Here is a 57,671-nt window from a genome sequence, read left to right as displayed (position 1 = left end):
GGTTGTTCTTGGCAAAGTTCAATCAATACTCCGTTGGTGCCTTTAGGATGCAGAAAGCACACTAATTTATTGTCAGCTCCTTGTTTTGGAATTTTATTTAATAACATAAACCCCTCTTTTTCAAGCCGTTGCATTTCAGCCAAAATGTTTTCTACCTCAAATGCTACATGGTGGATACCCTCCCCTTTTTTCTCAATAAATTTGGCAATGGGGCTATCGGGATTTGTCGCTTCCAGCAGTTCGATTTTCGTTTGGTTAATTTTAAAAAAAGAAGTTGTTACTCCCTCCGACTCCACGGCCTCGTGTTTGTAAGGCTTTGTGTTAAAAAGTTTGGAAAATAATTCGTCGGAAGCAGCAATGTCCTTGACCGCTATTCCGAGATGTTCTACGTTAACAAACATAATTTTATCTTTATTTTTACAAAGCTAGACGTATATTGAAAATAACCATCAGAGGCAGCAAATCCACCAACGATTTTTCTCTAATTTTTGGGGTTAAATTATTTCAAACGTTTGCATATATCTTTTGCAGTAAAAGGTTTATTTCTTAAAAACTTAATAATGTATATTTGCTGAGTTATAAGCGACAACTCCAATTTTACCTTTCATATACTCATGAACGCAACGACTTTCAGCAATGCCGAAATAGCCCCTTTGGCAAGTTTAGATGAGTGGGAAGACGACCTTTTAGTTCGTTATCCCGATCCTGACAGCATCGCACAGGCCAAAGCCAAGGAAGAATTCCGCAATTATGACACTCCCGCCCGCGACACGGTGACTGAGTTTTATCGTCTCAACCACAAGTATCAGACCTATGACTTTGTGATGGAGAAGGAACGCAACTTCCTTAAGTTTGACAAAAAGGAAATGACCCTGTGGGAATCATTTGATTTTCTCAATACGTTGGTCGATGATTCTGACCCCGACATTGACCTTGATCAGCTTCAACACTTGCTCCAAACCTCAGAAGCCATCCGTGCCGATGGTCATCCTGATTGGTTTGTGTTGACGGGTTTATTGCATGACATGGGAAAAGTGCTTTGTTTGTTTGGAGAACCTCAGTGGGCGGTAGTAGGTGATACTTTCCCCGTAGGCTGCCAGCATTCCGACAAAATCGTTTTTCCTGAGTTTTTCGGCGCCAACCCAGACGCGCACGATGAGCGTTATAATACCAAATACGGCGTGTATGAGCCCAATTGCGGCCTGCGCAACGTACACATGTCGTGGGGGCACGATGAGTATTTGTACCAAATGACCAAGAATTACTTGCCCGAGTCGGCGTTGTATATGATTCGTTATCACTCGTTTTATGCACAACACCGCGAAAATGCCTACACGCATTTGATGGACGAGCATGACCACGAATATTTCAAGTGGGTAAAAGTTTTCAATCCTTATGATTTATACACGAAGTCGCCAAAGGTTCCAAACTGGAAAGAGCTTCGTCCATATTACGAGGATTTAGCCGCTAAATATTTACCAGCAACGCTCAAATTTTAAATTTAGTCGGCAGTTTGCAGTTGACAGTAAGCAAGAATTAATTCATACCTTTCTGCAAACTGCCAACTATAAACTGCCAACTAAACTATGGCTGCTGACCGCCCCGTTACGATTAAAGACATTGCCCGGAAGTTTAAATGCTCTCCCTCCACCGTATCAAGGGCGCTCAACAATCATCCTCTAATCAACGAAGATACCCGTCGAAATCTTCAGGAGTATGCCCAAAAAGTTGGTTATCAACGCAATTCGGTTTCCCTCAGCCTTCTTAACAAACGAACGGGAACTTTGGGCGTAATCGTCCCTACCCTCAATCATCAACACGAAACTGCCATCATCGACGGCTTGCAGTCCATTCTTCAACCTTTGGGGTATTTGATGAATATCTGTGTAAGCAATGAAAGCTATCTCCTTGAAAAAGAATACGTTGAAAAGCTGTTAGCCAACCGGGTTGAAGGTATTTTCCTTTCAATATCTCAAGAAACCTACGACTCAGGGCACTACGAACATTTGGAAAGCATCATTCAACGCAAAGTCCCCCTCATTTTTATTGACCGCGAATACGAAGGATTTGATGCCTGCCGGGTTACCATCGACGATTATTATGGTGCCTTTGCCGCCACCGAACACCTCATTAAAATGGGATGCCAACGGATTGCTCATTTGAAAGGGCCGCATGGTCTGGCCGTGACCGAGCAACGCTACAAAGGCTACGTTGATTGCCTTGCCAAATATCAATTTCCTTTGGAGGAGGAGTTGATGGTAACGACCAATTTTGGGGTAGAAAGCGCCATTATTCCTACCCAACGCCTTTTGGACCTACCACATCCCCCCGACGGGATTTTTGGGGTGAATGATCAAGTAGCGATTGGGGCCATGTATGTTGTGAGAGAAAATGGTCTCGAAGTGCCCAACCAAGTTGCAATTGTGGGATTTGATGACTCTCCCATCTCAGCCTACATTCACCCTACACTTACCACCGTAAAACGTCCCGGAAAACAAATCGGAACGGAGGCTTCACGGATATTTTTAAGTCAATTAAAGGATTCCTCTCCCAATCAGCTTACTGAAAATATTGTTTTATCGGCCTCACTCATCGTCCGAGAGTCTACCTTAAGAACCAATATTTCCCCCGACCAAGGCTCTTGATGGTAATTTTTTGCTACGCGTTAAGATTTTGATATTGTAGGGGCGGTGGCGTCATTACGACATTAAAAGTCAGATTCTACCCCGATGGGTTTCTGAATTGGAGTAATCGTCTCTCTCAACTGATTACTGGTTTTGGTACTTCCATCGTGCGACCACCCTGGGGGGTTAAGCACGTACTTAACCTTAGTTTTCAAATCTACATCACGCTTCAAATCCTCTACGATGGCCTTCCATTCATGAAAAACTGTATGACCAATACCCCGTTGGGCAAGGGGCGTAGTTAATCCATATTTTAAAGAAATACTTGCTTCTTCCTCCTGAAAAGTCCCGAATATTCTATCCCAAATAATGAGACACATTCCCATGTTCTTGTCTAAATATTCTACGTTGGAGGCATGATGCACCCGGTGGTGCGAGGGAGTAACCAAAATATATTCCAAAACGCCTAATTTCCCGACATAATTGGTATGTACAATAATGCCGTATATTTGCGTAATGGCATACATCAATATAATATCGGCGGGACGAAAACCCATCAGAACCAACGGAATAAAATAAACAAAACGATACAAAGGTTGAAATACCGAAGAACGAAAACCCGTGGTAAGATTAAAATACTCGGAAGAATGATGGGTAACATGAACCGCCCAAAACAAACGACAATAATGATCGACCACGTGCAGTACGTAAAAAAGGAAATCTTCGGCCAAAAACAGCAATAACCAATATCCATAAACGTTGGTAATTTCGGTAAAGTGATATTGATAAAACCATACCAAAATAACGACATAAACGGCACGGAAAGCTAGATCAATTGCGCCGTTAAAAAGCATTAACAAAAAATTGGCAAGCGTGTCCCTAAACGAATAGTTCTGGCGGTGTTGCCAATGGCTCACTAAAGCTTCCAATGCAATTAGTAGTGCATAAAATGGTGTCGTCAGTTGTATTAACGCTTGTTCTAATTCGTTAGTCATTAGAAAAATACTATTTTTGTGCGGCAATTTAAGTAAAAACAACACATATTTAACATGATAAAGTTGACAATGTCAACGAAATTTTGTATTATAAGCTAAAATACGGACACAAATAACATGGTAGGAATAATAATGGGCAGCATTTCAGATTTAAAAGTAATGCAAGAAGCTGTCGATATTTTAAAAGAATTTGGGATTGATTTTGAAATAGACATTGTTTCGGCCCATCGTACTCCCGAAAAAATGGTTGATTATGGCAAAAACGCGCGCCTTAGGGGCTTGAAAGTCATCATTGCGGGGGCAGGCGGAGCCGCCCATTTGCCGGGGATGATTGCTTCCTTAACAACATTACCCGTAATTGGCGTCCCTGTCAAAAGTAGCAATTCAATAGATGGATGGGACTCTGTTCTTTCGATTTTACAAATGCCATCTGGTGTGCCAGTTGCTACCGTAGCCCTCAACGGTGCACGGAACGCGGGAATTTTAGCCGCACAAATTATTGGTACGTCAGATACAACAGTTGGTACGAAACTTGAGCAATACAAAGAAGACCTCAAAGTGAAAGTAGCCGAAATGAGCCTCGAAGCCCAAAAAATGAATGCCCCCAAATAAAATAAAAGGCATCATTGTAAGGCACAAAATTTTCACCTATTTTGAATCAGATTATACCAAGTTGGGGTTTTATGGCTATAAAATACAACCTTTACACTTTGGAAATCGACTAAAACACCACCAAATCAAATGTCAGAGAACGAAAATAGAAATCGTCGCCCTGAAGAATCATCAAAGTTGCCTTATCTTTCGTTAGGCGTTTTGGTTTTGATGATTGCCGGATTATTGTACGTTGGTTATGAATACATCGCCGACGACGCTGCCGATGTAGATCAGCTTCTTAATACTCCTTTGGACACCACAGGTCGGGAATTACAGCCCATACCTAACGAAAACGACCAGTTATCGACGGTGCCTCAATCTTCAAAAGAGACAACAAGCAGTACCGCAGAAGAGAAAACGAACGATTCTCCCAAAGTAGAAGAAACGGTAACTCCCACCCCTCGACCTGCCGACGAGGATGAAATTAAAAAAACCGAAGAAAAAACCCCTGAAAAACCAAAGCCAGTCGCGGTAGATCCTGGAGGTGTGGAAATTACCCACACTGTTCAGAGTGGTGAAACATTTTACGGCATCGCCAATCGGTACAATCTAAAGAGTGGCACCCTTAAAGGAATGAATCCAGTCATAAAAGATGAAAGTACTGATGTAAAATCAGGTGTAACCCGCATAAAAGTTCGCGTTCAGGCCGTTCATACGGTTGGGCCTGGCGATATTTTGCGGGTCGTAGCCGAAAAATATGGCGTAACTGTTGAGCAACTGATGGCTGCCAACAAGAAGACTAAAAACTTTACCGAACGAGGCGAAAAACTGATTATTCCTTTTCCAGAAAAGAAATAGTTAGCTGACTTTGGCCAGCCGTTCTTTACGGCCGAAAAACTCCGAGATGGTTGGTTCTGAAGCGCTTTTTACCTCTTGTTCGTTGTAAAACATTAAACTCCAGTTTCCATCGTGGTCTTCCACTAAGGCACTCAACGATTCCACCCAATCACCCGAATTCATATAAATCAATCCGTCTATTTGCCGAATAGCGGGTTGGTGAATGTGTCCGCAGATGATTCCGTCACAATTCTGTGAACGGGCCAGCTCAGTTAGCTTTTCTTCAAAATCAGAAATATAACTGACCGCCGCCTTTACCCGTTGCTTGATTACCTGCGACAATGAGTAATACGGAAGCCCCTGCCACGCGCGATAATGATTATAGAGTTTATTGACCCAAAGCAAGAATGTATAGCCCATATCGCCCAAGTAAGCCAACCATTTTAGGTTGGTAGTGATGCTGTCAAAAACATCTCCGTGGGTGATGTAGAAGCGCTTAGTACCCGATTTAAGAATATAATCTTTTCGAATCTGAAACTGCTTCCCCAATCGAAGCGGCCTGATACGGTCTAAAAAATCATCATGATTACCACGCAGATAAATTACCTTTGTGTCATAATCATCCATCATTTTCAGGACTGTCTTAAAAAATGCGGTGTGTTTTTTCTTCCACGATCCGTATTTCCTCAACTGCCATCCATCAATGATATCGCCGTTAAGAATCAACTTTCGGCATTTATATTGTTTCAGGAAGTTAGTAACTTCTTTGGCCTTCGAGCCTTTCGTACCCAAGTGCAGGTCCGAAATGACGATTGTGCGAAAATGGATCTTGCTTTTCATGTACTCAAAAAAAGCATTAATCCATTACTTATTCATTATCAGCAATTTACCTTTTTAATATTTTTTTTTTTTGTGCAATAACATTTGAGTAATAAAGAATAATCTACCCAAAACAACATCCACTAATCTCCTGATATTCAACACAATAACATTATTGATTAGATATTAATAATCCATGAAGATTTGGTAGTTTAGTACATTTGGAGGAACTTTAAAAACAAAATAGTCATTTAAGATACATCAAAATTTTATTAGCAAAACCGTATACATACATGGAAAACCCAGTATTGATTTTTGGGGCAAAAGGTTTAGGAGTGGTTGCATTAGATATTTTTCAGCGCAATAACGTAGTAGTGTATGGCTTACTGGACGATGACCCTAATTTACACAACACCCAAATCGGTGAATACACCGTTTTGGGAAGTACCGACGACGACGGATTTTTAAAACTCATCGGCAAAAAATGTGAAGCATTTGTCGCCATCGAAGCACGTGCCGAACGGCACGACCTCGTCGAAATGCTCAACGAGCGACGCAGCATTATGCCCGTCAATGCCATTCATGATACGGCCATCATTTCTTCTTTTGCCCAAATCGGCCACGGAAATTTGATTGGTGCCCGCGTAGCCATCAGCTCCAAAGCGGTACTCGGCCACCATTCTATTTTGCACACTGGTGTCATTATCGAGCACGACGCCATCTTGGGTGATTATGTAAATATCGGCGCAGGAAGCATCATTGGCAGTGGCGTGGTGATTGATCAGGATGCCTTTATCGGGTCGGGAGTCACGATTATTTCGGGCGTAAAAATCGGCAAAGGGGCCAGCGTAGGTGCTGGTTCGGTGGTGGTAGAAAATGTACCCGCAGGTAGTCGGGTTTTTGGAAATCCTGCCAAGAAGGTATAATATTTTAACACAGAAGGGACCTCAATGAAGGAAGTCCCTTCTTGTGTTAAAATTCATAATGAGATTGAAAACAATCAACGATTTACGGCCTCAAAAACCCCCATCCCATTAAATACCGCCCCACGTTGAATCTCTAATTTTCGACATTGTAGCTTGCCCAACGCAGGGGTTACCGCAATTATGTGCGGTGTTTTGATAAGTACGTCATCATAAGGATAAGGCACGTGCCCACAACTCCAAATAGCAGCGTTGTTCCATAAACCCGAAGCGGTACTCTGGCATACAGCGGGCGGAATAAATCCCGCGGTTTTGGAGGTAGTATCAGCCCATATCTTACCCGTATCAGTCAATCTAAAAAACTGATTTTCCGTAGATTGAACCGCCGTCAGAAATTGTGTACCAGGATTTGCTATCGTAGGGCGCGCTCTGAAGGGAGCCAAATTGGCCGATGGCGCACTTGCCGAATAATTCCCCTCCCCCCAACCTGTCGCTTCGTGCCCCTGCAACCAAGCGCTGTACCAAGTAAAGTTCCATTGATTGGCGTTGAAAGAACCGTTGAAATCGGGAGTAGTAATCGACATAGTTTTGAACGCCAATGAATTTTGGTACGCTCGTAGATTTTCTGATTTGACACGCCAGAACTCCCATTCACTAAAAGTCAGGTATTTACCATAGAAACGGCCATTGATAACCACATAGCTTTCCCAGAGGTAAAAATCTCGATAATCCACCGGTGATCCCATCCCCGTCGGATTAAATACCGGGTTTATCGAACTACCAAACACTTCCTCAATCTCACCTGTATTCACAAAAGCGTTCAAACCCTGCGCATGAATATATCGCACCGCACTGTCTTGCCTAGCACGGGTCACGTTTTGGGCGTATCCGTAGTCATCTAAAAAAATGCCTTGTACCCCCATCGCTTTCCAAAGATCTACATGGGTACGTATCTCGGCATTGTTCCAAGGAGTCCTGCCAGCAATATGCCTTCCCAACCAGATATAGCCAAATATTTTTACATTGCTCTTAATGTTGGCGATGATGGTCTTAGTATTGACATGGTCTCCATGGCCTGATTGCTCCAAGCCCTCGCCTAGCACTACGTATTGGTATTGCCTGAAAATATTACTCGCCGCCGTCAAGTCACCCGCCGCTCCGTTGATAAGCGACGGGTACCCGTAATAAATAAGAAGATTTTTAGGGAGTGTTTGGGCTAGGGGGGTATGGGATATTGTACAGACCAAAAAGCCAAAAAGGATGGTTTTCATAGAGGCTAAAATATGGAAAATATGCCTTGATTAATTAATGGATTGTGCAGACACCACCTAACGTCAAACCGTAACCCATTTCACATATACTACTGTTTATCAATCCATTACTAACCAATTTGCTACTACCTTTATACCTTGAAAGATGTATTCTCTACAATAGTTTAATCGAATATTTAAGAGAACTACTTGCGGGCAATTGACAAATAATGTGAGTCGGCAATATCGTATACGAAGTAGATAAATCCGCCAGCAACGAGTGAATTAGCTATTTGACCAATCACTGGAATGCCATGTAACCAGAATGCGAGAAATTTTAGAAAGGAGCTGACAACCACCATCTTTGTACAAAACCAGACAAGGTCGCTTACGTTAAGTGCATCATAAGATTTGGCAATTTGGTAAACCATGACTACCTCGACCGCGATGAGTACGAAAGAAGCTCCTGGAAATAGTGCAATAAGTGCGCCAATCACAACATAAATAAACTTCATATCTAAATCAAATATAAGTTAAAAATGAATGTCAATTACTGATTAAAATACTGCCTTGTTGATTTAGTTAGCTTATCAGCTGAAAACCAAAACCTGTCCAACAAAGGCGTTCAAATTGTCGACTACAATCCATAAATGGAAGCCTAAATACTACCCTAGGGAAGGTGCAGCTCGTCAGGCGAAGTACGCTCAAGTAAAGTGCTTAATTGATTCAACAGGCGTCCGTAGGGGCTGATAGATAAGGAAGCAAAACTTAACGAATGCGAGTAATTTACAACATTCTCGTCGGCCTAAACGCCTGCCTTAGGAGGCGTGTTGACAGAAAACCAACCTGTGCAGAGCAAGCCAACGTACTACCTTCTTTACTCAAAAACAAATGCAAAGGATGATGATGACCTGAAAACCCATAAATACAAGGCCGCCCCCTCTTCTTTCCAACTCGTAACATCTCCTAACAAAGAATTTAATGACACAACATTGGTCCATATTTGGTCACCTTCTCGATCTGTATAACAATTCAAATTCGGCAATCCTTCTGATCTTCTTTTCTGGCTAGACAACTGAGAGTTAAATGTACAGACTGAAGTCACAATATGTTCGCCGGCATTGCTATAAACAGATACTTTGTATGTATTGTCGTATACACTACTTATAATAGCATATGCCGCACTACTGGTCCATTTAACAGGCCATTTGTCCCATTGACTATAATAAGAATTATAGTTTATCATTTTATATCTTATAAAATTGACTCTAACGCCCTGAGCAATAGCAGTTTTGCTTCCAACAAAACAGAATAACACCAAAACTAAAAAAAGTTTTTTCATTTCAAAAGTTTGTTTAAAGTGCTTTTAGCAGAATGAAAAATATTAAATCCCTCCCTCACGGATTCGTGAGTGTCCTGTCAATTAAAACCTTCCCCGCGGCCTTCCACAAAGAGTATTGTATGCGCAGGAAGGCTTACTGTTTGCCGCAATACATGCAGACAACTTTGCGAAAGAGTAATAGTATCAGAAAGAGTAACCATAATAGTAAGATGATTAGAATCAGTTTTTTGTATTCTCAACCTCTAAAATGTTTAGGAATAGTAATAACATGGGTGGTAAACGGGCGAGCTCTCTTTTATAAAGCCTAACCAAAGCTCCAATCTGTCAGATTAGTTCCAAGAATTAGCGGTTAGCACAAAAAACACCAGACGCTTTTTGGAATGATATCAGATAAATTCACCTCAAGACTAATTTACCTTCCAGTTAAAATCACTTAGAAATTCATTTTTTGTATAATAGCCAGTAATCAACTTTATAAAACATGTTGCTGTAACAAGCTTATCATCTACATTGATGTAGGTGAGGCGGCCGTTTTTATTTTGTGGCACATAAAAATTATCGGCTGTGGGAGAGCTTAGGCACAATGCCGACTTCAATACCAGTACGGACGTCGACCAATACCATAGCCCACTCCCCCCCCCACCACTACTCCCACGCCAAAAGCCTGAGCAGGCGTAAGTCCACCCGAACGATAACGAGGCGAAACCGATCTGGTGTTGGCGATCCAATTATCTCTTTGTTGGCCTGCAATGAGTTTGGGATTTTCGTAATTAATAGTGCCAGGCACCCACACTACTTCGAGGCTCTCGTTGGGTTTTATGAATTGATAGCCCGGAAAAGGTGCGTATTTGTCTTGGTCGGGTAGTGAAATCACTTTCAAATCTTCGTACGAGTGGTTGGGGTCCCAAACAGCATCGGTAAAAGTATCACCGTCGTAGATAAATTTATAGCCCGTTACAGGTTCCCATTGGCCTTCAGAGGGGGCAGACCAAGCCATGTAATCGGGATGTTGTAAGCCTGCTTTCCAGGCGGTTTGTAAGCTTTTTGATTTATCCACAAACTCATAACCAGGCAGCGGATTCCATACCCCTTCGGTTTCGGAGGTTTCGGCTTTAAACTCGGGATGAGGTGTTCCGGCTTGCCATTTTACATCAGTATTTTGCCAGAAAAATCGAGATTCGGCATTGTCTATGCCCATCCAGGTGTAGCCTTCGGCAGGTTTGGCCATAAACGGCCCAGCCACGCCTACTTTGGAGGTCATGGCTACCGTGAGATGCCAAATACCTACTAGGCCAGCGACCATGAAGAGAATAAATTGGGGGTTTTTGACGTCTTTCATGATGATTAGAATTTGAGAGATAAGCCAACTCTTGAATACGATAGACCGGTGTAGCCCAATTCCACAAAACCTCCTACGGAATCAGAAAAATATAACTTACCGCCTATGAAAGCATTGACAAATACAGGACGGTAGTAATCGTAATAACTTGAATAATTTCGGTAACCGAGACCTACCCCCGCGTAGAGGTCGAGTTTGTTGGAATTGAGTCCAATCAGCCGATTGAAATGATACGACCCGCGCACCCCGAGGTAAGTAGCGGTATAGCGGTAGTTGTAGCGGTTGTAATAGTAGTATGAACTATAATAAGAAGCTGATGCAATGTCAAACTGGGCCCCAATGCTGATTTCAGGAGTGATGCCGTATTCATAAGAAGCCCCAATGGGTACGGCACGAGAATAGTATCCACTGTATCCCAATCCTAAGCCGAAGTTGAGGAGGTGATCGCCTTGATTAAAACCATACCCACCCGAGCTTCGCCTCGACGAAGAGCGGAAAGAAGCGGTGTTACGTGAAGAGGGTGAAGTGGTGGAAGCCGATGAACCTCTATTGGGAGCTGGCTGGGTAGTCGTAACTGTGGTGCTGCCACCGCCCGAGGGTAGTTTGGTTGCTGTTCTGCTACCGCTGGAGGTAGGCTTCGCAGCGGTTTTATCGGCTTCTTTTTTGGGAAGTGCGGTGGCGTTATTAGGGCTTCCTGTAGTTGTTCTCGGAAGCGCTGTGCGGTTATTGCTCGGGGCAGGGGTTGTTGACGTCGTCGGCTTTTTGACGGGCGTTTGGGTAGGCTTCTTTTTTTCAGGTGCTCTAGCAGTTGGTTTTTGGGCGGCTACAAATGGCAAAGTTGCTACAATGAATACGAGACCAATCAGTAGATTTTTCATGTTTTTGAGTGATTAAAGTTTTTTTAAATCAGAAAATTGACCGTATACGTTGAGGGTGTAAGCGCCTGCCCCCTGATTACGTCCTGGATAAACTATAATCCGGTATTCTCCCTTTGGTAAATTATCGCGAACTATATAGTCAGTATTTTTCGAGGTAATGGTATATGTGATTCTACTGCCCACATTATTTTGCAAATCCATGATTGCTTTGGCATCTGCGGAAGAAAATTCAATATCTAAAGGAGAAGAATTGGGGTTAAGTTGTAAAGAATAGGTGTCCACCGAGTTATTGTTTATCCAATTCCCTTTTATGGTTGCTACCTGAGATTCAACACGTTTCAGGTCGTTTACTTTTCCAAATATGTTTAATCGATAACTACCAACACTACCTCTGTTCCCTGTAGCGGCCATGATTGTATAAACACCTTTCTTTGCCACCGTTAATAAAAATCTGTATCGTTCGCTGAAGAAGTTACTGTTGAGTACTTGGCCTAGTTCATCATATATATATACAGCAATGTCTGTGTCAGGTGATTCGAGTTCAACATCTATACTTGTATTATCGTCAGTTATTTCAAATGTGTAGAAGTGATTTTTAAATGTTTTTTCTTTTCCTCCACCGCCCAATGGTCCCCAATTTTGAGTGTCCGATTGTAAAGTTTGAGAAGGAATCAGCCCCAAATCAGAGTTGACACCTACCACGTTAAGTACAAATTTACCCACCGCTCGCCGTGCCGCACAAACTACGGCTCGGTACTTTCCCTCGTTGAGCGTAAAGCTTTGACTCGATGACCTGCCAGAAGAGCTGGTTCCTATGAGTTCCCCAAGCGGATTGTAGAGGGCAAATTGTACATCGATATCTGACGAACTAAGCGACATTTTCACGACTTTGTTGCTACCGACGACATCGAAAGTGTATTGAAAATTTTTAAACGTGTTCAAATTCGGGTCTTGGTATGGCGCACCGCCCGCACCGCCACGAGCAGTAGTCCACTCCCCCGATGCAGTACGGATTTTCTCTTCGGTGGGAATCCCGGGGACTTGGGGCGTAGTTGATGCCGTCTGGGGAATAACTGCTTCTCGATTAATGGCGCAACCTGCCAGTATGAATACGAGGAAAAGGGATAATGTGTGGTTGATTTTCACGATTTTTAGTTTTTTGAAAGTTTTAACGAGAAAATTGCAATCCCAATCGAAATCCAACGTATTGAATGGCGTCAAAGCCATTTGGGGCATCGACCGTTTTGGTACTCATTGAATTCCGATAAAATAAACCTGCGTTGAGATTAACCTTGGGACTAAGATCTAGTAAGTAGCCGATTGCACCTCCGTAGCTGACTTGATAACTCTTAAATACATTGGTGGCTACATCATCTTTCACTTTTATAGTTAAAAGATTGATTCCGCCTTGTGGCATAAGGTAAAAATGTTTTCCTAGCCTAACCCCGATGTGAGCCAATAAAAAGGTTTGATCCGTTTGAGTGCTATAGTTACGATAAGGCTGTTCGCCCCTATTTTCCACAACGTTAACTTGGGTACGCCACGTTAAATAGCCTCCCTCTGCTCCAACACTAAACCATTTTGCTAGCCAATAATCAAACTGTGCGGAACCTCCCAAGCCAATCGTGTGGCCATACCCCCCATACAGCGCAGTGTAAGACTTTTCGCCCAACATTTGAGCGGGTAAAAAGTTGAGTTGAAAGGAGTTTTTATTCGTAGGTGAAGGCAAATCCTTTTGGTCATTTTTTTCATTTATTGTGGATGAAGGCAGCGAAGGCGGGTCTTTTTTGCTATTATTTTCACTTAGAGTGTTATTCTCAACCACAGGGCTGATTAATACCGTGGAGCCAACACGTCGGCGGGTTCCGTCGGGGTATTCGATAAATTCGATTTGAGAAGAAGGAATTCCTACTAAGGGTGAATTTGCATTCTCTTTGTAGCTGAGGGTTTTATTGTCGGCACTCGAAACAATAAAAGTGGCTTTTGTGCGCTGGCCATTTATGAATTGTAATGTATAAACATCGTTGCTCAAGCCGACAAATTTTAACTCTACGCGCCGATTCAAGGCCCGCCCTGCCTCGGTATTGTTCGTCGCAATCGGCCCCGTTTGACCATATCCGACGGCTTTTATGCGAGTTGGAGCAATGCTAATGACGCGGGTTAAATAATCTCTCACCGCTTTTGAGCGGCTTTCTGACAACTGGAGATTGGCCGACGCATTTCCTGTATTATCACTAAAACCGCTTATTTCCACAGTTATCGTCGGAATTTTAACCAAAAAAAAAGCGATAGAATCTAAATATGAAAATGAGCCCGACTGAATTTTATTCGAACCAATGTCAAATAAAATATTGCTAAGGCGTACTTTTCGATTGGTCACTGATACATTGTTCTCAACATCTGCAATAATCTCATCTAATTCAGATTTTGGAACAGGTGTCAGTTCTGGCTTTTGGGCAATTGGCAGATTATCAGCAGTTGCAGTTGTTTGAGAAATATTCACAACGGTCCCGTTGGCATAAATAACTTGACTAACCAACTTTTTACCTATACGTCCAATGTTCGTGTTTCCATTTACGTTTCTATAAACAACTTCATCAACACCAATCCCAATTATTCGGCACGAGATTTGAACATTATCAATTTTGACAATTACGTCATTTTTGGCCTTTGTCGTTTGCGTGAAGCTGGCAAAGGGACTAACCCAAGTCATCAATAGTAATACAATTAGAAAAGTTACTTTCATAATCTTAAAATGATTGATAATCAAAAATTTATAAATGGATTTGCATTTTTAAGTGAGCTATCTAGTGTTTTCCTGTTTGCGTAGTTCAATACTTATCATTATGTAAAACTTCGTAAATCTTTGTTTGTCTGTCCCGTGCAATGCTAGTTTCAGTCATCATTTGGTAGCGAGTCGTTTTCAATTCCTTCTGCCTTCTTGTAAATAATGGGCAGGGTCATTACATTTTCATTTTTGCTATTTTTAAGTAACCCCTAAAAACTATCCCTTGACAAAAGGAAATCAACAATACCCATTGGGATATTTCCAGAAATTTTCTTCAAAATTACGCCCCTAAGCAACACAGCGATATGGTAATAATTCTATACGAGGTGATAATAATTCTTCCCTGATTTAGAAAAAATATCGTAGTTAGGTATCGGTTTAGGCCCTATCTTGCAGTCGTTTTTTGTATCAATTATGGGGAATTTCCACCTTTTATCAATAGACAAACCAAGTCACCTAGCCAAGCTAAAATGGGTAGTCTGGATTGCATGGTTCTATTGCGGAAACCAGTTAAATGCTCAGGTCGTATTAACCAATAAAAGCAAGCAACTCTCTATTGGACAGCAGGTAGTTTTTTGGAAAGACACTTCAGGTTCACAAACCATCAATGAAATTCGCCTGATTGACAATGAAGGCAGATTTGGATTATCCAAGCAGCGTATCCCCAATTTTGGGTTTATTTCCTCGACATCTGTTTATTGGGCACGGTTTGACGTCAAAAATCAATCGACCCAAGATTATGTATTGGATCTAGCCTTCGGCAATATGACCCACGTAGATTTTTACTTTGTCAAAACGGACGGTTCCATCGAACAACATCATTTAGGCGACTACCTGGGGAAAGCAGGGAGAGTATTTAACTACTACGGCTATGCCCTTAAATTACCCGCCGTACCACAGCAACGGGTGTATATCAGAATCCAACCCTACTCGGGGCAAGCGCTATTTCCACTGGCGATTTGGGAAAACCAAACCTTCTATAACGCCAATCAAGAACTTACGCTTGTTTGGGGTGGTTATTTGGGTATTTTAATAACCGTGCTAATTTATCATTTAGTACTGTCGTGGCGTACCCGAGAAAAAGGCTTCCGCCTTCTGTCTCTTTATCTACTATTGTATTTGGGGTTTGAATGTTCACGTGGTTTGGGTTTAGGTCCGCGCTATCTATGGGATGGGTATCCCAACTTGATTACTTATGCTGCCTATTTTTTTAGTACAATTTCATTGTTGGCGTTTTTGGAATTTTATGCCTACGTCACGCGTGCTGCCGACCAGGCACGGCACTACCTTATTATTGTTAGAATAGCGCAGGTTTGTTGTATATCGTTGGGTTTGGTCGCTTATTTTACAACTTCTATTGGCCAAAATCAACTCATGTACTACAAAGCTATTTTGGTAGGGCTTTGTGTGATTATCATTTCGATAAGCGCGATTTGGCGGGGCAACCGTGCCGCTTGGTGTTATTTATTGGCTGTTATCGCCATTTATTCGGGCACTTTTGTACAAAGTGCTCACCGGGCGGGTGCGTTTGAGGATTGGGATAGTTTATTTCTTCGCTATGCCATCAATGTTGGCTCTTTGATAGAAATCATGCTTCTTTCATTAGGAGTGGCCGAAACTGTACGTCTGGAAAGACAAAAACGAAGACAAGCCGAAGCGCAAACCGAATTAGAAATAAAAGCGCGTACCAAAATAGTAGAAGAAGCTGAGGTAGCGGCAAAGCAACAAGAATTGAAACGAATGGCCATTGAACTCCACAACAATATGGGTAATATGCTACTAATGTTGCGGCAATCCATTTCTCAAATGCACCAATCAACTACCGATAGCCAACAGCTGAAAGAGTTAGGAAATATGACAGAATTAGCCCAACGAATCTATGAGTGGATTCGTAAACTATCTCATTCATATGCCTACGACACAGCCAGCGTGCTGCAAGCAAGAGGGTTGAATGTGGCTTTAAAAGAGTTGGTGACCAATCAAAATCGTTTTGCTAAAGCCCCTCATTTTCTCTACAGTATGCAGGGGTCTGATTTATTACTTTCGGAAAGTATCCAATATGAACTCTATAACACCTGTACTGAACTCATCAATAATATACTTAAACATGCCCAAGCTACTACGGCGAGTATCAGGATACAAGTAACCGACGATGAGGTGATATTGGTAGTGACCGACAACGGCGTGGGTATTCCAAAACAAGTAACGGAGGGCTTGGGTATGCAACAACTACGACAACGCGCCCAACGACTCAAAGCTACTCTCCATATTTATTCGCAGGAGAAGGGCAGGTGTGAAATCTCGATGGCTTTACCGATTGGAGGGGCGTCTTAAATCAATCAGCCCCAACGCAAAAGCGCGGTGGAGAATTTCCACTTCGTCTCTGGCGTTCAGTTTTTCCATGATACTTTGTCGGTGTTTAGCGGCGGTGCTAAAATGAATATTGAGTTTGGCCGCAATTTGTTTGAGCGATTGACCTCCCTCCACAATCATATTGAGAACTTTCATCTCCTGATCGGTTAGGAGCGGCTTTTTTTCTTGGCCATTACCAACAATTTGCAAAAGAATTTCGACCAATTCGCTGCTGTAAAATTTAGCACCAGTCACTACTTTTTGGGCGGCTTCTACTACTACTTCCACGCCGTATTCTTTGAGCACATATCCCATTGCCCCCGCTCTTACGGCCTCAACTACCGTAATGGCATCGGCAAGCTGTGAGTAAACGAGTACTTTACGGGTAGGATATTGGGTTAAAAACAGCTTAATAAGTTCTACGCCATCTTCTCTCCCTACGTGTAAGTCGGTAATCAGCAAATCGGGCACGGCTACTATGAATCGCTGCGCTGCCATACGAATGGTGGGTTCTGCACAGAGGACTTGCCAATTAGCGCGTTCAAAAGCCATTGTCAAGGCGTCTAACATGGCAGGATGGTCGTCCACGAAGGCTACGGTGTGGGGTGAGGCATTCATAACTTAGGTAAAAGGCAGAGCAAAAGGGCTAATCGTTTGCAAACTAACCCTTTTACTCGGTTTTACAAATACAAACTTTCGTAAAAATCATCTCAAAATCAACAAAATCAACTTTCCATTACCATCTTACTCTTTTTGGATCGGGTGGCCACGGCCTTACCAGTCATTTCACGGTACAGCCACCCAAAGGCATTATGGACTACGTTGCGACGGGTCTGGAAACACAAATACGAAGTAAAAGTATGCCCAGAACGGTCGGTCACTTCACCCGAAAAAAGGTCAATATCCATTACTTGACGGTAGAGTTTGATGATTGATTCTGTCTTAGCTCCCCCTAAAATAAACCGTTTGCCCGACCGAAAAGCAAACCAAAGCGAAGCACTGTACACTTGAAGGCGGGTAGATGAATTTTTAAAATCAGGATTAAGCCAAATCCCCGTAATCTCCACCGTTTCATCGAACTGGATACCAAATTTTTGCTTAAACGCTACCAATTGTTCAGAACTAAACGGCTCTAAGTACCTTAGCTGGCAAGCCGCGTTGATAATAAAACCGCCAATGATATGGCCACGGTGAAAAGCGAGATAAACTTGTACTTGCGCAAGATATTCTAAACTTACGATGCTACCACTTTGAGTATAGTACTGTTGTTGATACCAAAGTAGGTCATTTACCTCGTGAAGACGAACAAATTGAACAAGGTTTTGATGAAGTGGGCGACGGCGAGGTGTTGCCGCGAGGGTGAATGTGTGTTGTGCTTGCATGAGACAAATCGTTTTGATTTGTCTCTCTATGCAGCAAGGGCGAAAACGTTACATTTTCAAGAAGAGCTATGGATTATACCGATAAAAAGTCTCCGTATTCCAACAGATAAATACCCGCTTTGCAATCGAAAACGAAAAGTAAGGATTTGTCAATCGTTCGGGCATAGAATTACAAAGTTGCCATTTCGTTTTTTCATTAAAACGCCACAATTGAGTAGAGTATGGGCGAAACAAAAACCCAGTGTTTCTGGTTGAAAAGGGATAAAAACTATCCGATATTTGAAGTGGATTGATCTTTTGCCACGGAGTACTGCGCAGACTGGGGCTAAAACGCCAATGGTCTCCATACGAAGGCATTAGATAAACTGCCGAATCAATTGAAAAGGTGGTTATATCCGATTGACTCCTCAATGTCCCTGAGTTGGCAAGGGTTAGTTCTGGTTCTTCACTCCATTTATTGGCCAAGGGAGCGTACCCCCAAACTCGCCAAGAATACACCCTGGGTACATTATAAATAACATATCCTTTTTTACCAACACCAAAAGCTTGAGCATCCCCCCCTAGTACCATAAGAGGACAATCGGCAATAGGTTGCCAACTATCAGGTTCAGACCCTTTGGCAGGGATATATTCCCAAAACTTACCTACCTGAGTACTGTACAAATTCCCCACAAACATCCGATTTTCAATCGTAAATGTAACAAGCGTCCGGGTAGAAGAAGGAGCGACCAAGCCAGGAAAAGGTTTTCTCACAATCCAGTTTCCGGTAGTCGACGCAGGGTCAAATTCCACTACTTTATTAACCCCGTTCAACAAGTCAATGATACAATATCCTTTCGATTGATTACTGAAAGTGGCACGCGTTCTTACCAAATCAGAACTGGATAAAAAAAGTCGGGTATCTATTTTGGTCCATTCATCACAGGGTTGATTATACACGTTACTAATCGTGGTGCTATCGGCCTTACTTAAACTAAGCTTTCCGTAGGAATTGGTCAACGACATCGCTGATTCTTCCTCATTACTATCCTGCAAGCCCAATGCAACCCCCATTTGATAAAGCAAGACCCGCTGCAATACAGGCAATTTCCAATCATACGATTTACGCAATAAAACCGAGCAGCCATTTGTAGTTCGTTTTATCATACTAAGTGCCCTTAAAGGTTGACTTACCAGCCCTTCTTTTGTCATTTTTGTAGTAAAACTGGCTGAGTCGGTAAAAGTGACGGTAATAGCGGGAGTTCGGCCAGCAGCCTCTTTCAATTCCAAATAGCCGTGGGCCTGCCCCCACAATTCAGCCGTATTTTTGAGTGCCGTTTGCTGGGAAGTCTGGTCTATTTGACTGGTAAAGTTGGTCATACTGTACAAAATAGTACAAGACTCAAAGCGGCGAATGGGTGCGAAATTGTCATTGGTTCCCAGATAGAGTTCAGGGCTGGCATTCAGGTATTTTGTTTCGCACCCCAACCCTGCGGATAATACTCCTAAAAGAAGATAATTGATGAAGCGTTTCATAGTTTTACCACAATCGGTAAGATAAATCAACATTAACAGTATGTTGTATACTATAGATGTTCTGAACGGTAGATTCTGCAAAATTTAACGGCTGTAGATTATAGCTCAACCATAACCGCCAATGACCACGGCGACTAAACCAGCTTGATTGTCCAAAACCAATCCCTATTACCCCTCCAACTGATGGCCGTATTGTAGGTTTATGAGGCAATTCAGCTGTAAGATTTTCATAACTATACGAAAACGGCCATTGTATCGACAGTCCTGCGCTAACCATCCACCCAGAAGACAAAGAGCGATAGTTGCTTTCTTTTTTTAAACGGCCATATACGTAGCGCGGTTGTATATGTAATTGCTGAATCCGAAAGCTTTCCAGGTTTTTGGGTTGGTTGTCTTCCATCAACTGCGTTTCAAAATGATTGGTATTCCAACGAATATCGGTCTCGACGTGGTGTTTTTTGTACCATCTGCCTATTCCTATTCGCAATCCTATGGAAGGGCTAATGGGTGTCGTAGCCGTAATGGGCACATCGTTTCTATTGAAAGACGGGAATCGTACTTGCGTGCCGCCTACTATTTCAAAATACAGCTTATTTCTAAAAGAAATAGCTTTCTGGAGTTCTTTACCCAGAGAGTCTAGTTCATCTCGCTCAGATTGTTGAATCAATAATGCATAATAACTACCAATATCTTGACTAAATTCTTCTTTCACTTTCATATCATTGTATAAAAAGCCCAATTTTCCATTGGTAGATTTACCTTTCTTGGTTAATTTGTCATTCGTTTTGCTAACTTCGCCTTGGAATTGCACAAACATTTTCTCCAGCATTTTTTTTCGATGATCAAAACTAGGATAATCACTATTGGCTTTGTCTTTATTTATTTTTCCTACGTAAGGCTCAAAAATATTGGGCAAAGCGTCAAAAATTTGGCTCAAGTCTTTTTGTAAAGCACCTTTTCCAGCCACCATCCAAAGCCCCAGAGCATCTGCCTCCAGCTCTTGTAAATGCCGGAAGAGAATATTGACAATGGCCGTATCTTTCTTGTTGTTTTTATACACATTCACATACCTTGTTCCACGGTACAAATTTGACAAATAGCGCTTCATACCATCAGTGAGCCTTTGTTCACGCTGGGTATGCCCCAATACGTGGTGGGAGATTTCGTGGGCCAACAAAAACTTATCTCCCCATCGGTTTCCAGCCAGTATATCTGCCATGAGTTTGGGGTCGTAGAATATATAATTACCATTGTCGTGATTGCATATCTCAGCAAAAAGCGGTAATCGGGGGCAGGGATAAGGCCGGGGCTCAATAAATAGCAACTGCGAGTTGTCAAACCCCTGCTTCAATTCATTGATGATATTCTGGGCTTTATCTTGACCGTATCCTCCTTTTGCTCGCGATTCTTTGGCCACTTTATCACAGCCACAATCTTGGGCCATAGTATAAAGTGGGCTACCCAAAATAAATAGGAGAGTCAGTAGAGTTTTCATTTGTCTGGTTTCAAAGCAGTTACATAATTTCTTTCTTTAATAATTCTGTAAGATTTGCCGTCTCCGCGCAGCAGATACGTTTTAGGATCGTATGTAGGACTTACCTTCCACGGTATATTAGGGTCGAGTTTATAAAGTTTAAGGGTGTCATTAGGCCATTCATACTCCGCTTCCCACCTCCAAAAGCCTTTGTTACTCCCATAAAAAGCAACGACGAGCGAATCTTCATCCCCGTAGGCTCCAAGCCCTTTTCCATAATCAATTTCAAATTTAGCGTACGTAGGCTCGGGCGAAGAAACTGCGTAGAAAATCAGAAAAATTAGCATACCAGCCACCGCAAAACTCGGCAGGAAAATGTTAATTATAAAATTACCTTTAGGGCGAGAATTATATGTACCTGGACGAGTCGTCTCCTGACTCATTTGGGTAATTGTTTTATCAAAGTCAGTCTGGTAGCCCCGCTCTTCCTCCATTAAATGTTGAAGAGATTTCTGCAGAAGCATCTGGGCGAGTACCTTTTTACGAAATGCCTCTTCCTCGCTCATTCGCTTTTCGATTTCACTACTTTCCGAATCAGACAATATCCCATTGAGGTAGTCAACGATTTTTTCCGTCTCGTTCATCCTTTCTTGATTTTTTTAACCTGCTTTTGAGTTCTTCTTCCAAGCTTTTCCAAGGAATCCCGTACCTCTCCACAACTTCAATCAGCTCAGGAATGGCTTTTTCGGATAAGTCATTCAAACACCGTGAATGGGCCGTTTTGGCGGCAATTGCCGTCTTCGCCCTTACTTCTTCGTAGTATTGCTCATAGGTCAGCGGTTTGCTTGTGTTACTGCTCACTTCAATTTTCTCTATCCAGTTTAATCTCTCCTCGTGATTGAGTAGCCGTTTATGGGCTATTTTTGCTATCTTATCGGCATCCCATCCGTAGCCCAATAAAAAACTTTTTTGGCACTTCTCCGGCAGTTTTGTGAAGTGTTTAGCCACTACGTGATTGACTTCAACCACATAATTGATGTGATTGTCTGAATACAAATTAGATACCGAGGTAGGTTTTTGTGAGCGATTGTGCAACATTTCGTCGGGCTTATATTCTCGTGTTTTTTTATTTTTCCAAGCCTCTCTATCTTGCTCACGAATTATATTTTTGGCTATCCCGTACCAATAGCCTTCCAACCGCGTAGTCAGCTCAACTCCTTTGGTTTTTACATTAGAAAAAAAACGTTTATTTGTCTCCTGAACTATATTTTCAACGACTGCCTTATCTCTGATTCCAGTCCGTCTTTCTACTATTTTATGGAGCAGCGGATTTAACTTGGAAAAGTAATCATTGGCTTTCCGCTCGTCTAATACTGCCGTTCGATCAATTACAATTTGTTCTCTGAATAATAGTTCTAATAATTCCTCAGAAGCCTCCAAGACCTTATTTTTTCTGATTAACCAAATAAATACGTTGGCGGCTGCCTTGGCCAATCGCAGCAGATTTTCTTTGGCAAAATCCACTTCTGCTTTGGCCTTTGCTCTTTCAGCAATGGCGGTTATTGTCTGAACTACTTCTTTTCTAATGCCTATTTCTGCCTCATACCCTTCCTTAATTTTAAGTAAATCGAAGTTTTTCATAGCTAGGTTTTCAATGACGACCGTCATCGGGCGTTGGATGATACCCAAAAATAGGGATTGGCAGTAATATATTGCGATTGAGAAGTATAATATTGAAGAAATACAGGCAAAAATTTATCAAGCGTGTGTTTTCAAGCACTCAACATCTTTCCCTATCCCCCATCTCAAAAAATTTCACGTCTGCCTTCACATCTTTTAGCAACTGCCGCGTCCGCTCGGGGCGGGCATCAGTCAGAAACACTTGACCAAAAGTACCATTTTCAATAAGTTGAATTAATTTTTGAATACGACGTTCGTCTAGCTTATCAAAAATATCATCTAACAGCAATAACGGTTTCATTTCTTTTTCGACCGAAAGCAGTTCAAACTGGGCCAGTTTTAACGCCAATACAAACGACTTCTGCTGCCCCTGCGAACCAAATTTTTTCAGGGCAACCTCACCCATTTCAAACCGAAAATCATCTTTGTGCGCGCCCATAAATGTGCGCTGCATTTGCAAATCTCGCTGACGATGACGCCGGAAGTTTTCTCTAAACGCCAAATCTTCCATTTCGGACTCGTATTTCACCGCAACCGCTTCCCGGCTTTCGCCCAAAAACCCGTAATAATGCTGCACTAAAGGCTCAAAATCAACCAAAAACCGTTGACGACGGTCAAAAATTCGATTGGCGAGGGCAATAAGTGATTCGTCGTACGTATCCAATAATAAATCATCCACATAATGGCGCTCAAAAAAAATCTTCAGGAGGCCGTTTCGCTGAGCTAGTAGTTTGTTATATTGAAGTAAATCTTGCAGATATAATTGGTCCAATTGCGACAGCACGCCGTCAAAAAAACGACGCCGCTCTTCACTTCCCTCCCGCACCAAATCGGTGTCATTCGGTGCTACCAAGACTACTGGAAACTCCCCGATGTGATCACTGATACGCTCGTATGGTTTTTTGTCAGACAACAACACTTTCCGTTGACCCCGTTGCAGGCTGCACATAATCTGTATTTCGCGGGCGTCTTTCTTAAAAAACCCATCAATGAGCATAAAATCTGCGTCGTGCTGAATACTAAACGCATCTTGCACCTGAAACGCACTCTTGGTCAACCCCAGCCAATAAACGGCATCAAGTAGGTTGGTTTTTCCGCTTCCGTTCTCCCCTACGATACAATTGAGCCCGGGACTAAACTCAAAACGCCCCTCTTCATAATTTTTGAAGTACGTCAAATGGAGTTTTTCTAAGTGTAGCTGTGGCATTAATTGGTTTTATGCTTATTTTCGCGGGGCAAAGATAAAATAGTCAACAGTTCTCAGTTCATAGTTGACCGATAAACTTTATTTTTTATAAAAAATGGCAACCAAAACCAAAGCGACACCCGCAAAAATTACCCATCCCAAAGAACGATATATGTACTGGTATGAGTCAATGCAACTTCAGCGTAAGTTTGAAGAAAAAGCAGGGCAACTCTACGGTCAGCAAAAAATACGCGGCTTTTGTCACCTGTACATTGGTCAGGAGGCGTGTTCGTCGGGCGGAGTAAGTGCATTGACTAAAGATGACAAATGGATCACCGCGTACCGCGACCACGGCATTCCGTTGGCATTGGGTACTGACCCCAACGCCATTATGGCCGAGCTTTTCGGAAAAGCTACGGGCACGACCAAAGGAAAAGGCGGTTCAATGCACATTTTTGATAAAGAGCATAATTTCGTGGGCGGACACGGTATCGTGGGCGCGCAAATTCCATTGGGAGCCGGAATTGCATTTGCCGAAAAATACAACAAAACCACCAACCTTTGTATCTGTCTTTTTGGCGACGGAGCCGTACGTCAAGGGGCTTTGCACGAGGCGTTTAACATGGCCATGACGTGGAAACTCCCCGTCATTTTTGTCGTAGAAAACAACGGCTACGCGATGGGAACATCGGTCAACCGCACCTCCAACGTCACCGATCTTTACACCATTGGCGAAGCCTACGATATGCCTTCGGAGCCCGTTGATGGAATGGACGTAGAAGCCGTACATGAGGCCGTTAGCCGCGCCGCGGAGCGTGCCCGCAGCGGACAAGGCCCGACCTTTCTGGAATTCAAAACCTATCGTTACCGTGGTCACTCCATGTCTGACCCGCAAAAATACCGCACCAAAGAGGAGGTCGAAGAATACAAAAAGCGCGACCCAATCGAAATGGTAAAGTCCACAATCCTGACTAACGGAATAGCTACCGAGGAAGATTTGGCCGCTATCGACGCCAAAATTAAACAGCAAGTAGAAGACGCCGTGAAGTTTTCGGAAGAATCTCCTTGGCCTGATGCATCCGAGATTTTTAAGGATATTTACGTTCAGGAAGATTATCCTTTTATTATGGATTAATTTTCGTTGACAGTATACGTTGGACTATAGATGCTGGACAAAACCTCTAGTATCTGTAGTCCAACGTTTTTTATCTACTTTTATGGCTATGAAAACGTTAGGGAATTATTTTATTTTTCTGGGAAGTTTATTGAGCAACCGCGAGAAGTTTCGCGTATACGTCAAACTAGTGTTTGATGAATGTATCGAAATCGGCACCAATTCTGTCTTTATCGTTTCAATAGTTGCTACTTTTCTGGGGGCCGTTACCTGCGTTCAGACGGCCGACAACCTCGTCAGCCCTTTTGTTCCTAATTACATCATTTCACTAATTGTCCGCGACAGCAGTATTCTGGAATTTGCGCCCACCATCACCTGCGTTGTCTTATCGGGAAAAGTAGGTTCTCACATAGCGGGCGGGCTAGGTACGATGCGTATTACGGAGCAAATCGACGCGCTGGAAGTGATGGGAATCAATTCTATTTCTTATTTAGTACTGCCCAAAATCATTGCTTCGGTCATTACTTTTCCGATGTTGGTCATTCTCTCAGGTTTCTTATCCATTTTGGGGGGGTATTTGGCAGGAATCGCTACCAATGTTATTTCTCCTGAAGATTATATCATCGGCCTTCGTTCTGATTTTCGGCCCTTCAATATCCCCTTTGCCATCATTAAGTCGGTGGTGTTCGCCTTTCTGATTACTTCTATTTCTTCATTTAAAGGGTATTTTACCAGAGGAGGAGCCTTGGAAGTAGGGCAAGCATCAACAGCTGCCGTTACCAACAGCTGTATTGCCGTATTGATTGCCGATTATTTGTTAGCGCAATTGCTATTATTGGATTAGATACTTTCAATTACTTTTTCAACCACATAGGCCTGAGTTCCAAGCCATTTAGCTTCTTGGCCCAGTTGAGATATAACCACGGTTAGGTTGTTTCTGAAGTCTGTCAAACAATATTTATTGATGGCTTGCTCAATCGGATTGGTGATAAAAGCACCTGCTTTTGCCACGATTCCGTCAACGATGATAATTTCGGGGTTGAACAAATGAATCGCGATAGACAATCCTTTCCCGAGTTCCATCCCGATTTCGTGCAGAATGTCGATGGCAAAGGAATCTCCTTGCCAAGCGGCATCTATGATGGTTTCGGCATCTATTTTTTCGCCTTCAATCGCCGATAGCCGAGAAATTCTGCCTTCGGCCAAACCTTTTTTTATACGTCGAATCAATGAAGCTGCCGATGTAATGGTGTCGAGACATCCTACTTTTCCGCAGTGACACAACTCACCGTTGGGCACTACTTGTATGTGGCCAAGCTCTCCCGCAAATCCCGACGCTCCTTGAAAAACTTCTCCGTTCAAAATAACGCCTAACCCTACACCCCAATCAATATAAATAGCCAAAACGTGGTCTTTACCCTGGGCCAATCCAAAACGGTGCTCACCCAACGTTGTTGCTTTGGTGTCATTAATAACGTAGACCGGAAATTTGAAATAATTCTCCAAAAAGGTGCCAAAAGATTCATTTTGGTTCAGGCTACGGTAGGTAAAGTTGAAGCCTTTGCGCGCATCCACCAATCCCGCCACCGAAACACCCATGGCCATAAAGCCATCGTAATGGATGTTTGACTCCCGTAAAACCTGCTCGGTTGCCTCAACAAGGCTCTTCAAAAATTGAGGAGAATCTTCCAAACGCAAGTTGAAATCCCGACGCATAATCACCTCATTCTTAAGGTTTAAGATCAGAATTTTGGTATCATGGGTATTTACGTCTAACACGACGGAATAGAAACGCTCCGTACTGAGACTAAACAAAACGGGTTTGCGTCCCTGCTTTGTTACTCCCGTCCCTACGGGTACAATCCATTTTTCTTCCACCATTTCTTCCACGATACTGGTCACGGAAGGGACGCTGCTGTGTATGACGCGCGCCATTTCGGCAATGGAACAAGTACCTGAGCGGTATAACTCGGTAAGAATACGACGACGATGTTGGCTCTTTTTGTAGTCAACGACAGAAGTTTTAGGCAGAATATCAACCTCAGACGAAGTAGTGGAATCAAACATATAGCATTAAGGAAAAACAGCGTTGAAATTACTGTATTTAAAAGTATAAATGTAATATTAATTTTTTTTAGTAATTAATACAAATTAAAAATAATTTTTATTAAATTTATTTGTTAAAATTAACTTTCTCTTTATAATTGTAAAATAATTCTATAAATCCCGCCATTCACTCTTAACAAGTACAACCAAAAATTATATTTTTTACTAATCATCACTAACAATCCATCATTTATGAAAAAACCGCTACTTGTGTGCATGTTGCTTTTGCTGGGCTGCATTTCAGCCTTTGCACAAAGCAACCGTACCCTCACCGGTACTGTACGCGATGCTAAGGGCGAAGCCATCCCAGGTGTAAGCATTATTGAGAAGGGCTCTCGCAGTGGCGCCATCACTGACCAGTATGGTAACTTTCGAATCAACATTGGCCCCAGCTCAACGTTGATTTTTTCTTACGTAGGTTTTCTAAAAAAAGAGGTATCAGTCGGAAACAGCAGTGCTTTATCTGTGGTATTGGATGAAGACACCAAAACCTTGAGCGAAGTAGTTGTGACGGGATTTGGGGTAAAACAGGAAACCCGCAAACTGGCTTATGCGGTGCAGGAAGTAAAAGGGCAAGACCTTATCCGTACCAACAACGCCAATGTTGTTAACTCGCTTCAAGGAAAAGTGGCTGGTGTGCACATCGACCAAGGCACCGGCGGACCGATGTCTTCTTCACGGATTCGTATTCGTGGAAATGCCTCTTTGGGCGGCAACACCCAACCTCTTTTTGTGATTGACGGTGTGCTGATTCGTCCCGGTACTTCTGGTGCTGACTCTTGGGGTGCAGCACAGGACATGGGTAACATCATGAAAAACATCAACTCTGACAACATCGAGTCGATGACCGTTCTGAAAGGATCGGGGGCAAGTGCACTTTATGGCTCCGAAGCACTGAACGGAGTAATTGTAATTCAAACCAAAAAAGGACGTGTACAGAAAGGATTGGGCGTAACCTACAACCATACTTCTTCTTTTGAAAAAGCCTATCGCTTCCTTGATTTACAAAACGAATTTGGGGCGGGTATCAACCCAACTTTCCCTAAAGGAACCGACGGTGTAGATGAAGTAGACCGCGTAGGCGGCGCATGGAGCTATTCTTATGGCCCACGCTTGCAGGGTCAAATGGTGCGTGATTTGGACGGACGGATGGTGCCGTGGGTAGCTAACAACCCACTTGACTTCTTCCAAACTGGTCGATATACCAACCATAACGTGGCCGTTGAAGGCGGTACCGAAACAACCACTTTCAGAGCGGCTTATTCGCGCCTCAACAACAGTACCATTATGCCTTCAGGTACTGAACTCCAGCGTAACAACTTTAACTTAAGAGCAACCCAAAAAATCGGAAAAATCTTCACGTTGGATGCGACCGTTGACTACACCGACAACAACTTGACAAACCCTGCCCGTCAGGGGGGTAACTTTAACCCAGTATTCCGTCTTGTGTTTGGTCGTCCGCGTACTTTCGATATTAATTATTGGGCCAACAACTACATTGACCCCGTGGCAGGTGGCCGCCGTCAAGGTGTAAACGACCCTTACAACATTACGTCTTTCTTCTGGGAAACGTTTGAAAGAGACGAACTTCAGAACGAGAAAGTATTCCGTACCAACATCGACCTTACGGCCAATATCGCGCCGTGGCTCAACCTTTTGGTACGTGGAAACGTACAAAACCAATTGGTGAAAGCTGAGACCTTAAACCGTGGCGACGGTCCTCGTTTTGCTGGTAACGACTTATATCAAACACGTACCCAAGACGATTCTCAGTATCGTTTACAGGCTGTCTTGAGTGCTAACCGCACGATTGGCAACAACTTGCAATTTAACATCTCGGCAGGTGGGGAAACCAACCGTCTATTGGGTGGTCGTAACTACCGCACCTATACTGATGGTGGCTTGCGTTTGCCTGAGATTTATTCACTTGCCAACGCCCGTAACCGCATTGAGGTTGCTACGGGGCTAATCGCCCAAAAACGTACCGACGCCGTCTATTTATACGGTGACCTGACATACAAAGAGTTTTTGACGTTCAACTTTAGCAATCGTATGGACTTCTCTTCTACCCTGACCTATGCCGATGGTAGCGGAGATTTCTCTTACTATTATCCTTCAGTTGGGGTTTCTTACATCGTGACCGAAAGCATCAAAAACTTGCCTAGCTGGCTCAGTTTCGGTAAACTTCGCGGTAGCCTTGGTTACACCGGAGCCGATACCGACCCATGGTCACTCAACCGGACAGGTATCTACAGCCCTGGCGGGGTCTACAATTATCCAGGCGGTACCATTCAACGTTCTGGCTTCCGCGACAACACCCTGCCAAACTACGGATTGCGTAACCGTTTGGCGCGTGAGTGGGAACTTGGCTTTGACGCCCGCTTCTTCAACAATCGTCTTGGTATTGACTTTACCGTTTATAACAAACTCACTACTAACGAAATCTTGAGCATTCCTGTTACTTCAGAAGCAGGGGTTGGTAGCCGGATTATCAATGCTGGTAAAATCCAAAACAAAGGGATTGAGTTGATGATTACTGCCACGCCAATCAAATCAAGTGATGTGCGTTGGAATACTTCATTGAACATTACCCGCAACCGCAACAAAATCCTTGAATTGACCGAAGGAATCAGCTCTTACCAGCTTGATTTGGCATTCGGTGCTGATATGGCTTCTGTGGCCCGCGTTGGAAAAGACTACGGTACCATCGTAACTTCTTATGCTTTTGCCACCTACCAGAGAAAAGATGCTTCTGGCAATCCAGTTGCACACCCTAGCAACGGACAACGCGTTATCGGTTCAGTGAGCGGTGGCTCTGGCGGTTACCTTGGCTTTATGCGCAGCGGTGCTTATGGTCAAGGCGAAAAAGAAATCGGCAGCATCATGGAAAAAGTATTGTTGAGCAACATCAACACCGTTACTTACAAGAACTTTACCTTGAACATGCAAATCGATTCAAAAATCGGCGGAATGATGGCTTCGGCCACGCACCAGTACGGTTCGCAAAGCGGTAACTTCGCCCGCAGTCTAGCTGGACGTAACAAAGAGCTTGGCGGCGTTGAATTTACTGATGCTCAAGGAGTAAGACGCGACGACGGTATCATTCCTGATGGTGTAATGGCGGATGGTTTTAAAGTAACCAAAGATGGTCAAACCATCGAATTGGGTGGTATGACTTATGCCGAAGCCGTACAAAAAGGCTACATTACCCCAATTCCTGCCCGCAACTACTACGAAAACCTTACCCAATGGTCGTCGGGTATCCGTGAGTATTCAACCTTTGAAAACTCTTGGGTGTCGATGCGTGAAATCTCAGTAGGCTACGATGTACCCGCTAAGATTGTAAACAAAATCAAGTTCCAGACCTTGCGCCTCAGCGTAGTGGGTCGCAACTTAGGCTACCTGTATCGTACTGCTCCCGATGGCATCAACCCTGAAGGTTTGAAATCTAACCGTCCAGGTGAGTTTGCCGAATACGGTGGTTTGCCATTCTCACGTAACATTGGTGTAACCCTTAACGCAGGTTTTTAATTTTCAGCCGTTCATTGCTGAATTTTTACAATCATTCATTAAAGACAGAATATTATGAAATGGTCCAATAAAACAATCCTTGGTTTGCTCGTTGCAGGATTTGTCACCACCTCCTGCGAAAAGCAAGACTTCGTGGAAATCAACAAAGATCCGGATGCGCTTTCAACCGTACCACCGGAAAACCAGCTGCTCAATGCAACCATCAGCTTGCACTCTCAAGATTTTGAGGCTTTTTACGATACTTATCGCCGTATCATGCCTTGGATGCAATACAACACAGGTACCAACGGCAACGAGCTAGGCTTTACGAGCAACGTAGATAACTTCTCTCAGCGCTACGGCCGCTTCTACAACGGAGTCGGCAACGTGTTGTACGATTTGGAGAAACTGGTAGACCGCCTGCCCGAAAGCGAGCGCCCAAAATACGTGCACATGATTCGGATGGCCCGCGTGTTGCGTTCTTACTACGCATTTTATGTGAGCGACATCTACGGCAGCATTCCTTATTCTGACGCTTTCCAAGCGCGATATGGCGGTACGCTTACCCCAAAATATGACACGCAACAGGAGCTTTTCAATAAGTTGGATACCGATTTGAAAGAAGCAGTTACTACTTTGAAAACGGCGCAAACGGTAGTTCAAATCAACACAAGCGCACCTGCTTACGACCAGTACTACGGTGGCAACGCTGCCAAATGGGTAAAAGCCGCCAACGCGCTCCGTTTGAAAATCGCAACGCGCCTCGTCAAAAGAGATGCCGCTAAAGCCCGTAGCATTGCTCAGGAAGTACTGGCTACACCTGCTGATTTGATGACATCTAACGCCGACGGTTGGGTATTTGTAGGTCGTTTTGACTTTACAAGCGGTGGCAACTGGAATCCAGATGGTTTTAGAGCTGGAAAGCCGTTGGTTGACTTTATGTGGAACACTAAAGACCCGCGTTTGGACGCATTTTTTACGCCAAACCGTTACACACAGGCCAATATTGACGCGTTGATTGCCGCTAAGCAATTGCCTGCGGGTACTACCGAAAATGCCCGTCGTTATGTAGGTAGCTTTACCAGCCCCGACGAAGCTCAAAGTGCCACCAATCGCCGTGCGTTTTATACCCCAAAAACCATTACGGTCAATGGTCAGCAAGTATCCGTTGATACTTTGTCTAACATTCAACCACGTTTGTTCCAGCCTGCCTTCAACAGCGGCAACGGCGTAGGTGATGGCAACTCTTACCTCCCGGTTATTACGTATGCTGACTTCTGTTTGATGCGTGCTGAGTTAGCGGCCCTCACCATCACATCTGAGTCGGCCAAAGATTGGTACGAAGCAGGAATTACGGCTTCTATTCAGTGGTTTGACGAAGTAGCAAAAGGTAGTAAAATCGAGAACTACACCGCACTGACAGCGGGCGAAATCGCCGCTTATTTGGCCAAGCCAGAAGTAGCTTTCACCCCTGCCAAAGCATTGGAACAAATAGCAAGCCAAGCCTATATCAATTACTTCAACAAAGTAAATGAAGGATGGGCCGTTTGGAAAAGAACAGGCTTCCCCAACGCTACTTCGGTTTTGGCATTGCCCAATATGCGCTCAAACGGTGCCGTGTTGAGTCTTCCACGCCGTGCCCCTCTTGGTTTAATTAACACAAGTGACCCTAACTATACCAACAAAAAAGGTGCATACGACGCCATGGCTGCCATCACAGGATGGGGCCGCGACCCACAGGATGCTACCGGCCGTGTATGGTGGGATCAATAATAATGCAATTCAATAGAGTTGAACTTTGGTAAACTGATTTAAATTCCGAGATAGTTTTATCTCGGAATTTTTTTCTTTCATTTATCGTACTTTTGTGCATCTCATACTACCAAATACCACTTTTACCATGCGATTGGGGAAACCAAAAATGAACGTATCCTATCGTAAGGCATTTTTTTTCTGCCTTATCAGTATTACTTCTTTTGCCCAAAAATTTACCTTCTACCAAGACGTACAATCTATTTTCCATGCACACTGTGCCGGATGCCACCGCCCCGGAGAAGCGGCTCCGTTTAATCTCATTACTTACAACGACATTAGTAAACGCTCCGACTTCATCAAAAAAGTGACTACCAACGGCTACATGCCTCCTTGGTACGCCAACGACCACTACACCGATTTTACCAACAAACGCCAACTCACCGAGGCTCAAATCCAAACCATTGGTTCGTGGATTGACGACGGTATGCCCAAAGGAAAAGTCAACCTTGAGGCAGAAACAAAACTTTTAGAGCGTACCGATGCCGGTACCGCCTACCACCGCAAACCCGACCTAACGCTCAAAATGGCGCAATCTTACCTGCAAAAAGGTGATGGCGAAGAGCGCTTTATGGTATTCAAGATTCCTTTTGAACTGCCCGCCGAAGCCAACGTGGAAGCAGTAGAGTTTACTTCTAACAACAAAAAAATCATTCACCACGCCAACTACGCGGTTCATCCCGTCGAAGACCCTAGCATTGATATTCACACTACGGTGTCACAAATCAATTTGGGCACCGACGAGAAATACAACTACGACCAATGGCTTCCTTATAAAAAACAAATGGTGTATTATGGTGGCTGGATACCCGGCTCATCGTACGAATCATACCCTGCGGGCGTCGGCTGGCGAATGCCCCAGCGGGGTGTCATTTTGCTGACGATTCACTTTGGTCCTGCGGGCAAAGACGCCGAAAGCATCGACGGAGTCAACTTCTTTTTTAAATCTGAACCCATCCAACGCACCGTAAAAGTAATCAGCTTGGGTTCTGGCGGCATCGGTCAGAAAGACATCGACCCTCCGCTGATGATTTTTGCCAATGACAAATCAACCCACCATCTCCAAGTGACCAACCGAAACGAGGATATTTCGTTGCTGTATGTATGGCCACACATGCACCAAATCGGTGCTGAATTTAAAGCCTACGCCACCACTCCGACCGATACCATCCCGTTGGTGCATATCCCCAAGTGGGATTTCAGATGGCAAGAACTCTATCGTTATCGTCGGCCAGTGGTACTGCGACGCGGCTCAGTCATTAACATCGACGGCACTTATGACAATACCGCCGAAAACCCCGCCAATCCCTTTAACCCTCCGAAGCTTATCTTATCGACGGGCGATATGCGCAGCGATCAGGAAATGCTCACGCTGTTGTTGGTATATGTACCTTATCTGGACGACGACGAAAAAAAAACTTGGGAATAAACGGGCTGGATTCTTCCATTAAACACGACCGATATGAATCGACTTTTATACAGCGCCTTGGGTTTCTCCGCTTTATTGCTGTTTCAGATTTTACCGCCAACGGTATCCAAAGAAAAGTTTGTAACCATCGGTAAAAAGGACAAACAACACCCCAATATATCAGCCGTTGCCCAGCCACTTTTCAAACTGCTGAGTCCAGACCAAACGGGCGTTAGGTTTATCAACCAAATCAAGGAAGACGATTCTTTACACATTTTCAAATACGAATACCTCTACAACGGCAACGGCGTAGGCGTGGGAGATTTTGACAATGATGGATTACCTGATTTATTTTTTTCGGGCAATACCGTTCCCCACAAATTATACCTCAACCGCAAAAACTGGCAATTTGAAGACGTTACTGCTCCCGCCGGCGTAACTGGCAACGGTACTTGGGGCACAGGTGTGAGTATAGTAGATATTAATGGCGACGGTTTATTGGATATTTACGTCTGTCATTCGGGGAAATTCCCCCCTGCAGGCCTCGTCAATGAGCTTTTTATTAACCAAGGCCTCCAAAAAGGGATACCCATCTTTAAAGAAAGTGCCCGCGAGTACGGACTGGATTTGCCAGATACGCAAAGCACCCAAGCCGCATTCTTTGATTATGACCGCGATGGTGATTTGGACGTGTTTGTCCTCAACCATTCCAATCACACCTACAATCCTTTCCTGAATACCCGTTCTATCCGCGCAACTCCCGATATGCGTTTTGGAAATCGATTATTAAAAAATGAAAAAGGCGTATTTGAGGACGTTACGTTACAGGCGGGGATTATTAACAACCCCCTCAATTTTGGGTTAGGCGTTGCCATTTCTGACCTCAACCACGACGGTTGGCCCGATATTTATTCCACCAGTGACTATACCGAGCAAGACTGCCTCTACCTCAATCAACGAGACGGCACTTTCAAAGAATCATTGCGCCAGAGCATGGCCCACACTTCCAAGTTTTCGATGGGGGTAGACATTGCCGATTACAACAACGATACGCGGCCCGACGTGTTCACCCTCGACATGCTGCCTGAAGATAACCACCGGCAAAAAATGTTAAAGGGGCCTGATGAATATGACCAATATAAACTCTTGATAGACAGCGGTTATTATCATCAAAACATGCGTAATATGTTGCAATTAAACCAAGGGTTGAAGCAAAATAACGCAGTGCCCGCGTTTTCGGAAATTGGTCAGTTGGCAGGTGTTTCTGCCACCGACTGGAGTTGGGCGGGATTGTTTGCCGATTTTGACAATGATGGCTGGCAGGACTTGTTTGTTTCCAACGGTTATCTGCGCGATTTTACCGACCTAGATTTTATGAAATATACCGTTGCCGAAGCCAAACTGGACTACGCAGCGCGCGGAATACTGGATTTTCAGACCTTTGAGTTGGTCAAAAAAATGCCCTCAAACCGACTGCTCAATTATATTTTTCGGAACAACCATGATTTAACATTTTCAAAGAAAAACCAAGAATGGGGCATTACTTCGCCTTCGGTGTCAACGGCCGCCGCCTACGCCGATTTTGACAATGATGGAGATATGGACATGGTGATTTCTAACCAAAATGAGCCCGTGCACCTTTACCAAAACCAAATCGACCTTGACAGTGCCAAACCCCATTTTTTAAAGGTAAAACTGAAGGGGCAAGCAGGCAACACCCAAGCACTGGGAGCGAAAGTCGTCGTTGAAACCACCGCTGGGGTTCAATACCGGGAGCTGTATCCCGTGCGTGGCTATCAGGCGTCGGTCGAGCCATTGCTCAATTTTGGACTGGGTACACAAAGCTCCGTCAAATCACTCACGGTGTATTGGCCCAACGGAAAGCGCAGCATTTTACCCAACCCTCCCACCGACAGGCTGATTGAATTATCACAGCAGGAAGCCACCGAAACAGCCTCCTTTGCTCAGCCTAACCTCTCTCCGATTTTTACCGAAACAGCAGCAAAAAACACCTTAGATTTTCATCACCGAGAAAACGATTTTATAGATTTTAAAGTCGAAGTGTTGATTCCGTACCAGCTCTCGCGTTTGGGCCCAGCACTAGCAAAAGCGGATGTAAATGGCGACGGGCTAGAGGATATTTTTGTGGGCGGAGCCGTAGACCAAAGCGGCGAATTGTGGCAGCAACGTGCTGATGGCAATTTTCAGCGGGCCGCCCAACAACCTTGGCAAAAAGAAGCCGTCAGTGAGGATGTCAACGCCCTTTTCTTCGATGCTGATGGTGACAAAGACGCTGATTTGTACGTAGTAAGCGGGGGCAATGAGTACGAATCTGGCTCTCCCGAATACCAGGACCGGCTGTATATCAACGACGGGAAAGGTAATTTTCAGCGCAACACTTCGGCCCTTCCTGCCATGAATGACAGTAAAATGGCCGTAACTGCGGCGGATTTTGACCAAGATGGCGACCTTGACCTATTTGTGGGTGGACGCGGCAAAGCAGGATTTTTTCCGATGCCTTCGATCAGTTATCTCCTCCGGAACGACAAAGGTATTTTTACCGACATTACGGAGCAATCTGCTCCCGCCTTACGTACCGTTGGCATGGTTCAAACCGCTGTTTGGGCTGATTTAGACAAGGATAAATATCCCGAACTGATTTTGGCAGGCGATTGGATGCCGCTTAAAATTTTCCGTAACAAGGGCGGCCGTCTCACCGATATATCTAACGAAAGCGGACTATCTAATACCGAAGGATTGTGGGCGATATTGCTGCCCGCCGATGTTGATAACGATGGTGACCTGGACATCATTGCGGGTAATGCAGGCCTCAACAATCAATTCAGAGCGTCGGTCAAAGAACCCATGAGTATCGTGGCCGCCGACATCAACGACGACGGCGTCATTGATCCTATCTGGAGTTATTTCATGGAGGGAAAAAGCTATCCCGTAGCCTCCCGCGACGAACTGCTCGACCAAGTGGTGCCGCTTCGTAAAAAATTTAACCGTTATCATCTCTACGCCAACGCCACCATCAACGACATTTATTCAAGCAAACAACTCGCCCAAGCCAACACGGTCTACTGCCGCCAATTGGCTTCGGGAATTTTTCGCAATAACAACGGCAAATTTGAATTTGAGGCATTTTCGGTTGAAGCGCAGTTTTCGCGCATCAGCAGTATTTTGTACGAAGATGTAGACCAAGACGGCCATAAAGACCTGTTACTTCTCGGCAATTTTCACCCGTATCGGGTACAAATGGGCCCCTGCGACGGTAATTTCGGGCAATTGATGAAAGGCAACGACAACGGGCTCTTCACGCCGCTTTCGCCCGTCCAAACAGGCTTGTGGGCGCAAGGGGACGTACGCACTGCCACCATTATTCAGACCAAATCAGGCCCTAGAAAGTTATTATTGGGCTTAAACAATGACCAATTAAAGATTTTTGAATTTAAGTAAATACTCGGCATGACTTCCCCAAAAAATATATTTTTTTATCTACAACAAAGCACCATCAGTGGAGTACTACTGCTTTTGGGAGTCATTTGTAGTCCTCAAGCCATGGGTCAAAATACTCGGTTTGAGGAAACGGCCTTCCACCAAGCGCATCAACTCCTGACCGACGTCATTGTTACCGATATTCTTACCCCACCCGTGGCTTCACGCGTGTACGTATACGCCCACTTGGCGGCCTACGAAACATTGGTGGCGGCCCGACCCTCTTCGCATCAATCGTTGGCTGGACAACTCTCCCAACTCACCCCACCTCCTGTTCCTACCCACCGTATCAACCCCAGCATTGCGGCCATTGAAGCACTCCTCACGACGGGACGCACCATGATTTTTTCGGAACAGATGTTTGATGAAAGCAGCGCAAAAATCTGGAAAAGCTTTGTACAAAAGGGCTATTCGCCTGATACACTGGCCCTTTCACGGGCGTATGGGCGGCAGGTAGCCCAACACATATTGAGCTGGACAACCAAAGATAACTACAAAGCCACCCGAGCCATGCGGCGTTATGCACCTATCAAGCGCCCCGGGATGTGGTTGCCCACTCCGCCGGGATACATGGCGGCGGTAGAACCCTACTGGAATCGAATTCGGCCTTTGGTGCTCGACTCTGCTTCTCAGTGCAGGCCCGCCCCCAATGCGCCTTTTAGTACCGCTCCCGATAGTCCTTTTTTTCAGCTGGCAAAAGACGTGCATCAGGTAGGACAAAATTTAATGCCTGAACAAACCCTGATTGCCAATTTTTGGGATTGTAATCCCTTTTTTCTCAATACCAAGGGGCACCTCAACTTCGGCACAAAAAAGCTTTCGCCCGGAGGGCATTGGCTTTCTATTGCGGGTCAGGTAGCGGTCCAAACCAACGCTGATGTTCTCAAAAGCAGCGCCGCCTATACGCTCACCGCCATTACATTGTTTGACGGATTTATCAGTTGTTGGGACGAAAAGTACCGTTCAAATGTGATTCGTCCCGAAACCTACATTAATGCGTATATCGACGAAAAATGGCGTCCGTTGCTCCAAACACCGCCTTTTCCTGAATATACCAGCGGACACAGTGTTATTTCTTCGGCGGTGGCGGTGGTGCTTACCCATTGGTTTGGCGACAACATTGCGTTTATGGATGCGACCGAAGTACCCTACGGCTTACCCACCCGTCAGTTCAGTTCTTTTAAACAGGCCGCCGAAGAAGCTTCCATCAGCCGTTTGTACGGCGGGATTCATTACCGCCCCGCCATTGAAAATGGTCAAAAACAAGGTCAGCAAATTGGAGAATGGGTGCTTCAAAAAGTAAAAATGCGTAAGTAAAAGCAAGCCAACTACCGTCTTTTCATTAAAGATTTAATATACAGCCTTTAATGCCTGCTTTATGAAAATTTCGCCCCTTTTTTGCTTGCTAATATTTTGCTTCGATATTGATTGTTTTACTCAAAATGGAAACAATTTACCTGCCTCCTCCACGGTTCAGATTTCACTAAAAATAACAGGAAAGACGCAGGGATTGAGCGCGTTTGTCACGAAATTCAATTCAATCAACTACCGAAGAGACACCTTGGCTGGCAGTAAAATTGATGCTTCTGGTAATGCGGTATTGCACCTTCCGCTGAACAAACCTACTTTTGCCGAAATACGCATCGGCAATAAAAAAACTGACCTGTATCTTAGCCCGGGCGACGACTTACGGCTCGAAGTTGATTTGACGAATCCCAATTTTACCTTCACCGGAAAAGGGGCCGAAGCCAATAATTACCTGTGGCAATCCGCCGTTATTCAAGATAAAAAATTTCGATATAAAAACCAATATATCAATGAGTTAAATACAAATGAATTTATTATTCGACTGGATACGATGTCAAAAGCGCTCAAGGCTTTTCATTCCCGGTATGTCTCAAAGCATCCCTTGCCCAAAAACGTAAGTACTTTACTCAAGGCTAACAATGAGCTATTTGTACTGTCGTTTGCTCAAAATTACGCCGATGCTTATTTTGGATCTTTTGCCACCAAAGACAAAATGCCACCACGCCTGAAAGCATTGACGAATACCCTCTTTTTTGATACCACCCTCCTTTATTCAGGATTAGCAAATTACACCGGAATGCTGGATTATTACTATCGGCAAAAATTCTACAATCCTTTTTTTAAACCGACCGACACTCCACAAAAAATAGATTCGATTCGCCATATTATTCCTCAAGCCGCCCACGCAAACATTCAAAAAAGTACGTTTGCCACTCCTTTTAAAGCGTTTTTCTTGGCTAAAAACATTGATAAAGCACTAGAACCACTAGGAATAATCCCCGCTACCGAAAGCCTGCTTGCTGATTTCAAAACCCATTACGGGACCTCGCCGTACCTACCCGTTCTGCAAAAAAGTTATGCAAAATGGCTCAGCGTGGCACCAGGCACAACCGCGCCTGATTTTACAGGAGAAACGCCCGACGGTAAACAATTATCGTTAAGCAGCCTCAAAGGAAAAGTAGTTTACGTCGATATGTGGGCTACTTGGTGTGGCCCCTGCCGCGCCGAATTTCCGTGGGCAAAAGAATTAAAAAAACAGTTTGAAGGAAATAACGAGGTCGTATTTTTGTATGCTTCCGTAGATGGCGACCCAAACGCCTGGGGTAAATTTCTAAAAACCGCCAACAGTCCCGAAGGAATCCACATCAGACTCTCGCCCATCGAACAACGTAAAATCAGCGAAGAATATCAGTGCGGCGGCGGCGTACCCAAGTACTTTCTCATTGACCAACAGGGGAAAATCGTGAGTACCGTTGCCCCAAGGCCCTCATCTGGCAAAGCCGAAGAAGCCATCCGAGCGCTGTTGAAATGACCTATTTTTGCTTTATTACCGAAAATTATTTTGTCATTTTAAGTAATTTTCTGCCAAAATACTCAATTAAAAGTCGCTATTTTGATGCAAAAAACCCACGTTCTGTTTTTGCATCATGCGCACTGCTTTCCTGACGAAACCCCAAGAAATTCAAATAACGACCACGCCCATCCCCGAGCCTCGTGCGGGCGAAGTACGGGTAAAATTAAAAATGATCGGTGTATGTGGCTCCGATGTTCACTTATTTCTGGGCCATCGTTTGTTGAACGCACCCACCGTCATCGGTCACGAAGGGCTGGGATTTATTGATAAAATCGGGGAAGGTGTCACTGACCGAAGCATCGGCCAACGTGTTGTCATTGAGCCAAATATCCCTTGTCGTAAATGCACGCAATGCCTGAGTGGTCGCGGAAATATTTGCTCCAACAAACGCGTCCTCGGTCTCAATGAAGCGGGCTGTTTTGCCGAATACGTCGTACTTCCCGCCGACTTTTGTTGGCCCGTTCCCGAGGCTATTTCCGACAATGACGCCGTTGCCATCGAACCCGCCGCCGTGAGTGTTCATGCCCTACTGACATCAAGCGCTCAACCCGGAGATACCATCGCCGTGATTGGCTTGGGAGCGATTGGCTTATTACTGACCCACTTGGCGTTGTCGCTAGGGTACAAAGTATTTGTGACCGAAATCAATCAGTCAAAGCTCAAAATTGCGGAGGACTTGGGCGCAGTACCGGTTACGGCCGAAGGAGACATAGAAACACAGGCCGCTGTTTTAGGCGACGTTTGGGCGAAAAATCAAGTAACCTCCATCTTTGAATGTGCAGGCATTGCGCACACGGCCTCGTTGGCCGCAGCGGCCGCCCCACGGGGCTCGGAGATTATTTTAGTGGGGCTTTCGGCCAATTTAGCCACCTTTACCCCACTCAAAATAGCCCGCGAAGGAATCCACATTATACCTTCCATCATTTACCACCATCCCCTCGATTTTAAACGAACGATTCAACTCATTGCGGCGGGCATCATCCGCCCAGGCTTTATCATTTCTCGCTTTATGACGTTGGAAAATCTACAATCAGCCCTCGAAATCGCCGCTGCTGGCGACGACAGTAAAATAGTCATTCTTCCTTAGCCTCTGCTCCCCTTAACCTATACCATGACCTACGAACAGTTACAAACCCGATTGAAAGAATTGATGGATACGAACCCCATGTCGACGTATCAAATCATCATTGTAGCGCTTTGTTTTATTTTGAACTTCAACGACGGCATCGATGTCTTGGTCGTTTCGTTTACGGGTTCCGAAATTGCCAATGAATGGGGGCTTTCCAAAAGTGAATTGGGGTATATTTTTAGCGCTGGACTGGCAGGAATGACCGCAGGATGCTTTTTACTAGCGCCTCTGGGCGACAAAATAGGCCGCAGAAAGATATTTTTGGTGTCATTGGTGCTTATTACGAGCGGGATGCTTTTGGCCTACGGCGTGACCTCCTACGCCCAACTTTTGACCTTGCGGGTACTAACTGGTCTGGGGATTGGGGGAATATTGCCCAACCTAGCCACGGTAGCCGCCGAGTTTTCGAACACAAAAAGACGCGATTTCAGCGTGGGACTGGTGCAGGCAGGTTGGCCGTTGGGGGCCATTCTTACGGGGTTCTTTACGACTTGGGCCGTTCCCGAATTCGGTTGGCGATTTGCTTATTTAGCGGCAGGATTGGTTTCGTTGGTGATGCTCGTCGGCGTTTATATTTTCATGCCCGAATCGCTGGCTTTTCTGGGAAAACATCAGCCAAAAAATGCCAAAAACAAAATCAATGCAATCCTCAAAAAAATGAATCAGGAAGGCATCGAACAGCTGCCCGTCAAACCCCACGATACGCAACCAGTTCCTTTAAAAGATTTATTTTCACCACTCTACATTGCTTCTACTCTTCGCCTCTGGATTGGCATATTCTTTGGATTTTTGACGCTTTATACCCTCATGAGTTGGGTTCCCAACATCGCCAAGGAATCAGGAATGCCCTTTGAAATGGCGACATTGGTGGGTACAGCCCTCAATTTTGGGGCGTTTGCGGGCGTTTTTGTGATGGGAATGTGCATCACCCGTTTTGGCATCAGAAAAGTACTTTTAGGCTTTATGTTGACCGCCTTCGCCATCATGCTCATCTACGGCAATTACCGACTCACGCCACTTTTGATGTTTGTGTTGACCTTTTTCATCGGCTTTTTTGTGCAAGGCGGCTTTAACGCTTTTTACCCCGCCGCTACCCGAATTTACCCCGCCAACATGCGCTCCACGGGCGTGGGCTTGGCCATGGGCGTCGGGCGCTTTGGGGCCATTCTCGGCCCTGCCCTATTTGGGATATTTTCTGATTGGGGGTTAGCAGTCACCACATTGTTCAGCCTTTTTTCGGTTCCGTTGTTGGTAGCGGGTTTTATGGCCTATTCAATTCCTTCCAAGAATGTGAATTGAGGATTTACACATCTTGCCGTAAAACCTCCAGCGGTGAACGCGACAAAATCCCCCAACTATTAATCAAACCGATGAATACCGTGATGGCAGGCACTACCAAAAACACCACCAAAACGGGCAGGAATTGAGGGTTAAAATCTGTTTCAAAGCTGAAACGTGCCAGTGCCCAACCACCGCCTACGGCCAATAAAACGCCCGTTGCGGCGGCCAATGTTCCCAAAAAGAAGTATTCTAAGGCCGTAATTACCAAAATCTGCCGACGGCTTGCGCCTAATGTTCTTAACAACACGCTTTCCTGAATACGTTGGTACTTGGAAATCAACACCGACGCAATGAGGACAATCAAGCCTGTCAGAATGCTAAAGCCCGCCATGAAGCGAATCACAAAGCCGATTTTGGTAGAAATATCGTCCAAAACGGTGAGAATAAGCCCCAAATCAATCATCGAGATATTAGGGAATTGCTGCACAACCGACTGCTGAAACTTCGCCGACACTTGGTTGTTGGGTACGTGCGTCAGAAATACGTGAAACTGCGGCGCGTCTTCCAATACCCCTTTGGGAAACAACACCAAAAAATTGGTTTGTACGCCCGCCCAATCCACATCGCGCAGACTCGCCACCACGGTCGTGAGCATGGTTCCCTGCACGTTGAAGGTCAGCGTATCACCAACTTTGATGGTATTGCGCTCCGCGTAGCCATCCTCCAACGAAATAGGCACGGGTGCGGCGGGGTCTTTTGCTTCGCCAATCCATTTACCTTTCACTATTTTTTCGGTCGAAATCAGCGAATCGCGGAAGGTGACGCGGTATTCGCGGCTAAACAGCCCCCGCCAACGTTTATTGGTGGTATCTTTGAGTGCTTCCACGGAGGTTTGTCCGTTCAGTTCATCCAATCGCATCGTCACAATCGGCACCGACTGTAAAACGGGCAAGTTTTGTTGTTTCAACAAAGCAATCACGGGCGCTTTTTGCGGCGTCTGAATATCAAACAGTACCATGTTGGGTTGGTCGCCGTCGGTCGAAAGTTTGATGCGGGCCAGCAAAAGGTTTTGCACAAAAAGCAACGTACAGATAAACATGGTTCCCAAGCCAATAGAGACCATCAAAATGGCCGTTTGGTTGTTGGGACGGTACAAATTTGCCAATCCCTGCCGCCCCAAATACCCCCACGAAGAAGGGAAGAAACGGCGCACCAACCACATCAACAGCGAAGCCATACCCAAGAGCAGCAAAAACGCCATCGTTACCCCACCCGTAAAGGCTACGGCATCGGTCCATTTTTTCATTTGCAACCACGTAAATCCGAACACAAACAGCAAAATAAGGGCATAAACGAGCCATTTCAGTGGGTCTTTGGTGATGGTTGTCTGTTCGTACGAGGCTCGAAGCACATTAAGCGGTGACACTTTCCGAATGGAAACCAACGACAACAACGCAAACAGATTGGAGATAATCACCCCCAACACAACGCCTTGTCCGATGGCCGAAAACGACAATTCGGTCGCCAACTCAAACGGTAGAAAGTCTTTCAATACGGCAGGCAAAAATTGCTGAATCACCGCTCCCAATCCCGCCCCGAGCAACGACCCAATCAAACCGATTCCTGAAATCTGAATCAAATAAATCAGAAATGCTTGTGACGCTTTTACACCTAAACACCGCAAAATAGCGATGGAATTGAGCTTTTCTTTGATGTAAATATGAATGGCACTCGCCACCCCAACACACCCCAAAAGCAACGCAATAAAGCCAACCAAACTCAAAAAACGTGTCAAATCGCGAAATGAGCGCCCCGTGTCTTCCTTTTGACTTTCGACGGTGCGGTAGTTGTAATCTTCGGCCTCTACTGTGGGTTCAATCTTCTTGACCAGCAGCGGCATATTGACCTTGGGCGCAAATTTGAAATAATAACGATACGTGATACGGCTGCCCTTTTGCGCCAAATTCGTTTGCTTCAAATACGACAACGGAATGTACACCGACGGCGCTACCGTGGCCGCAATGCCCGTTTGTCCGGGGGCTTTTTTCAAAATCCCCGCAATCAAAAACGTCACCTCGCCTACTTTGAGCGAATCGCCCACGTTGGCTTGGTATTGCAGCATGAGCGTTTGGTCTACCAGCACTTCTTTTTTGTTGCGGAAGGTTTTGCCCGCCGAGGCTGGCTCGGTTTCCAATTCCCCATAATACGGAAAATCACCCTCCAACGCCCGAATCTGCGCCAAACGCGTACCGCTGTTTTTGGGGAAATAAATCATGGACGCAAAGCTCAACTCTTTTGATTGCTGCCCTTTTAACGAATCAACCAAATGGGTCATTTTGGGACTCGGTGGCGTATTGTCGGAAAGCTCCAAGTCGGCTCCCAACAGCGAAGCAGCCTGTGTATCAATATTTTGTTGCAAGTTGTAGCCCAAAGAATAGATAGCCACCAACGCCGCAATGCCCAAGACAATGGAAGAAACAAAAAGCAACAAACGCGAATAATTGCGCCGACTGTCGCGCCAAGCCATCGTGACCAGCCACGCAAAATTTATCTTATTATTCATTTTAATTTTTTTTTACCACAGAGTTACACGGAGCGGGCTGCCGCCGCGAGTTTTTGCACAGGGTATCACAAAGTTCTGTTTCTCAGTGTAACTCAGTGCATCACTCCGTGGAACGCTGTGGTTATTTTTATGAAGTAAGCGTATCTGAAAGAATCTTCCCGCCTTTGATGCGAATGATTCGCTGGGTTTTGGCGGCCAATTCGAGGTTGTGGGTCACGAGAATGAGCGTAGTTCCTGATTCTTTGTTCAAATCAAACAGCAATTTCTCCACTTTCACACCCGTTTCAGCGTCTAGGTTTCCCGTAGGCTCATCGGCAAAAAGGATTTGGGGTTGGTTGGAAAATGCCCGCGCCAACGATACGCGCTGCTGCTCGCCGCCGCTCAACTGCGTCGGATAATGGTGCCCTCTGTCGGCCAAGCCCACCTTATCAAGCAAGTCCAAGGCGCGACTGCGAACGTTTTTTTCGCCGCGCAATTCCAGCGGCACCATCACGTTTTCGAGCGCCGTGAGGGTGGGCATGAGTTGAAAATTCTGAAAAATAAATCCAATGTAACGGTTCCTGACCGACGCCAATTCATCTTCGTTGAGTTGGTTTAGACCGATGCCGTTTAGTTCAACCTGTCCGCTCGACGCGCGATCCAATCCTGCACAAAGACCAAGTAAAGTTGTTTTTCCACTGCCCGACGGCCCGACAATCGAAAGCGTAGAGCCTGCTTCGACCGAAAAATTGACGTCATCCAGTACTTTTAAATCTCGATTACCACTCCGATAAACTTTCCCAACCTGATGAAGATGAAGTATATTTGCCATAGTCTATGTTTAGAATTCACGCCAAGCTGCAAAGAAACGACAGTGTTTCAGAAACTTATACGTCTTTGCATGAGTTTATTTTATACCAGTATTCTAATCAAAATACATTATGCCTAAAATAGTTTCAATCTTTCTGCTTTATTTTTTGATGTTCGCCTTTGTGGCCTGTACCAACACCGAAAAACCCTCTGATGAGCAAACTTCCGCAACCAAAAGCAGCCCCGCTACCCCCGTAAAAACAGTTAAGAACATTCTTATTTTTGGCAATAGCCTCACGGCGGGTTACGGTCTGGAGCCTTCGGAATCGTACCCTGCACAGCTCCAAAATCGGCTAGATTCGCTCAAATTACCTTATAAAATCGTGAATGCGGGTGTCAGTGGCGAGACTACTTCGGGCGGCAACAGCCGTTTGGATTGGGTACTGAAAAACCCCGTTGATATTTTCATTCTGGAATTGGGCGGCAACGACGGTCTGCGCGGGATTCCCGCCACTGAAACCCGCAAAAACCTCCAATCCATGATTGACAAGGTAAAAGCCAAATACCCCGAAGCCAAGATTGTATTAGCGGGTATGCAGGTGCCACCCAGTATGGGCAAAAAATACGCCGACGAATTTAAAGTAATTTATCCCGAATTGGCCCAGAAAAACAAGGTAGAACTCATTCCTTTCCTCCTCGAAAACGTAGGCGGCGAAGTAAAACTTAACCAAAAAGACGGCATCCATCCCAACGCCGTCGGGGCAAAAATCGTGGCCGAAAATGTGTGGCAAGTGCTAGAAGGAATGTTGGAGAAGGGTGTGTAAGTTTAAATACTGATTTTATTATAAAGAATCTATGTCAATAACCTTTGATCCAAACGGCCACTTAGTCTCTTACGATATTGTCAGTATAGATACTTACCAATTGGAAGAATATTTCATTTTCAATGAGCATCGTTTGAACATTTACCGCTCATTCAAAAAATTTATACATTCAGTTAAGGCGCTAGGATTATCTGAATTTGACATTTGGATTGATGGCAGCTTTGCAACGTTAAAAACCCGACCCAATGACATTGACGTTGTTTGTTTTGTTAATCACTACACATACGATTCACATTATAAGGCTCTTGGCTCACTCAGAATCGCATTTCCTCAGGTAGATGCCTACTTTGTCAAACTATATCCTCTTGGGCATCTTAATTATAATTTTTCTAAATTTAATGAACTGGATTGGTATCATCTTCTCACCAAAGACCGCAAAAGAAGGTCAAAAGGAATATTAAAAATGAAAATTTCAAAAGACGACAAATGAGATTAAACTGAAAATTTTATGAAAGCTTACGAATCACTCCAAGATGAAATTCAATATACACTTGAGAGCATTGGTCGTATCAATGCCGCACTCGTACGACATGAAGCTCAGGAAATTCCTGATACGTTGGCAATTGTACAGTATCAGGAATTGAAAACTAACCTCACCAAACAACTTTTAGCTTTACTCGCTGAAATGGACGTAAATGTAGCATTGGCCGCCTAGCAAAACATTCCTCACCCCAAAGTCACCGTCCAACTCCGCTCAAAATGTTCTTTGGCTGCCAACTCAATAATCCCTTCTTTTTGGGTAATGTCTTGGTTATGGTCCACCGAATCGGCGATTCCGCACCAAGGTTCGATACAAACGAAGTCGGCGTTTTTGGCGGCCCAAATGCCGAGATAAGAAAAATCGGGAAAATCAAATTGTAGCGAATGAGGGGATTTTGGCGTGTGCAGCACCACGCTGTCGGAACGATAGTTTTTGAAGACAAGCGCATCCTCATAAAATAGTTCTTTAGTCAGCGGCAAATCCGTTGATTGCTCCGCCAACAAAACAGGCGTTTTTTCAACCATTCCTTCCAGCGTTAGCGGCCACCGTGCCCAATCTTCGGATTTATTGAAACTCAAAAGATAGTCTTCATACTGCGTTCCTTCTACCAACGGCACTTTAAAGGCTGGGTGCGCTCCCACCGAAAACCACAGCGCGTCGCCGCTTGAATTTTCCACCAAATAACTGACTTTCAATTGATTGTTCAATAGCGAATACCGAACCCGAAACGCAAATTCAAACGGGTACACGGCCAACGTACTTTCGTCGTGGGTCAACAAAAACGTAACTGAATCACTTTGTTGTTGCTCCACCGCAAAGGTTTTTTCACGGGCAAACCCGTGGCGGGGAAGGTGGTAGGCTGTACCGTCAAAATAGTAAGTATTGTCTTTCAGGCCTCCCACAATTGGAAACAAAACGGGCGAATGTTTGCCCCAAAAATCAGGATTTCCCTGCCACATAAATTCAAGCTGGGAAGCGAGCAAAACCAAGCTATTGAGCTCCGCACCTTTGGGATTGATGGTGGCTTGGACATCGGCGTTTTGGATGGTTATCATGAATGATTTAAGCAATTGGGTGATTAACGAAATTTACTCCATCGCAAAATACGCCAACAAATCCATACTTTCCAGTTGAAACTATTTTTAAATTTCAATTGATAGAACCATAAATAATGCGTCTTATACGTCGGTTCTGTCAACCAGAAATCACTTAAATCGGCTTATTTGTCAACTTCTCACCCGACTTTTCTCACTTTCTGAGCCACCCGTTTGGCGTACATTCAGGGTTTTGCCTTTGTTGAAACGATACGTAAGCGACAAAGTCACGACGCGCGAGTCCAAGTAGCTGAACCAGTTGGCCGAGGCGTTGGCAATGTTACGAATATCTCCCTTGATTTGGTTGGTATAAAATATATCGCTGACGTTGAGTCTAATCGTCCCTTGATTTTTCCATACCTTTTTGGACAATCCCGCCCGTACCGAGCCAATCGGATAAATCAGCAGTTGACCCAATAAAAACGTACTTTGGTACGACCCTGCCAATTCGGCCGACCAAGTGCTACTGAGTTGGAATTGATTGGTGGGAATAACCGCCCAATAAAAACGCGAATCGTCTAACTTTTGACCGTACAACGTCGCCTTGAAACCATTGTTGATGTACTCGGTATAGAGATTGAGCGTCCACCATTTGGTGGGCTGCAAGCTGCCATTGACCGAAATTCCGTACGAAATCCGCTGCCCAAAATTGCCCGGGCGACTGTAATAAATCGTGCCGCGCTGCTCATTGGTTTCCGAAATCACGTTTTTAGCAAGGCTGTACTGTAACGTCGTGGTAATCTTGTTTTTGAAGGTGTGAGAGAGTTCGAAATTGTACGAAAATGTCGGTTGCAAAAAGGGATTTCCACCGTAATAAGTAAAGCGGTCGAGTGGGTACGAAAACGGATTCATGTCCTGATAATTGGGTCGGTCAATCCGACGGCCAAACGAGAATCCCACTTGGTGAACATCGGCCGAATCTAACCGATACCGCGCGTAAAATGTCGGGAAAAAGCTGTTGTATTTTCGGATAAAAGTGGAGTCTTTGGTTTGTTTATTGCCCAATTGATGCCCTTTGATGGTGGTATTTTCAAAACGAAGCCCCGCCTGCACCGACAGCCGCTTGAACTCCCGGGCGTAATTTACGTACGACGCGTTGATGTTTTCTTTGTAATTAAAGTTATTGGTAAACTCATAATTAGGAAAACGTTTTCCGTCCAAAACATCAAAAAAATCGGCGACATTTCCCGTTTTGATAAAGCTCGTTTTCACCCCCGTTTCAATTTTACCGCCGCTTTTCAACGGACTCGTATAATCAACTTTAGCCGTGCTGATGTCGATGGTAGTGGGCAGCGAGGAGAACAAAACCGACTGACTGACAAATTTATTTTGAGGATCAAACAGGGTATTGGTCAGGGTTTGGTTACTGGTCGATTGGTAGTGAATGTAATCGGCATTGGTCGAAAGTTCTTTGCCCGTGCTGTCAAATTTATAGGTAAAATTGAAATTGGCGCTGCCGTTTTTCCACACTCTGTCGGTAGGGCTGACGGCCTCCACCAAGCTTGTCACCTCATTTGCGGCATTCAGTACCTTGGCTTTATTGGTTACATTGACCAACGAAGGGTTGTAAAATCCATTCAATACCACCCCCAAAGTCGTTTTTTTGGACGCGTAAAAATCCACGCCTACTTTTAGGTTATTTCCACCCAGATTGCGCTGAATGTACGAATTTTGGGTAAATGCCGAGGTATATTCTCCCGTGGGCTGGTAGTAGCGTCGCCAAATGGTAAGGTCTTGGTAAGTACTGTTATGGTTGACGCTCGCGTTGCTGAAAAAATTAAGCTTATTGATTCGGTAATTAAAATTGAGGCTGTTGTTGGTACGTCTGTACACTCCCTGACCGTAGCTCAAATTGACCCCACCGTTAAATCCTTTCAACACATTTTTCTTCAATCGAATATTAATCACACCCGCATTCCCCGCCGCGTCGTATTTGGCGGGCGGATTGGGCATAATTTCGATGGTTTCGACCGAGCCAGCGGGGAGCGATTTGAGGTAATTGGCCAAGTCATCGGCCGATAGGTACGTAGGTTTATCGTCCACAAACACCACCACGCCCGATTTGCCTTTCAGCCGAATTCCCCCGTTTTGGTCAACGGCAATCCCCGGCGATTTTTCGAGCACTTCCAACGCATTTGTGCCAGCATTGCCAATCAGCGCATCCACATTCACCACCGTTCGGTCAATTTTAGTTTCGACAAACGGCTTTTTGCCCGTTACCTTTACTTCTGCCAAACTTTTGTTTTCTTCCACCAAAACCACGGCAGGTAACGTCGCATCCGTTTGCGCCACTGAAAATGGCTTACTGATGTATTTTTGATAACCCAAATTGCTCACCATCAACAGATAAGCCGCCGATTTGATGTTCAGCAGTTCAAACTGACCATTGGCTTCGGTTACGGCCGCTTTTACAAAAGAAGAATCTTTGGCATTCAACAAAGAAACCACGGCTCCATCTAGCGGTTTTTGGCTCGTGCCCTGTATTTCACCAGAAAGTCTAAACGTTTGCGCCAAAAGGGATTGAGATAAAATAAAGAGCAAAAAACCTGCAAAAGCAGAAGTGTAGCGTTGATTCATGGGCTGTAATGAGTTGGTTGACAGGATGCAGCAACAAATGTATTTGCAATCATGCCCCTAACAAACCAAACCGTGCATTAATGGTCTTAATTAAAGTCTGAAATGCAAAAAATACGTACCAAAGTGATTACATGGATTGGCGTAATCAATCTGTCACACTGACATAAGTGGCAGTTGAATACAATATCCCAAGCAGTATACGATGATGGAATATTTGATGAGTTGCAGGAAACCGCCTGATAAAAAAATGCACACAGGACTATTCAATTACTTCTAAAAATCCAATCGCAAAACGGCCCTCTCAACAAAGCAAATTCGGTCTTTTAAACAAAGTCGCCCGAGAAATCACCTTCTACCTTTGTCCCAACAAAAAACCAATCAAAGAAATGGGACAGAACAATTATCAGGGAGCGTTACAACAACCAATAGGCTCAGGATTTAACGCCACATCAACCACCAATGACGTCATCAAAGGCATTGACCTTACCGGAAAAATCGTCATCGTAACGGGTGGAAACACGGGCATCGGCTTGGAAGCCGTCAGAACGCTTGCCGCCGCAGGAGCAACCGTCATCGTGCCCGCCAGAGACATTGAAAAAGCAAAAAGAAATCTGGAGGATATCGCCAATGTCGAATCGGAACCAATGGACCTCATGAATCCTGATTCCATTGATGCTTTTGCCAAAAAATTCTTGGCCTCTGGCAGACCGCTTCATTTACTTATTCACAATGCGGGCATTATGTGGGTTCCGCTGCGCCGAGATAGCCGGGGCATTGAATCGCAGTTGGCCACCAACTATCTGGCACAGTTTCAACTTACGGCAAGACTATGGCCTGCCCTGATTCAGGCAAACGGTGCCAGAGTCGTAAATGTATCCTCCGATGGCCATCGTTTTGCCCCGTTCGATTTTGAAGACCCCAATTTCCATCATCGGGACTATGAAACTCTGCAAGGGTATGGGCAATCCAAAACGGCAAGCAATCTTTTTGCCCTCGAATTGGACCATCGCGGCAAAGCATTCCACGTAAGAGCCTATTCGCTGCACCCGGGCTCCATCAACGGAACCGAATTAGGAAGAGAAGCGCCGATAGCGTTGTTTCAGCAAATGGGCTTTTGCGATGCTGCGGGAAATATCCTGCCCGAAGTAGCCGCTTCGCTGAAAACAATTCCGCAGGGCGCCGCCACCACCGTGTGGTGTGCCACCAGCCCACTGCTCAACGACTTGGGCGGGGTGTATTGCGAAGACGCCGATATCGCCGAATTGTCTCATGATGCCTCTCTACCGGGCGGCGTACAACCTTATTCCTTGGACGAAGCCAACGCAAAACGCCTGTGGAAATTAAGCGAAAAATGGACAGGAATAGAATTTAGCCTATGAAATCACCCTTGAATTGTGGTTATTTAACCCTGATTAGAAACAGCATTGAGGTATGGAACACGTATCGAAGTATTTGACCCCCGAAATAAAACTTTCCTGCTACGAGGACCACTTTTTCAAATCTGAAATTGTGTTTGACCAACACATGCTCGTGTGGTTTATTTCCGGCGAAACAAAGATCGTGCAGGCAGAAGCAACCCACCGCTTTCAAACGGGCGACATTTTTCTGATTCCAAGAAACAAACCCGCCACCATCATCAATTATCCCAAAGACGGTTTGCCCCACAAAACCGTAGTAATGCTGTTGACCACGAAAATTCTGAGGGATTTCTACCGTACCATTGAGGTAAAAACCAAAATTACCGCCGTCCCCAAAATTCGGAGTTTCAGCAACCACCCTTTGTTGGAGAGTTGCCTTACTTCTTTGATTCCCTATTTTGAGATGCAGGGGCAATTTCCCGAAAATTTGGCGGCGTTGAAAATTACCGAAGCGATCAGTATTTTAAGAGCCATTGACCCCGAAGTGGACAGCGTATTGGCCAATTTTGACGACCCGTACAAAGTGGATCTAATCAGCTACATGGAGAAAAACTACATGTTCAATATGCCCATCGAAAAATTCGGCTACCTCACCGGCCGAAGTTTAACCACCTTCAAACGTGACTTTAAAAAAGCCTTTAACACTACGCCCCAAAAATGGCTCACCCAAAAACGCTTGGAACTGGCACATTATCAGATCGCCGAACGGAAAGTAAAGCCGATTGAAGCCTGCTACGAAACAGGCTTTGAAAACCTTTCCCATTTTTCGTTTGCCTTCAAAAAACAATTTGGTTATGCCCCAACGGAAGTAGCTCAGGCAAGGTATGTACACTAATGCCGGGCGACCCAAAAACCAATGGCTCAAAAGTTGGACGTCGATTTCGGCAGTTTATCCCGGTGCGGTGAAAAAACAACCTAATCACCGCATATTTGCGGCGAATAATGTCTATATTCACCGCAAAATAAGATCATTCGATGCCAACTTACATTTACGAGTATCCCAATTGGCCTGATTTTTCGTGGGATGACAAAGCCATCAACGCCGTATTTGGTGAGATCCGGCTGATGCAAGGTAAAATAATAGGACAAATGAGCGCTTTGGGCTTTTCTGCCAAAGAAGAAGCTACGCTCACCGCCTTAACCTTAGATGTAGTAAAATCATCCGAAATAGAAGGTGAACTGCTCAATTATGATCAGGTGCGTTCATCTATCGCGCGGCGTTTGGGCATCAATACCGCAGGACTTGTGGCAAGCAGCCGCCACATAGAAGGCGTGGTAGAGATGATGCTTGATGCTACGCAACGGCACACCCTGCCTTTGACCGAAAAGCGTTTATTTGGTTGGCATGCCGCACTCTTTCCCACAGGGTACAGCGGGCCGTATCAAATAGAAACGGGACGATACCGATCAGGCGAAATGCAGGTGGTTTCGGGGGCCATGGGCAAAGAAAAAGTGCATTATGTGGCTGTAAAACCCGAAGCGGTGAAACCTGAAATGGAGCGATTTTTGGATTGGTTCAACACCGAAAACCGTCTTGACCCTGTTTTAAAAGCCGCTATAGCCCACTTTTGGTTTATTATCATTCACCCATTTGACGACGGCAACGGCAGAATTGCAAGAGCCATCACCGACCTATTGCTTGCCCGTTCCGAGGGCAGTGGAGAGCGCTTTTACAGTATGTCGAATCAAATATTGACCGAACGCAAACGCTATTACGAAGTGTTGCAAAAAGTACAACACAGCTCAGGCGACATAACAGAATGGCTCGACTGGTTTTTGCACTGCCTCAAAAATGCGATGCTTGCCACCGAAAACACCACCCAAAAAATAGTACACAAAGCGGAGTTTTGGAAACGGCACGAGCATACTCCCATCAACGAGCGCCAACGGTTCATTCTCAATAAACTCTTTGACGATTTTGAAGGAAAACTGCAAACCTCAAAATGGGCTAAAATGACCAAAACCTCCACCGACACCGCCTTACGGGATATAAAAGACTTGGTAGAAAAAGGCATCCTGCAACCAACGGAAGAAGGAGGACGAAACGCTAACTACGAATTAGTGAACTTTAAAACGCCTGATAAATAAATGGGAAATGAGTTGCGAAAAGGCAAGCCAATTTTGTACATTCACGTATTGCTTGTTTTTTGAGTAGGTTGCATTGCTGTAATTTGCTGTGACAATGCAAATGTTAGTAGAAACAAAATCAAAATAAATATAATGAATATATCAAAAGAACAGCTTGAAGAAGCAGAGAAACAAATTTTTGAAGAACAACAAGAAGTTGCTTACGATACTCGTGAATTTACCATTGAATATATTGTTAACAAATATATTCAAGGAATTGACGAAGATGAAAATGAGATTTTCGTACCCGACTATCAAAGAGATTTTGTTTGGGATAATGAAAGGCAATCAAAATTTATTGAGTCAGTTATTTTAGGGCTGCCGATTCCGTTTATTTTCGTTGCAGAAATTAGAGAGACTGGTAGATTGGAAATAGTGGACGGTTCACAGAGAATAAGAACCCTATATGCTTTCTTGCAAAATAACTTATCACTTACTCGATTAGAAAAATTAACTAAGTTAAATGGATTGCAATTTTATCAATTTAGTATTGCAAGGCAAAGGAAGTTAAAAAATACTCCAATAAGAATGATTGTTTTAACGGACAAGGCATCTGAACAAGTTCGTAAAGATATGTTTGAGCGCATAAATCGAGGCAGCGATTTATTAAAAGATATGGAGCAAAGAAAAGCATTGCTTCAAGGAGAATTCACTAATTTTGTTTATGAACTTTGTCAAGATAATAGAAAATTACAAAAATTAGCCCCGATAGTGAAGTGGTTGAAAAATCGGCAAGAACACCAAGAATTAGTATTAAGGTATTTTGCTCTTCTGGACAACTATCATCACTATCCATCTCATACAGGAATCGCTAAATTTTTAGATTCATATTTGATGGAGAAGAACTTGTCATTTAAAAATGAGGAGAAAATAGAAAAAACAAATCAGTTTAACAAAATGCTTGAATTTGTTGAGAAAAATTTTGAATTTGGATTTGCTAAGTCCAATATCCCTCAAGTCTCAAGAGTCTATTTTGAAGCCATTTCAGTAGGCGTTTCATTAGCACTTAAATCTAAACCAAATTTAACCACAAGCAAACAAGCCACAAAACAATGGCTAAAATCTTCTGATTTTCAGCAAATTATATCAGGAAAGTATGAAACGCATACACCGAAACGAATTAATCAACGAGTTGATTTTGTAAAAAATCAATTACTTAAAAACGATTGAACATGGTGGATATAAAAAATGATTTAGAAATTAACATGAAGCACCTTGACTCATATCTTACAATGCTTAGAGATATTGAACAAGGTGCTAAACTTATTCACAATGGCAACCAAAGAGATATCGATTCAAACCTTTTTAAAGTATTAAAAGCAAACACATTCTTATTTCTTTATAATCTCATTGAATCAACAATAAGGAGATCTATTGAATTTATTCATATAACAATAAACAATGAAAGTATAAAATATCAAGAAGCGATTGATGAAATTCAAAAAATATGGATTTTATACAAACATCGAAATTTTAAAGAACATGGCTCGGATAGAATTCATGAAATAATGAATTTGATAATTGAAGAAGTAATTGATGTTGAATATGATAAATTTATTAAAAAAAACAAGAGTAACGATTTGTCTGGCAATGTAGATGCGTTAAAAGTACGAAACTTGTCAAATAAATACAAATTTGAAGAAAATAGGAGAGTTGCGGGAGCGAGGTTAGTTCGAATAAAATCGTTACGAAATAATTTGGCGCATGGAAATGTAACATTTGTTGACTGCGGAAAAGATTATGTCCATTCTGATTTACTTATATTCAAAAAGGAAACTAATCTTTTTTTGAAAGAATTTTTGACAAAAATTGAAAAATACATTTTTACGAAAGCCTATAAAAGACAATCTGCTACTAATATAATGAACTCAACGACAACCTGACGCCCTTCGCAATTCAGATAGTGGCATATATTTGTGATTGCTCATGTTCGATGCAATTAAAAAAAGATAAAATACAATAAGTAGTAACCCGATTTGATCTACAATTTGTAAAAGTAGAATCAAGCCAATCTTACGTCAGCCCATACCTGCTTTTGCAACATCCCAGCCCTTATGATTGAACATTTCCCTTTTTACCTTTCGTTGATTGTCGTCATGCCAATCCAAGGTCTGTGTAATGGAAAATGAGTTGCAGCAAGGCGACTCAACCTCACGTTACTAATGACATTCCTTTTTGACTACAAGATTGCGACTTTTGGCTACATCCGTTTTCTGATAACTGCGGAACTTTGCAGTAACAAAATATCAAAAAAATGGAACTAAAAAACAGCACAGTCTTAATTACAGGCGGAACCAGCGGAATTGGTTTAGAGTTTGTAAAACAACTTTCAGAACAAGGGGCTACTATTATCGTTACCGGACGCAACCTTAACGCATTGAACGAAACAAAAAAGAAGTTTTCGCACGTTCACACTTTTCAAAGTGATGTAAGCAATCCGAAAGATATTGAACAACTGTACAAACATGTTACGCAACAGTTTCCTGATTTGAATATCATCATCAATAATGCAGGATTGATGCGGTTGATAGATTTGCAGGATACGTCCTTGGATTTGGAAAATATCAATCGTGAAATCACAACCAATCTTTCAGGTACTATTCAGATGGTGCATCAGTTTTTACCACATCTCATAACAAAGAAATCGGCGGCAATTGTCAATGTTTCATCGGGTATTGCCTTTATGTCTTATTCTTCTGCCCCTATTTACAGTGCTGCAAAAGCCGGCGTTCGAGCCTATACCCAAGCATTGCGTTTGCAACTTGAGCATACGAATGTAAAGGTCTTTGAAATGATTCCTCCCGGTGTGAACACCATAGCCGTCAGGCTAAGGAAAAAAGGCATAAATTTGTCGGATGCAAAAGATTGATTTTCAAGACCTCGACCTATCCTCCTCGTGTTTTTCAGACTTATCCTCTTTTTTTGAGGCATCCGCTTTAGAGCAATTGGGTAGAGAAGTTAAATTCATTGAGCGCAGCAGCTCGCGTTTGAGTGCATGGATGTTCTTACAGTTAAATACCT

General features: G+C 44.1%; 48 protein-coding genes (1 of these 48 running past the window's edge). 26 read left to right on the top strand and 22 right to left on the bottom strand.

The window, feature by feature from the left end; all coding sequences use genetic code 11:
- Nucleotides 1-401: the 5' portion of a methylmalonyl-CoA epimerase gene (mce, locus tag DVG78_RS00235; protein WP_114459078.1), read on the bottom strand. Its footprint begins 4 nt before the window's first position; only the first 401 of its 405 coding nucleotides appear in the window; its start codon is at nt 399-401; the stop codon falls past the left edge of the window.
- Between the two features lie 213 nt (nt 402-614).
- Here mce and DVG78_RS00230 point away from each other — a divergent pair, with 213 nt between their 5' ends.
- Both DVG78_RS00230 and DVG78_RS00225 read left to right on the top strand, forming a co-directional pair.
- Complete coding sequence (locus tag DVG78_RS00230; RefSeq protein WP_114459077.1) at nt 615-1,499, top strand: inositol oxygenase family protein; 885 nt, start codon at nt 615-617, stop codon at nt 1,497-1,499.
- Between the two features lie 87 nt (nt 1,500-1,586).
- Nucleotides 1,587-2,645, top strand: a complete 1,059-nt coding sequence (locus DVG78_RS00225; RefSeq protein ID WP_114459076.1) for a LacI family DNA-binding transcriptional regulator — start codon at nt 1,587-1,589, stop codon at nt 2,643-2,645.
- A gap of 62 nt (nt 2,646-2,707) precedes the next feature.
- On the opposite strand, the gene DVG78_RS00220 is transcribed toward DVG78_RS00225, so the two are convergent.
- Entirely contained in the window at nt 2,708-3,619 is a 912-nt protein-coding gene (locus DVG78_RS00220) for a sterol desaturase family protein (protein ID WP_114459075.1), read from the bottom strand.
- A 117-nt stretch (nt 3,620-3,736) separates the two neighbouring features.
- On the opposite strand from DVG78_RS00220, the gene purE reads away from it, so the two are divergent.
- A complete protein-coding gene (gene purE, locus DVG78_RS00215) occupies nt 3,737-4,231 on the top strand; it encodes a 5-(carboxyamino)imidazole ribonucleotide mutase (RefSeq protein WP_114459074.1) in 495 nt (164 codons plus the stop codon).
- A gap of 129 nt (nt 4,232-4,360) precedes the next feature.
- Nucleotides 4,361-5,071, top strand: a complete 711-nt coding sequence (locus DVG78_RS00210) for a LysM peptidoglycan-binding domain-containing protein (RefSeq protein WP_114459073.1) — start codon at nt 4,361-4,363, stop codon at nt 5,069-5,071.
- Here the strand turns inward: DVG78_RS00210 and DVG78_RS00205 are convergent, their stop codons facing one another.
- Nucleotides 5,072-5,890, bottom strand: coding sequence for a UDP-2,3-diacylglucosamine diphosphatase (locus DVG78_RS00205; protein ID WP_114459072.1), 819 nt, complete (start codon nt 5,888-5,890; stop codon nt 5,072-5,074).
- Between the two features lie 272 nt (nt 5,891-6,162).
- Between DVG78_RS00205 and DVG78_RS00200 the strand changes: the two genes are divergently transcribed.
- Nucleotides 6,163-6,795, top strand: coding sequence for an acetyltransferase (locus DVG78_RS00200; protein ID WP_114459071.1), 633 nt, complete (start codon nt 6,163-6,165; stop codon nt 6,793-6,795).
- 74 nt (nt 6,796-6,869) lie between these two features.
- Here DVG78_RS00200 and DVG78_RS00195 read toward each other — a convergent pair whose 3' ends face one another.
- The 7 genes from DVG78_RS00195 to DVG78_RS00165 all read right to left on the bottom strand — a co-directional run bounded on the left by DVG78_RS00195 (nt 6,870) and on the right by DVG78_RS00165 (nt 14,104).
- Nucleotides 6,870-8,063, bottom strand: a complete 1,194-nt coding sequence (locus tag DVG78_RS00195; RefSeq protein WP_114459070.1) for a putative glycoside hydrolase — start codon at nt 8,061-8,063, stop codon at nt 6,870-6,872.
- Nucleotides 8,064-8,248: 185 nt separating this feature from the next.
- Complete coding sequence (locus tag DVG78_RS00190; RefSeq protein WP_114459069.1) at nt 8,249-8,557, bottom strand: hypothetical protein; 309 nt, start codon at nt 8,555-8,557, stop codon at nt 8,249-8,251.
- Nucleotides 8,558-8,919: 362 nt separating this feature from the next.
- On the bottom strand, nt 8,920-9,384 hold the full coding sequence (locus DVG78_RS00185) for a hypothetical protein (protein ID WP_114459068.1): 465 nt from the start codon (nt 9,382-9,384) through the stop codon (nt 8,920-8,922).
- Nucleotides 9,385-9,976: 592 nt separating this feature from the next.
- The gene (locus DVG78_RS00180) at nt 9,977-10,723 is read right to left on the bottom strand and encodes a hypothetical protein (protein ID WP_114459067.1); all 747 of its coding nucleotides are present in this window, start codon (nt 10,721-10,723) and stop codon (nt 9,977-9,979) included.
- 5 nt (nt 10,724-10,728) lie between these two features.
- On the bottom strand, nt 10,729-11,601 hold the full coding sequence (locus DVG78_RS00175; protein ID WP_114459066.1) for a hypothetical protein: 873 nt from the start codon (nt 11,599-11,601) through the stop codon (nt 10,729-10,731).
- 12 nt (nt 11,602-11,613) lie between these two features.
- Complete coding sequence (locus DVG78_RS00170) at nt 11,614-12,828, bottom strand: hypothetical protein (RefSeq protein WP_147276931.1); 1,215 nt, start codon at nt 12,826-12,828, stop codon at nt 11,614-11,616.
- Nucleotides 12,770-14,104: an OmpA family protein gene (locus tag DVG78_RS00165; RefSeq protein WP_158549935.1), complete on the bottom strand. Its 1,335-nt coding sequence runs from the start codon at nt 14,102-14,104 to the stop codon at nt 12,770-12,772. The genes DVG78_RS00170 and DVG78_RS00165 overlap by 59 nt, the downstream gene beginning before the upstream one ends.
- Before the next feature lie 24 nt (nt 14,105-14,128).
- On the opposite strand from DVG78_RS00165, the gene DVG78_RS29965 reads away from it, so the two are divergent.
- Together DVG78_RS29965 and DVG78_RS00160 are read left to right on the top strand one after the other, a co-directional pair.
- Nucleotides 14,129-14,320 carry a hypothetical protein gene (locus DVG78_RS29965; RefSeq protein WP_158549934.1) on the top strand — a complete coding sequence of 64 codons (192 nt, stop codon included), beginning with the start codon at nt 14,129-14,131 and terminating at the stop codon, nt 14,318-14,320.
- 483 nt (nt 14,321-14,803) lie between these two features.
- Nucleotides 14,804-16,723, top strand: a complete 1,920-nt coding sequence (locus tag DVG78_RS00160; protein WP_114459063.1) for a sensor histidine kinase — start codon at nt 14,804-14,806, stop codon at nt 16,721-16,723.
- On the opposite strand, the gene DVG78_RS00155 is transcribed toward DVG78_RS00160, so the two are convergent.
- From DVG78_RS00155 to recF, 7 genes are all read right to left on the bottom strand, one after another.
- Nucleotides 16,700-17,359, bottom strand: coding sequence for a response regulator (locus DVG78_RS00155; RefSeq protein WP_114459062.1), 660 nt, complete (start codon nt 17,357-17,359; stop codon nt 16,700-16,702). The genes DVG78_RS00160 and DVG78_RS00155 overlap by 24 nt on opposite strands.
- Before the next feature lie 107 nt (nt 17,360-17,466).
- A complete protein-coding gene (locus DVG78_RS00150) occupies nt 17,467-18,123 on the bottom strand; it encodes a hypothetical protein (RefSeq protein ID WP_114459061.1) in 657 nt (218 codons plus the stop codon).
- A 66-nt stretch (nt 18,124-18,189) separates the two neighbouring features.
- Nucleotides 18,190-19,638 carry a matrixin family metalloprotease gene (locus DVG78_RS00145; protein WP_114459060.1) on the bottom strand — a complete coding sequence of 483 codons (1,449 nt, stop codon included), beginning with the start codon at nt 19,636-19,638 and terminating at the stop codon, nt 18,190-18,192.
- A 4-nt stretch (nt 19,639-19,642) separates the two neighbouring features.
- On the bottom strand, nt 19,643-21,133 hold the full coding sequence (locus DVG78_RS00140; RefSeq protein ID WP_114459059.1) for a M48 family metalloprotease: 1,491 nt from the start codon (nt 21,131-21,133) through the stop codon (nt 19,643-19,645).
- The gene (locus DVG78_RS00135; protein ID WP_114459058.1) at nt 21,130-21,756 is read right to left on the bottom strand and encodes a hypothetical protein; all 627 of its coding nucleotides are present in this window, start codon (nt 21,754-21,756) and stop codon (nt 21,130-21,132) included. The genes DVG78_RS00140 and DVG78_RS00135 overlap by 4 nt, the downstream gene beginning before the upstream one ends.
- The gene (locus DVG78_RS00130) at nt 21,731-22,753 is read right to left on the bottom strand and encodes an RNA polymerase sigma factor (RefSeq protein WP_147276930.1); all 1,023 of its coding nucleotides are present in this window, start codon (nt 22,751-22,753) and stop codon (nt 21,731-21,733) included. The genes DVG78_RS00135 and DVG78_RS00130 overlap by 26 nt, the downstream gene beginning before the upstream one ends.
- A gap of 139 nt (nt 22,754-22,892) precedes the next feature.
- On the bottom strand, nt 22,893-23,999 hold the full coding sequence (recF, locus tag DVG78_RS00125; RefSeq protein ID WP_114459056.1) for a DNA replication/repair protein RecF: 1,107 nt from the start codon (nt 23,997-23,999) through the stop codon (nt 22,893-22,895).
- A 94-nt stretch (nt 24,000-24,093) separates the two neighbouring features.
- Between recF and pdhA the strand changes: the two genes are divergently transcribed.
- Entirely contained in the window at nt 24,094-25,113 is a 1,020-nt protein-coding gene (gene pdhA / locus DVG78_RS00120) for a pyruvate dehydrogenase (acetyl-transferring) E1 component subunit alpha (protein ID WP_114459055.1), read from the top strand.
- Nucleotides 25,114-25,201: 88 nt separating this feature from the next.
- Nucleotides 25,202-25,936, top strand: coding sequence for an MlaE family ABC transporter permease (locus DVG78_RS00115; RefSeq protein ID WP_114459054.1), 735 nt, complete (start codon nt 25,202-25,204; stop codon nt 25,934-25,936).
- Here DVG78_RS00115 and DVG78_RS00110 read toward each other — a convergent pair.
- Nucleotides 25,933-27,159: an ROK family transcriptional regulator gene (locus tag DVG78_RS00110; protein WP_114459053.1), complete on the bottom strand. Its 1,227-nt coding sequence runs from the start codon at nt 27,157-27,159 to the stop codon at nt 25,933-25,935. The two genes, DVG78_RS00115 and DVG78_RS00110, sit on opposite strands and share 4 nt — an antisense overlap.
- 231 nt (nt 27,160-27,390) lie before the next feature.
- Here DVG78_RS00110 and DVG78_RS00105 point away from each other — a divergent pair, with 231 nt between their 5' ends.
- The 8 genes from DVG78_RS00105 (at nt 27,391) to DVG78_RS00070 (ending at nt 42,735) form a co-directional block, all read left to right on the top strand.
- The gene (locus DVG78_RS00105; protein ID WP_114459052.1) at nt 27,391-30,729 is read left to right on the top strand and encodes a SusC/RagA family TonB-linked outer membrane protein; all 3,339 of its coding nucleotides are present in this window, start codon (nt 27,391-27,393) and stop codon (nt 30,727-30,729) included.
- Between the two features lie 54 nt (nt 30,730-30,783).
- Nucleotides 30,784-32,481: a SusD/RagB family nutrient-binding outer membrane lipoprotein gene (locus tag DVG78_RS00100; protein WP_114459051.1), complete on the top strand. Its 1,698-nt coding sequence runs from the start codon at nt 30,784-30,786 to the stop codon at nt 32,479-32,481.
- A gap of 148 nt (nt 32,482-32,629) precedes the next feature.
- Complete coding sequence (locus DVG78_RS00095; protein WP_114459586.1) at nt 32,630-33,949, top strand: c-type cytochrome; 1,320 nt, start codon at nt 32,630-32,632, stop codon at nt 33,947-33,949.
- Nucleotides 33,950-33,982: 33 nt separating this feature from the next.
- On the top strand, nt 33,983-37,387 hold the full coding sequence (locus DVG78_RS00090; protein WP_114459050.1) for a VCBS repeat-containing protein: 3,405 nt from the start codon (nt 33,983-33,985) through the stop codon (nt 37,385-37,387).
- Nucleotides 37,388-37,396: 9 nt separating this feature from the next.
- Nucleotides 37,397-38,743, top strand: a complete 1,347-nt coding sequence (locus DVG78_RS00085) for a vanadium-dependent haloperoxidase (RefSeq protein WP_229598086.1) — start codon at nt 37,397-37,399, stop codon at nt 38,741-38,743.
- Between the two features lie 61 nt (nt 38,744-38,804).
- Nucleotides 38,805-40,265, top strand: coding sequence for a TlpA family protein disulfide reductase (locus DVG78_RS00080; protein ID WP_114459049.1), 1,461 nt, complete (start codon nt 38,805-38,807; stop codon nt 40,263-40,265).
- Nucleotides 40,266-40,380: 115 nt separating this feature from the next.
- On the top strand, nt 40,381-41,394 hold the full coding sequence (locus DVG78_RS00075; RefSeq protein ID WP_114459048.1) for a zinc-dependent alcohol dehydrogenase: 1,014 nt from the start codon (nt 40,381-40,383) through the stop codon (nt 41,392-41,394).
- Nucleotides 41,395-41,418: 24 nt separating this feature from the next.
- Nucleotides 41,419-42,735: an MFS transporter gene (locus DVG78_RS00070; protein WP_114459047.1), complete on the top strand. Its 1,317-nt coding sequence runs from the start codon at nt 41,419-41,421 to the stop codon at nt 42,733-42,735.
- A 4-nt stretch (nt 42,736-42,739) separates the two neighbouring features.
- Here DVG78_RS00070 and DVG78_RS00065 read toward each other — a convergent pair whose 3' ends face one another.
- Entirely contained in the window at nt 42,740-45,280 is a 2,541-nt protein-coding gene (locus DVG78_RS00065; protein ID WP_114459046.1) for an ABC transporter permease, read from the bottom strand.
- A 127-nt stretch (nt 45,281-45,407) separates the two neighbouring features.
- Nucleotides 45,408-46,091: an ABC transporter ATP-binding protein gene (locus DVG78_RS00060; RefSeq protein WP_114459045.1), complete on the bottom strand. Its 684-nt coding sequence runs from the start codon at nt 46,089-46,091 to the stop codon at nt 45,408-45,410.
- 109 nt (nt 46,092-46,200) lie between these two features.
- Between DVG78_RS00060 and DVG78_RS00055 the strand changes: the two genes are divergently transcribed.
- Genes DVG78_RS00055 through DVG78_RS00045 form a run of 3 tightly spaced genes read left to right on the top strand, consistent with a single transcriptional unit; the run spans nt 46,201 to nt 47,608 of the window.
- Nucleotides 46,201-46,893, top strand: a complete 693-nt coding sequence (locus DVG78_RS00055) for an arylesterase (protein ID WP_114459044.1) — start codon at nt 46,201-46,203, stop codon at nt 46,891-46,893.
- Nucleotides 46,894-46,924: 31 nt separating this feature from the next.
- Complete coding sequence (locus DVG78_RS00050; RefSeq protein ID WP_114459043.1) at nt 46,925-47,383, top strand: DUF6932 family protein; 459 nt, start codon at nt 46,925-46,927, stop codon at nt 47,381-47,383.
- 18 nt (nt 47,384-47,401) lie between these two features.
- Nucleotides 47,402-47,608, top strand: coding sequence for a hypothetical protein (locus DVG78_RS00045; RefSeq protein WP_114459042.1), 207 nt, complete (start codon nt 47,402-47,404; stop codon nt 47,606-47,608).
- A gap of 11 nt (nt 47,609-47,619) precedes the next feature.
- Here the strand turns inward: DVG78_RS00045 and DVG78_RS00040 are convergent, their stop codons facing one another.
- A complete protein-coding gene (locus DVG78_RS00040) occupies nt 47,620-48,489 on the bottom strand; it encodes an aldose 1-epimerase family protein (protein WP_114459041.1) in 870 nt (289 codons plus the stop codon).
- Between the two features lie 171 nt (nt 48,490-48,660).
- A complete protein-coding gene (locus tag DVG78_RS00035; protein ID WP_114459040.1) occupies nt 48,661-51,105 on the bottom strand; it encodes a TonB-dependent receptor in 2,445 nt (814 codons plus the stop codon).
- A gap of 386 nt (nt 51,106-51,491) precedes the next feature.
- Between DVG78_RS00035 and DVG78_RS00030 the strand changes: the two genes are divergently transcribed.
- From DVG78_RS00030 to DVG78_RS00005, 6 genes are all read left to right on the top strand, one after another.
- Nucleotides 51,492-52,484: an SDR family NAD(P)-dependent oxidoreductase gene (locus tag DVG78_RS00030; protein ID WP_114459039.1), complete on the top strand. Its 993-nt coding sequence runs from the start codon at nt 51,492-51,494 to the stop codon at nt 52,482-52,484.
- 52 nt (nt 52,485-52,536) lie between these two features.
- Nucleotides 52,537-53,358, top strand: a complete 822-nt coding sequence (locus DVG78_RS00025) for a helix-turn-helix domain-containing protein (RefSeq protein ID WP_114459038.1) — start codon at nt 52,537-52,539, stop codon at nt 53,356-53,358.
- 140 nt (nt 53,359-53,498) lie between these two features.
- The gene (locus tag DVG78_RS00020; RefSeq protein WP_114459037.1) at nt 53,499-54,611 is read left to right on the top strand and encodes a Fic family protein; all 1,113 of its coding nucleotides are present in this window, start codon (nt 53,499-53,501) and stop codon (nt 54,609-54,611) included.
- Between the two features lie 132 nt (nt 54,612-54,743).
- The gene (locus DVG78_RS00015) at nt 54,744-55,820 is read left to right on the top strand and encodes a DUF262 domain-containing protein (protein WP_114459036.1); all 1,077 of its coding nucleotides are present in this window, start codon (nt 54,744-54,746) and stop codon (nt 55,818-55,820) included.
- Between the two features lie 2 nt (nt 55,821-55,822).
- On the top strand, nt 55,823-56,533 hold the full coding sequence (locus DVG78_RS00010; RefSeq protein ID WP_114459035.1) for an MAE_28990/MAE_18760 family HEPN-like nuclease: 711 nt from the start codon (nt 55,823-55,825) through the stop codon (nt 56,531-56,533).
- Nucleotides 56,534-56,904: 371 nt separating this feature from the next.
- The gene (locus DVG78_RS00005; RefSeq protein ID WP_114459034.1) at nt 56,905-57,519 is read left to right on the top strand and encodes an SDR family oxidoreductase; all 615 of its coding nucleotides are present in this window, start codon (nt 56,905-56,907) and stop codon (nt 57,517-57,519) included.
- The last annotated feature ends 152 nt before the right edge of the window (nt 57,520-57,671 follow it).

The sequence above is a fragment of the Runella aurantiaca genome (assembly GCF_003339505.1).
Classification (GTDB): domain Bacteria; phylum Bacteroidota; class Bacteroidia; order Cytophagales; family Spirosomataceae; genus Runella; species Runella aurantiaca.
Note: the sequence above shows the minus strand (reverse complement) of the source record. Positions and strands in the feature narration are given on the sequence as shown.

Coding starts and splice junctions, on each gene's coding strand:
- DVG78_RS00015 (WP_114459036.1), top strand. CDS start 54,744: ATGAATATATCAAAAGAACAGCTTGAAGAAGCAGAGAAACAAATTTTT.
- DVG78_RS00205 (WP_114459072.1), bottom strand. CDS start 5,890: ATGAAAAGCAAGATCCATTTTCGCACAATCGTCATTTCGGACCTGCAC.
- DVG78_RS00145 (WP_114459060.1), bottom strand. CDS start 19,638: ATGAAACGCTTCATCAATTATCTTCTTTTAGGAGTATTATCCGCAGGG.
- DVG78_RS00020 (WP_114459037.1), top strand. CDS start 53,499: ATGCCAACTTACATTTACGAGTATCCCAATTGGCCTGATTTTTCGTGG.
- DVG78_RS00200 (WP_114459071.1), top strand. CDS start 6,163: ATGGAAAACCCAGTATTGATTTTTGGGGCAAAAGGTTTAGGAGTGGTT.
- DVG78_RS00085 (WP_229598086.1), top strand. CDS start 37,397: ATGACTTCCCCAAAAAATATATTTTTTTATCTACAACAAAGCACCATC.
- DVG78_RS00185 (WP_114459068.1), bottom strand. CDS start 9,384: ATGAAAAAACTTTTTTTAGTTTTGGTGTTATTCTGTTTTGTTGGAAGC.
- DVG78_RS00080 (WP_114459049.1), top strand. CDS start 38,805: ATGAAAATTTCGCCCCTTTTTTGCTTGCTAATATTTTGCTTCGATATT.
- DVG78_RS00175 (WP_114459066.1), bottom strand. CDS start 11,601: ATGAAAAATCTACTGATTGGTCTCGTATTCATTGTAGCAACTTTGCCA.
- DVG78_RS00110 (WP_114459053.1), bottom strand. CDS start 27,159: ATGTTTGATTCCACTACTTCGTCTGAGGTTGATATTCTGCCTAAAACT.
- DVG78_RS00050 (WP_114459043.1), top strand. CDS start 46,925: ATGTCAATAACCTTTGATCCAAACGGCCACTTAGTCTCTTACGATATT.
- DVG78_RS00055 (WP_114459044.1), top strand. CDS start 46,201: ATGCCTAAAATAGTTTCAATCTTTCTGCTTTATTTTTTGATGTTCGCC.
- DVG78_RS00025 (WP_114459038.1), top strand. CDS start 52,537: ATGGAACACGTATCGAAGTATTTGACCCCCGAAATAAAACTTTCCTGC.
- DVG78_RS00035 (WP_114459040.1), bottom strand. CDS start 51,105: ATGAATCAACGCTACACTTCTGCTTTTGCAGGTTTTTTGCTCTTTATT.
- DVG78_RS00180 (WP_114459067.1), bottom strand. CDS start 10,723: ATGAAAGACGTCAAAAACCCCCAATTTATTCTCTTCATGGTCGCTGGC.
- DVG78_RS00060 (WP_114459045.1), bottom strand. CDS start 46,091: ATGGCAAATATACTTCATCTTCATCAGGTTGGGAAAGTTTATCGGAGT.
- DVG78_RS00115 (WP_114459054.1), top strand. CDS start 25,202: ATGAAAACGTTAGGGAATTATTTTATTTTTCTGGGAAGTTTATTGAGC.
- DVG78_RS00150 (WP_114459061.1), bottom strand. CDS start 18,123: ATGCAAGCACAACACACATTCACCCTCGCGGCAACACCTCGCCGTCGC.
- DVG78_RS00220 (WP_114459075.1), bottom strand. CDS start 3,619: ATGACTAACGAATTAGAACAAGCGTTAATACAACTGACGACACCATTT.
- DVG78_RS00140 (WP_114459059.1), bottom strand. CDS start 21,133: ATGAAAACTCTACTGACTCTCCTATTTATTTTGGGTAGCCCACTTTAT.
- DVG78_RS00100 (WP_114459051.1), top strand. CDS start 30,784: ATGAAATGGTCCAATAAAACAATCCTTGGTTTGCTCGTTGCAGGATTT.
- DVG78_RS00230 (WP_114459077.1), top strand. CDS start 615: ATGAACGCAACGACTTTCAGCAATGCCGAAATAGCCCCTTTGGCAAGT.
- DVG78_RS00075 (WP_114459048.1), top strand. CDS start 40,381: ATGCGCACTGCTTTCCTGACGAAACCCCAAGAAATTCAAATAACGACC.
- DVG78_RS00190 (WP_114459069.1), bottom strand. CDS start 8,557: ATGAAGTTTATTTATGTTGTGATTGGCGCACTTATTGCACTATTTCCA.
- DVG78_RS00045 (WP_114459042.1), top strand. CDS start 47,402: ATGAAAGCTTACGAATCACTCCAAGATGAAATTCAATATACACTTGAG.
- DVG78_RS00070 (WP_114459047.1), top strand. CDS start 41,419: ATGACCTACGAACAGTTACAAACCCGATTGAAAGAATTGATGGATACG.
- recF (WP_114459056.1), bottom strand. CDS start 23,999: ATGCCACAGCTACACTTAGAAAAACTCCATTTGACGTACTTCAAAAAT.
- DVG78_RS00135 (WP_114459058.1), bottom strand. CDS start 21,756: ATGAACGAGACGGAAAAAATCGTTGACTACCTCAATGGGATATTGTCT.
- pdhA (WP_114459055.1), top strand. CDS start 24,094: ATGGCAACCAAAACCAAAGCGACACCCGCAAAAATTACCCATCCCAAA.
- DVG78_RS00040 (WP_114459041.1), bottom strand. CDS start 48,489: ATGATAACCATCCAAAACGCCGATGTCCAAGCCACCATCAATCCCAAA.
- DVG78_RS00155 (WP_114459062.1), bottom strand. CDS start 17,359: ATGAATGCCTCACCCCACACCGTAGCCTTCGTGGACGACCATCCTGCC.
- DVG78_RS00105 (WP_114459052.1), top strand. CDS start 27,391: ATGAAAAAACCGCTACTTGTGTGCATGTTGCTTTTGCTGGGCTGCATT.
- DVG78_RS00170 (WP_147276931.1), bottom strand. CDS start 12,828: ATGGCTTTGACGCCATTCAATACGTTGGATTTCGATTGGGATTGCAAT.
- DVG78_RS00195 (WP_114459070.1), bottom strand. CDS start 8,063: ATGAAAACCATCCTTTTTGGCTTTTTGGTCTGTACAATATCCCATACC.
- DVG78_RS00030 (WP_114459039.1), top strand. CDS start 51,492: ATGGGACAGAACAATTATCAGGGAGCGTTACAACAACCAATAGGCTCA.
- DVG78_RS00160 (WP_114459063.1), top strand. CDS start 14,804: ATGGGGAATTTCCACCTTTTATCAATAGACAAACCAAGTCACCTAGCC.
- DVG78_RS00095 (WP_114459586.1), top strand. CDS start 32,630: ATGAACGTATCCTATCGTAAGGCATTTTTTTTCTGCCTTATCAGTATT.
- DVG78_RS00090 (WP_114459050.1), top strand. CDS start 33,983: ATGAATCGACTTTTATACAGCGCCTTGGGTTTCTCCGCTTTATTGCTG.
- DVG78_RS00065 (WP_114459046.1), bottom strand. CDS start 45,280: ATGAATAATAAGATAAATTTTGCGTGGCTGGTCACGATGGCTTGGCGC.
- DVG78_RS00010 (WP_114459035.1), top strand. CDS start 55,823: ATGGTGGATATAAAAAATGATTTAGAAATTAACATGAAGCACCTTGAC.
- DVG78_RS00225 (WP_114459076.1), top strand. CDS start 1,587: ATGGCTGCTGACCGCCCCGTTACGATTAAAGACATTGCCCGGAAGTTT.
- DVG78_RS00210 (WP_114459073.1), top strand. CDS start 4,361: ATGTCAGAGAACGAAAATAGAAATCGTCGCCCTGAAGAATCATCAAAG.
- DVG78_RS00130 (WP_147276930.1), bottom strand. CDS start 22,753: ATGAAAAACTTCGATTTACTTAAAATTAAGGAAGGGTATGAGGCAGAA.
- DVG78_RS00005 (WP_114459034.1), top strand. CDS start 56,905: ATGGAACTAAAAAACAGCACAGTCTTAATTACAGGCGGAACCAGCGGA.
- purE (WP_114459074.1), top strand. CDS start 3,737: ATGGTAGGAATAATAATGGGCAGCATTTCAGATTTAAAAGTAATGCAA.